This is a genomic window from Flintibacter muris (genome assembly GCF_943192995.1).
GTDB classification, from domain to species: domain Bacteria; phylum Bacillota; class Clostridia; order Oscillospirales; family Oscillospiraceae; genus Lawsonibacter; species Lawsonibacter muris.
In genome coordinates this window covers 1-57,671 of sequence record NZ_CALPCP010000021.1, presented here as the reverse complement: position 1 = coordinate 57,671, position 57,671 = coordinate 1, and the positions used below count along the sequence as shown (strand labels likewise).

Genomic DNA, 57,671 nt, shown 5'->3' with positions numbered 1-57,671 from the left:
GGTGTCTCCCTCATCATAGAGCAGCAGGTCATCCACCTGCCCCGCCAGGGGGAACAGACGGCTGCCCGCCCCGTTGGCGTCGGCCTGGTGGATGTAGATTTTGGCTTCAGGCAGGGCCTTATGCAGCTCGGGCACGGCGGTGGTGTGGTCGTAGTGGCCGTGGGTGAGGAGGATATACTCCACCTGAATATCCATCTGGTTCAGCTGGACCAAAATGCGGTCCGCCTCGTCGCCGGGGTCAATGACGGCGGCCTTTTTGGCGGTTTCGTCCTCCAGAATATAGCAGTTGGTACCAATAGGGCCCACCTGCATCATGCTGATCTTCATAAGAAAACCCTCGCTTTTCATTCATTTTATGGAAGCATGTCCGACTGATCCTCAAATCCGGTGAGGTCGACATGCTTTTTCTTGTAGGCGTCCTCAAAATACCCGATTGCCTGCTCCACCTGGGGCACACACAGCTCCCACATCTGGTTGTGTTCCGGCGCGGACCAGCCCACGCCCACAATATACTGCCCCTGGAAGGGCCCCGCCTTGGCCAAGGCGCTTTGGATATACCAGTACTCCTTGGGATTTTTGGGATCTCTCTGCTCCAGAATCAGAAAGCTGTCCACATCCTCCAAATTGAGCTTCCGCAGCTCTGAGACAATGATCTCCCAGCTGAGCTGACTGCTGGGATAGCCAGACAGCTCCAGCCTCCAGGGCCAGTCCGAATGAGGCTGGCTGGCATCGGATTTCTTCTTGAAAAACAGCATGGGAACAACCTCCTTGGTTTATTTGCAGGGCGCGACGACCTCGATGCGCTATTTGTCTGTCGGCGCAGGGCGGCGTACCCAGTGGTCATGCCCTACTTGTCCGTATCAAAGAGGATGGTCACCGGCCCGTCGTTGACCGAGGCCACCTGCATATCCGCTCCGAACTGGCCGTGCTCCACAGTAAAACCCCGCTGGCGGCACTGCTCCATAAACCGCTCATACAGCGGGACGGCCAAATCGGGCTTGGCAGCGTGGGAGAAGCCGGGGCGGCGGGAGGAGGTGTCGGCGTACAGGGTGAACTGGGACACCACCAGCAGCGATCCCCCAACCTGCTCCAGGTTCAGGTTCATTTTTTCATTTTCGTCCTCAAATATCCGCAGATTGCAGATTTTTTCCGCCAGCTTGTCACAGACAGCCTCGTTGTCCTGGGGGCCCACCCCCAGCAGGACCAGAAAGCCCCTGTCAATGGCTCCCTCCACCCTGCCGCCGATGGTGACAGAGGCGGAGCTGACCCGGGTAACGACCGCACGCATGGAATCACGTCCTTCTATCGAGTATAATGCTTGTGAGTTTGCGTCCAAAAGCCTCCCTTCGCAAAGGGAGGTGGCGCCGTCGAAGGCGGTGACGGAGGGTTTTCTCCTATCACAGCGCATCTGTTTTCGTTAGGAAAATCCCCAGTCAGCTTCGCTGACAGCCCCCTTTGCGAAGGGGGCCTTTTCCCTATTTCCCCGAAGCTCTCGCCACGTGGTACACGCCCTGGATATTGTTCAGCTTGTTGACAACGCCCTCCAGCTCATCCTTGTCCTTTACCTCCACCACCATGGAGATGGTGGCGTGGCCGTCCGGCATGGAGCGGGCGGACAGGGCGGACACCTTTACCTTGGCGGTGGACAGGGCCATGGCCACGTCCAGGGTCAGGTTGTCCCGGTCCTTGGCGGACAGTTCCAGAGACGTCTTGTAATTGGGCAGCTTGCTGTCCGCCCAGGACACCTTGATCCAGCGGTCGCTCTCGTCGGGCTTGCGCCGGTCCGGGTGGGCGTTGGGGCAGTCCGCCCGGTGGACGGACACGCCATAGCCCCGGGTGATAAAGCCAATTACCGGATCGCCGGGGACAGGGGTGCAGCACTTGGCGAATTTTACCAGGCAGTTGCCCAGACCCTCTACAATGATGCCCGAGTCGGAGTGTTTGGGTTTTACAGGTCCGTGAGTGCTGCCAGCGGCGGCGCTGCCGGGCATAATGACGCTCTCCTCCAGGGTGCGGGCGGCGGCGGCCGCCTTTTCCGCCTGGAGCCGGCCCAGCCGCTGCATCTCCTCCCGGATACGGGCCACCGACTTGGAGGCTGTGGTCCCCCCGTAGCCGATAGAGGCGTACAGCTCATCCAAGGTGCCGCAGCGCAGCTTGTGAAGGATGTGGGGCAGGACCTCCTCAGAGGTGACGGCGGCCAGAGTCATCTTGGCGTGCTTCAGCTCCGCGTCGAAGGCGGCCCGGCCGGTGGCGATATTCTCCTCCCGCCGCTCCTTCTTAAACCACTGGCGTATTTTATTCCGGGCCTCGTTGGACTTGCACAGCTTGAGCCAGTCCCGGCTGGGGCCCTTGGCGCCTTTGGAGGTGAGCACCTCCACAATGTCACCGTTGGACAGCTGGTAGTCGTAGGGCACCATCCGCCCGTTGACCCGGGCACCCACCATAGTGTTGCCTATGGCGGAGTGGATGTTGTAGGCAAAATCGATAGGGGTGGCGCCGGCGGGCAGGCTTTTCACGTCGCCGTTGGGGGTGAAGACAAAGACCTCGTCGGCGAACAGGTCCACCTTCAAAGTGGAGACGAACTCCTCCGCGTCGGTGTCCTGCTGTCCCTCCAGCAGCTTGCGCACCCACTCGAACTCATGCTCGGTGCCCAGATTCCTGTTGGCCATCCCCTGCTTGTACTTCCAGTGGGCGGCAATGCCGTATTCGGCGGTCTGGTGCATCTCCCAGGTGCGGATCTGCACCTCAAAGGGGATGCCCTCCCTGCCGATCACGGTGGTGTGGAGAGACTGGTACATGTTGGGCTTTGGGGTGCCGATATAGTCCTTAAAGCGGCCCAGTACCGGCTTGAACATGTCGTGGATACAGCCCAATACGTTGTAGCACTCCGGGATGTCACTGACAATCACCCGAAAGGCGTACAGATCAAAAATCTCGTCCAGGGTTTTGTTCTGGGCGAACATTTTGCGGTATATGGAGTAGATGTGCTTTACCCGGCCGTAGATGGTGCAGTGGAGCCCCTCCTGGGACAGGCGCTGCTCAATGCGCTGCTGGATACCGGCCAGAAATTCCTCGTGGGCGGAGGAGCGCTCGGTGAGCTCCTCCTCAATCTCCTTGTAGCCCACCGGGTCCAGATAGCGCAGGGACAGGTCCTCCAGCTCCCACTTGATCTTCTGCATACCTAAACGGTGAGCAATGGGGGCGTAAATCTCCATGGTCTCCAGAGATTTCTCCCGCTGCTTGCGTGGGGACTGGTACTCCATGGTGCGCATATTGTGCAGCCGGTCGCACACCTTGATGAGAATCACCCGGATGTCCCGGCTCATGGCCATGAGCATCTTGCGCAGATTCTCCATCTGCTCCTCTTCCTTGGTGACAAACTGCATCTTAGTCAGCTTGGTCACCCCCTCCACCAGCTCGGCCACGGTGGGGTTGAACTTCTTTGCGATCTCCTCGTGGGTGGAGGCGGTATCCTCAATGCAGTCGTGGAGCAGGGCGGCCACCACCGAGTCCAGGTCCAGCTCCAGGTCGGCCACAATCTCGGCCACGGCGATGGGGTGGATAATATAGGGCTCGCCGCTTTTGCGCAGCTGCCCGTGGTGGGCGGCATCCGCATAGGTAAAGGCGTCAAACAGCTTCTGGGTATCCAGGCTTGGCATGTAGTTGAATACCTTTTTTTCCAGCGAATGATAGCGTTCCAAAATGGGGTCCATAATGTCACCTCGGTATTTGGGTGTTATCTGTAGGGCGCGACGGCCTCGGCGCGCCGCGAGACAGCGGTTTTGCTCAGGCGGGGCGGCGGAGCGCCGCCCCCTACACGCCGTTTTCCAAAATCCGGCGCAGGCGTTTTATGATCTCTGATGCCTCTAAATCCACCTTATGCTCCACATGGCGCAGGGTGATCTGGATGCGGTCGGTGCGGCGGTTCAGGTTGATCAATCCCCGCTCCTCCAGCACCTCCAGGCAGAGCATGGTGCGGGCGGGCACCTCCCGCTGCCGGGTGGCCCGGGCCACCGACCGGGCGATACGGGCCGGTGTGTCCTCCACCACGGTGGAGGCAGTGGACTGCCTTTCCAGCCACCGGTACAGCCCCACAAAGTCCCCCCGGCTGGGGAGCAGAAACCGGGCCTCCTCACAGGTGAGGGGGTCTCCCCGGCTGTATTTGTCATAGATAGCCTGTTCCAGCTGGGCCCGGGAGGGGGCCAGCCGCAGGTCCACCACCTGGAGCTGGACGGTGCGCACACCCCGGAAGTCATTGATCTGGGGGTAGAAGACCACATCCACCCGGCACCCGGGGTACAGCCCAAGCTCGGAGCCCTGGCTGGAGAAGTAGATGGCATCCAGGGCCACCCCCCGGCTGTCCAGCCTCAGCTTTAAATGCCTGCCCCGGCCCACCTGGGACATAGTGTGCACCTGGGCGCCCTGAAGCAGGAACACCGGCCTGGGATTGCCTGTGCCGCAGGGCTCCAGCAGATCCAGCGCCTTCACCGCCTCCACCGTCAGATGCTGGGGGGCAACGGCCATGTCCACCTCCAGCACCGAGGGCAGGGCCTCACCGTGGCAGCTGTCCGCCACTGCCTGGCGCAGGGCCAGGGCCAGGGCGGGGATATTTTCCTCTTTGACCGTAAAGCCGGCGGCCAGGGCGTGACCGCCGAAGTTTTCCAGCAGGTGGTCGCAGGAGGTGAGCAGCTCAAAGAGGTTGATGTCCCCCCAGGAGCGGCAGGAGCCCTTGCCCATGCCGCCGTCCAGGCAGATCATAAAGCAGGGGCGAGCATATTTTTCGGCCAGGCGGGAGGCCACAATACCCACCACCCCCTGGTGCCACTGGCTTCCGGCCAGTACAATGGCCCCCTCCTGGGGCGCCTGCTCCAGGTGGCAGACGCACTGCTGAAAAATGTCTCCCTCAATGCCCTGGCGCTCCCGGTTCAGCTCGCACAGCCGGGCGGCCAGCTCGTCGGCTCGGGCAGGGTCGTTTGTAAGGAACAGCTCCACCGCCACCTCGGCCATGCCCATCCGTCCGGAGGCGTTGATCCGGGGGGCCAGGGTATAGCCCACAGAAACGGAGGTCACCGGCTTGTCCTCCAGCCCTGAGCACCGCAGCAGGCTGGCAAATCCCACCCGCCGGGGCGGGTCCAGCCTGGTCAGCCCCAGGCTGACAATGGCCCGGTTGGCCCCGGTCATGGGCATCACGTCGGCCACCGTGCCCACGGCGGCCAGGTCGCAGAATTCATCAAATACGGCCCGCCCCTCCTGGGGACCGGCCACAGCCAGGGCCAGCATCAGGGCCACGCCCACTCCGGCCAGCCCCTTAAAGGGGTAGGGGCAGTCGGGCCGGTGGGGGTCCACTACCGCCGCCGCGGGGGGGAGGGTCTCCTTACAGGCGTGGTGGTCGGTGATGACCACGTCCATGCCCAGGTTGTTGGCCAGGGCGGTCTCGTCCACAGCGGTGATGCCGCAGTCTACAGTAATCACCAGAGCCACGCCCTGCCCGGACAGGGTGTGGACTGCCTCCAGATTCAGGCCGTAGCCCTCTCCCAGGCGGCTGGGGATGTAGGGGACAACGTGTCCCCCCCGGGCAGTGAGAAACTGGGTGAGCAGACAGGTGGCGGTGATGCCGTCCACATCATAATCGCCATAGACGGCGATCAGCTCCCCCTGCTCCAAAGCCAGCCGCACCCGCCGGGCGGCCCTGTCCATATCTTTCAGCAGCATGGGGTCGGGAATGGGCTCACTGTTGGGGGAGAGCAGCCTTCGGGCGGCCTCCGGGCGGGTCACCCCCCGGGCGGCCAGCAGTCCGGCCAGCAGCGGGGGCAGGCCGGTCCGCTCCAGGGCCCACTGCCCCTCCGGACAGGGAGCGGCCACCCGCCACTGCTTGTATTTCACCGGTGGTCACCTCCCGCCCTGTCCTGCACGCTCCGCTGGACGCGGAGCGCACGATCCACATGTTAACTTTTCTATTATAGCACAGGAATATAGCCCGTTTCAAGATAAAATACAAAAACAGCGCCCCCAGCCGCCTTTTTGGCCGGGAGCGCGCTGTTTCAGCGGACAGATGCTATACAATACCAAAGCGGTCCAGAGGCCACAGGGCGAAAACCGCCTTGCCCAGGATATAGTCGGTGTTGATGGGTCCAAGCTGAACGTCCCGGCTGTCGGTGGAGTTGTTGCGGTTGTCCCCCAGGACAAAGACAGAGCCCTCGGGAACCTCCCAATGGGTCCCCTGCATGGTGGGGCCGTAGGGCAGGTGCATCTCCTCCGGAAGGTAGGGCTCGTCCAAAGGCTGGCCGTCCACATAGACGACCCCGGCGGCGTAGTCGATGTCCACAGTCTGTCCTCCGGTGGCGACAACCCGCTTGACAATGGCCCTGGGCTCGCTCCAGCCCTGGAGGATAACAGAGGTCTTGTTCAGTACCACAATGTCCCCCTGCTTCGGGGTGTAGCCCAGAGACCAGATCAGCATAACCTCACCGTGCCGGAGGGTGTTGTCCATAGAGGAGCCGTCCACCCGGGTGAGCCGGGCCACGCAGTTGAACAGCACTACCGCGGCGATAACACAGCCCAAAAAGAGCTGGAGCCAGTCGTACACCTCCGCCCCAGGACGGCGGGGCTCCTCCTGTTCCTCAATCTCCTCCTCCGGGGACTGAAGCCACGGGGGTCTCCGAACCGGGTTGTTGTATTCGTCCATTGGGGCACCTCGTTTCCTTGTGTCGTGGTTGGTATTATAACCGGTTTGAATGAAAAATGCAACAGGAACAGAGCTGGGGCAGGGAAATCAATTTTGGCGCTGCAGGGCACGACGACCCCGGCGCGCCGTCGGGAAAAGCTACTAACCAGCGGCGGGCCGAGTCGTCCCGCCCTGCAAATACGGCTGGACTGATTAAAAATTGATTTCCTTGGGGCTGTCAGCCGCAGGCTGGCTGAGAATTGCGTTTTGCGAAGCAAAATATTACGAAGTAAATCAAGTCTGCTGAATCTTGTTCACAACAGCTCAATCTTCTTCACCCCAGGCATATCGGCCAGCACCTCCCCCTCCCGCTTCTGGCAGGAGAACAGGAGCAGCTGCTGCTCACCGGACAGCTCCCACAGCAGTTCCAGTGCCCCCTCCAGGCGGGAATCGTCAAAGGAGGTCAGGGCGTCGTCCAGCAGGATGGGGGGCTTTTCGGGCAGGCACAGCCGGCATACCGCCAGCCGGAGGGCCAGATAGAGCTGGTCCGCCGTCCCCCGGGACAGGTACAGGGCGGAGCGGGGCAGCACCCCGTCTCCCTCCCGGACAAAGCCCTCCAGCTCCCGGGTAAGGGATACCGCCGGGTACTTCTCGCGGGTGAGCCGGGCCATGTACTGGCCGGTGAGCCGGTTCAGCTCCGGGGAAAACCGCTCCTGGAGCTGGGAATTTGCCTGGGTGAGGGCGTCCATAGCGGCGGCGAGGGCGTCAAACTCCAGCCTGCGGCGCTCCAGGCGCCCCTCCAGCTCCTCCGCCTGGGCGGACAGGGCGGCGGGGTCGCCCATGGCCTGGAGGGTGCCCTGGGCCTGGTTGAGCTGGGCAGTGACCTGTTCCAGTTGCTGGGCAGTTCGGGCCAGGGCCTGGGCGGTCTCCTCCGTCCCCGCCTCGGGGACGGGCAGCTGGACGCCGGGGTCCTCTCCGCGCCCGGCCCCCTGGGCGGTCAGGTCGTCCAGACGGCGGCGGCGCTCCTCCGTCCGGTCCCGGGCCAGGGCCAGGTCGTGGTCCACGTTCAGCGCCCGGGACAGGGCTGCCGAGCAGCCGAACATGTCGCTGGCCTCCGGGGCAAACTGGTGGACAAAGTCCAGCAGCTGCTGCTGGGTGGCCTCCAGCTTGGTCTCCCGCTCGGCAACGGCGTTTTGGATGACCTCCACCTCGTGGACGGCCTTGCCGGCCGCCTGACACAGGTCCCGATAGCTAAGCGCCTGGGCGGTGAGCTCCTCCGGAGTCTGAACGCCGTATTGGGCCAGCAATTCCCCGGCCTGCTTTCGTATCTTGGAGGAGGAACGCAGGCACAGAAAGGACAGACAGGTCAGCAAAGCATAGACAGCCAGTATGGGGAGAATAAGATTGGTCTGACGGAAGGTATACCAGCTTGAGAAAAGGAAATAGGCAGACACCGAAATAAACGTGGCATGAAACAGAAAAAAGCGCTTGCGAAGCCCAGCCGCTCTCTTAATAGCCGCGTGATAGGCGGCCGCGTCTTCTCCTGCCTTGGTGACCGCCTCCTCTCCGGACAGGCCGGTAAAGCGTTCGTCCTTGGCGGCCTCTTGGGCCAGGGCGGCGGACTGTTTGGACTCCTCCAGGGCGGCGGAGCCCTGCTTGATCTCCTCCTCCAGAACCTTGAGGTATTGCAGCTCCCCCTGGGCCTTTTTCAGCTCCTCCCGATGAGGGAGGGGACGTGCGGCCCATTCCGCCTCCAGGTTGGACAGCTGTGTCCGTGCGGCCTGATACTCCTCCTCGGCCTGGGCATACCGCAGGTCCAGCTTTTGCCGGACGGCGGCCCGGTGGGCCTCCATTTGGCGGGACAGCTCCTCCCGCTCCCGGGCCAGGGCGGCCTGTTCCCCCTCCAGCCGGGTCACCTGGGCGGAGATATCCTCCAGCTGCTCCAGCGCCTCCCGGACCTGAGACAGCTCCCCCTCCAGCTTGGGGATCTCCCCCACGCTTTTGTTGACCTGCCGCCGGTTTTTCCACTCCTTCAGCCGCCCCATGGCCTGGGAGAAGGACACATCCTCCTCCCCTGAGCTGACCAGGGCGGCAATGCGCCGCTCCAGCTCAGGGGCGGTGGTGAGGGACAGGTTTCCGTCCCCCAGAAAGGCGGAGCGGGAAAAGACCTCCGCGCCCACACCGGTGAGCAGCTCGCCGCAGTTGGAGGCGGTGAGGCCGGGGACGGGCTCCTGAGTGCCGGTGTAGACGGCGGAGAAGAACCCGAAGGGACTGTTTCCTCGGGGACCCCGGCGGATGGTGATATCCCTGCCCTCATACTCCAGCGTGATCTCTCCCTCCATGGGGGCGCCGGACCAGGGCTGGTAGCGGTTTTTGTCGGCCAGGTAGCCTTTTTTATCCCGGTCTCGGGTGTCAATGCCGTAGAGCATAGTCCGCCAGAAGGCGGCCCAGGTGGATTTGCCCCCCTCGTTGGGGGCGTGGATCAGGGTGAGGCCGGGCCCCGGCTCCAGCCGGGCCTTTTCCAGCCGGCCAAAGGTGGCGGTCATGGATTTGATTTTCACGCCTCCTCACCTCCTTCCAGGGCGGCCAGCCCATACCGGGCGGCCATCTGCCAGAGGGGATTGTCCGGTTCCTCCCGGCACTTTTCCCACATGATCCGCAGGAACAGCCCTGTGAGGGCGTCCTCCTCCCGCCGGGCCCACAGGTCTTCGGGCAGGCGGGTGTGGTCAATCAGGGTCAGGCCGTAAAATTCAGAGGACAGGAGCTGGTGCAATTTTGTCAGGTTAGGGGCTTCGCCCTCGCCGGTCAGAACAACGCGGCAGATAAGGTCGCTGGTTTTTCCGGGCAGAACCTCTAAAATGGCGGACAGCGCGCCCTCCGGCCCGGTAATATCCGCGGAAAAAATCTCGTACCGGTACTTGGCCAGGGGGATAAACCGGGCGTTTATCTTTCCCGGCTCCGCCTCCAGATACAGCACGCCCTTCTCCCCCAGCTCGTCAAAGCCCCGCCCCTCGGGACAGCCGGGGTAGGCCCAGAAAGTGTTTCCCTCTTTTTGCAGGCCGCTGGCCTGGTGGACATGGCCCAGGGCCAGGTAGTCCAGCCCGCTGGAGGCGATATCCAAAGGCGAGATGGGGCCGTAGCTGTTTTGAGGCCCTACGCAGCCGTGGAGACAGGCGATGTGGAGCTTGCCGTCCTCCGGGACGTTCAGGCCGTCCAGGGGGCAGGCGTCCTGATGGGGGCCGGTGAAGGCCCTTCCCCACAGGGTACAGCCGGGCAGGCTGACCTGCTCCAGCTCTTCAGAGGAAAAAATATGTACGTTTTCCGGCCAGTCCAGGGTGGTCCAGATGGATCTGGGGCTGTAAAAGTCGTGGTTGCCCGGCGAGATGAACACCGGGCAGGGGATGGCCGCCAGGGCGGAGCATAGGGCCTGGGCGGTCTCACGGAAGACCCGCTCCGAGTCCAGCAGGTCCCCCGCCAGCAGCACCAGATCGGCGTTTTTCTCCCGGGCCAGCCCGGCCAGACGCTCCAGCAGCTCCCGCTGCTCCCCCCGCCGCTGGACGGCCCGCTGCGGGCTCAGCCCGGCAAAGGGGCTGTCCAGGTGGAAGTCAGCCCCGTGGATGATTTTTAACATAATGCTACCTCTTTGCTACCAGATTGCCTACTCCTCAATGTCCGCCCGGCGGACGGCGACACACCTCTTTTTGCCGGTATCAATGGTGAACAGGCAGGCGTTAAGCTTGCAGTTTCCCTCGGCCTCCTCATACCGCCGGGGCAGGCCGCCTAAAAAGAGGTTAAGGGAGTTTTCCGGCTTGATGCCCAGCACAGAGTTGACCGGCCCGGTCATCCCCAGGTCGGTGACAAAGCCGGTGCCCTGGGGCAGGACCCGGCAGTCCGCTGTGGGGACGTGGGTGTGGGTCCCCCATACCGCCGCCGCCCGGCCGTCCAGATGCCAGCCCATGGCCCCCTTTTCGCTGGTGGCCTCGGCATGGAAGTCCACCAGGAGCAGGTCAAACTCCCCCCGGTTGACATAGAAATTGGCCGCTTTAAAGGGGCTGTCCAGGTTGGAGTTCAGGTCCACCCGGCCCATGATGTTCAGCACCCCCAGCCGCAGTCCCTGGCACTGATAGACGCCAAAGCCCCGGCCCGGCACCCGCCCGGCGTAGTTGGCGGGACGGAGAATGCGCTCGTCCTTGTCCAGAAAGGCCCCGATCTGGATACGGTTCCAGGTGTGGTTGCCCAGGGTAATTACGTCGGCCCCGGCCTCCAGAATCCGCCGGGCCTGGGCGGGGGTGATGCCCACCCCGGAGGCGTTTTCCCCGTTGACCACGGTGAAGTGGGCCCCCGTCTCCTCACGCAGGCCGGGCAGGCGGCGGGACAGAATGTCCTGCCCCCCCTCGCCCACCACGTCGCCCACGGCTAATACGTTTAACAGCATAGAATATCCTCCTTGCCGATGGTTGTTTCCTACCTGCCTATTATAAAATATCACCAAACAATTCGCAACTGTTGTTTGACGAAATACAGGGAAATCAATTTTGGCGCTGTTGGGCGCGGCGTTGGAAAAACTGCCAGCCAACGGCGGGCCGAGTTGTTCCGCCCTGCAAGTGCGGCAGGATGGTCTGAAAATGGATTTCCGTGGACGAAACAGGGGGCGGTCTAAGCTGCCCGTTGTTTCCTGACATTCAGCCAGGCCTTGCGCAGCCATTCCACCGCCCGGCGGAGCAGCAGAGCCAGAAAGATGTTGGCGGCGTAGGACAGCAGAAAATACAGCCGGTTGCTTGGGCCGAAGCGGACCAGCCGGCGCAGCAGCTCCACCTCGGAAAACAGGCTGACGTTGAGCAGATAAATTTCCAGGCTGTGCCCGCCCAGCAGCCGAAAAAAGGCCTGGAGCCAGCCCAGGGGCAGGCGTTCAAAGCACCAGCAGATCACAAAGCACATAGGCACCGTGGTAAACAGAAACAGATAGCAAAGCGGGTGGTAATCGGCGTAGGGACCCTTGCCCATGTACATCAGGTAGGCAACGCCCAGCCCCAGCCAGAAGCACCAGAACAGAAGATCCCTGGCCCCCAGCCTCCGATCCTCCAGCACGTAAAAGCCCAGCAGCAGGCCCAGGAAAAAGATGGGAATGCGGAAAAATACATCCATGGAGTACCAAAAACCATCGATCATCAGCACCCGGCCGGCCAGCAGGCCCAGCAGGGTGCCCAGGCCAGTGAGCAGTTCCCGATGTTTGCTGCAGCGCAGCCGGCGGAAGCAGGCGGGAGTGACGGCGTAAAAGGTCATAGACCCGGCCACATACCAGTTAAAAGCCCCCAGGGGGCGGACCCAGTAGTACAGCAGGGCGGCGTTCCAAATCAGGGCGCTCCAGTGCCCGCCCCGGGTGAGCAGGACAAACAGAGTATAGGGGATCATCACCAGATAATAGGCCGGAAGTATCCGGGCCGCCCGCCGGGCCATGAATTGGGAGTAGCTCTGCTCCCGCCTGGACAGGGACATCACCAGCCCCATGGAGGACAGCAGAATAAAAATGTCCACCCCGCCAAAGCCGGCGGCCCGGAACCACTCCAGCAGAGGGTGGCCCATATCCAGGTCGAAGGAGTGAAACAGCATGACCCAGAGGATGGCAACGCCCATCAGTTCGGTGCGGTATTTGCTCAAAATACGGTAGCCCATGGCGTACTCCTTTTTTATAATGCGGCGGCACCGCCGCTGCTGCTGAAAGCCTTTGTCAAAAATTACTTGACAGAGACACTGCACACGGTATCATACAAACAGAAAACCGCTGTTACTGACGGTTGGCTCTATATAGTTATGGCAGCCAGGTACATAAGTATCGCAATACCCGATGAGGCACAAACGGTAAACCGCCAATATGCAACAGCACGCCTTCAGTCCCCTCGGGCTGAGGGAGTTTTTTATTCTACCATAATATGCCGAATATTGCAATAAACATAGAATATATCTCTCATTTATTTAAAATGCTTTGCCCTGATAAATTTTGCAGGGAATTTTCCCGGTCAAGAAGCTGGCCGCTTCTATGGCACTTGCGTTCCCGCTTTAAATGTGCTAAAATTGCCCTGCCTGTATTTGATGGCATAATCATCCAAAATTTACAAGAAAGGGGATTCCAATGTGAGAAAAGCGGGAATCCTGATGCCCGTGTCCTCCCTGCCCTCCCCCTACGGGATCGGCACGCTGGGCGCGCAGGCGCGAAAGTTTGCGGATTTTCTGGCCGCCGGCGGCCAGAGCTGCTGGCAGGTCCTGCCTCTGGGGCCCACCAGCTATGGCGACTCTCCCTATCAGTCCTTCTCCTCCTTTGCCGGCAACCCCTATTTTATCGACTTGGATCTGCTGGCGGAGGAGGGCCTTCTGGAGCCTGGGGAGTACCAGGACCTGAACTGGGGCGGCGACCCTGAGCGGGTGGACTACGGACTGATGTACGTCACCCGCTACCCCGTGCTCCGCAAGGCCTGCGGCCGCCTTTTAGCCCAGGAGCGGCCTGATTTTGCCGTCTTCTGCCAGGAACAGGGGGAGTGGCTGGAGGACTACGCCTTTTTTATGGCCCTGAAGGGAAAATACGGCGGCATCCCCTGGCACCAGTGGCCCGAGGGGATGCGCCTGCGCCGGAAGGAGGCCATGGACCGCGCGGGCAAGGAGCTTGCGGAGGATATCGCCTTTTGGAAGGCGGTACAGTATCTCTTCTTCCGCCAGTGGCAGGAGCTGAAAGGCTATATCAATCAAAAGGGCATATCCGTCCTGGGGGATCTGCCCATCTATGTGGCGCTGGACAGCGCCGACGTGTGGGCCAACCGGCCCCTGTTTCAGCTGGACGAGGACGGCCTGCCCACCGAGGTGGCCGGCTGTCCCCCCGACGCCTTTACTGCCGACGGCCAGCTGTGGGGCAACCCCCTCTTCGACTGGGAGAGAATGAAGGAGGACGGCTACGCCTGGTGGCTGCAGCGCATCTCCTTCCAGTTCCAGCTGTACGACACCCTGCGCATTGACCACTTCCGGGGGTTTGACTCCTACTACGCTATCCCCTATGGGGATAAGACCGCCCGCAATGGCCGCTGGAAGCCTGGGCCGGGTATCGCCTTTTTCAAAACGGTGAACAAGGCCCTGGGAAAAAAGGACATCATTGCCGAGGATTTAGGCTTTCTCACCCCCTCGGTACACAAGCTGCTCAAAGACTCGGGCTACCCCGGGATGAGGGTGCTGGAGTTCGCCTTTGGCAGCCGGGACGTGGAGAGCGACTACCTGCCCCACCGCTACCCCGCCCACTGTGTGGTGTACGCCGGCACCCACGACAACGATACCATCCAGGGCTGGATGGCCTCCGCCTCCAAAAAGGAGGTATCCTATGCCAAGGCCTATCTGCGCCTGTCCAAGCGGGAGGGCTACCACTGGGGGATGATGCGCTCGGCCTGGGCCTCCCCTGCCGACCTGGCGATTATGCAGTTCCAGGACCTGCTGGGGCTGGGCGGCCAGGCCAGGATGAATACTCCCTCTACATTAGGGAATAATTGGCAGTGGCGGGCCCTGCCCGGCACCTATGACGAAAAGCTCTCCAAACACCTGCGCCGGGAGATGGAGGTATATCAGCGGCTGCCCCATCCGCCCAAGACGAAGAGAAAATAGCGGTCTCAGCCGTGTCAAAAGCCTCCCTTCGCAAAGGGAGGTGTCACCGCCGCAGGCGGTGACGGAGGGTTTTCCCCGATGAAATATATCGATTCCCCTTCGGGAGACCCCCCCACCCGGCTTCGCCGGGAGCCCCCTTTGCAAAGGGGGCCTTTCCCCACAGGGGGACGAGAGAGCGTCCCTGAACCCCAACGAATTAAGGAGATATATCTATGCAACTGAAAGAACAACTCTTCCAGACCACACAGGCGCGCTTTGGCTGCGCTCCCGATCAGTGTGACGACCGCCAGCTCTACGAGGCCCTGCTGATTCTCACCCGCCGTCTGGCCCAGGACCGTCCCGCCCCCGCAGGCGGACGGAAGCTCTACTACTTTTCCGCCGAATTCCTGATGGGCAAGCTGCTCAGCAACAATCTGCTGGCCCTGGGGCTGCACGGCGAGGTCAAGGAGCTGCTGGCTGACCTGGGCCGGGACCTGGGGATTATCGAGTCTATGGAGCCCGAGCCCTCCCTGGGCAACGGCGGGCTGGGCCGTCTGGCCGCCTGCTTCCTGGACTCTATCGCCGCCCTGGGCCTGCCTGGTGACGGTGTGGGCCTGAACTATCACTACGGCCTGTTCCGGCAGAAGTTTGACCACGGCCGCCAGACCGAGGTCCCCGACCCCTGGATTAAGGCGGACAGCTGGCTGATTCCCACCGGGGTCAGCTTCGACGTCCCCTTCGGCGGCTTTGATCTGAAGGCGGTGCTCTACGATATCGTCATCCCTGGGGCCAACAACCAGTACGCCAACCGGCTCCACCTCTTTGACGTGGCCCAGCCCGCCGATGCCCCTTGGGTGGGGATCGACTTTGACAAGGGGGATATCGCCCACCGCTTGACCTCCTTCCTCTACCCTGACGACAGCGACGACGCCGGCCGGCTGCTCCGGGTGTACCAGCAGTACTTTATGGTGTCTGCCGGGGCCCAGCTCATCCTGTCGGAACTGGAGTCCAAGGGGTATGCCCTGAATACCCTGGCCGACCATGTGGTGGTCCAGATTAACGACACCCACCCCTCCATGGTCATTCCGGAGCTCATCCGCCTGCTGACAGAGCGGGGCATGTCCTTTGACAACGCCTTTGAGCAGGTCCGCCGCACCTGCGCCTACACCAACCACACCATCCTGGCCGAGGCCCTGGAGAAGTGGCCCCTGGCCTTTATTGAGAAGGTGGTCCCCGGGCTGGTGCCCGTCATCCAAGAGCTGGACCGCCGCATGAAGCAGGCCCATCCCGACCCCAAGGTGGCCATCATTGACGGCCAGAACCGGGTACACATGGCCCATATGGACATCCACTGCGGCTTTTCCGTCAACGGCGTGGCCGCCCTCCACACGGAGATTCTGAAAAACTCCGAGCTCAAGCCCTTCTACGACCTCTACCCCGAAAAGTTCAACAATAAGACCAACGGCGTCACCTTCCGCCGCTGGCTGGAGGCCTGCGACCCCAAGCTCACCGCCCTGATTGACAGTTGTATCGGCCCCGACTGGCGGCAGGACGCCCGCAAGCTGGAAAAGCTGCTGGACTTCCAGGAGGACGAAGCCGTTCTGGACCGGCTGCTGGAGGTGAAGCAGCACAACAAGAACCACCTGTGCCGCATCCTGTGGGCCGTTCAGCACATTGAGCTGGACCCCCAGTCGGTCTTCGATATTCAGGTCAAGCGCCTCCACGAGTACAAGCGGCAGCAGATGAACGCCCTGTATGTCATCCACAAGTATCTGGAGATCAAGAAGGGAAAGCTGCCTGAGCGGCCTGTCACCGTGCTGTTCGGCGCCAAGGCGGCCCCCGCCTATATCATGGCCAAGCGGATCATCCACCTGATCCTCTGCCTGCAAAAGCTTATCGAGCAGGACCCCCAGGTCCGGCCCTGGCTGCGGGTGGCCATGGTGGAGAACTACAATGTCACCTGGGCCGAGCGGCTTATCCCCGCCTGCGACATCTCTGAGCAGATTTCCCTGGCCTCCAAGGAGGCCAGCGGCACCGGCAACATGAAGTTCATGGCCAACGGTGCGGTCACCCTGGGCACCATGGACGGCGCCAATGTGGAGATCGCCCAGCTGGTGGGGGAGGACAACATCTACACCTTTGGCCGCAACAGCGACACGGTAATCGGCCTGTACAAGGGCAGCGAGCCTGACGGCCGGGCCTACCGCCCCCTGGACTGCTACCACCGCCCGGCGGTGGAGGGGCTGGTGGACTTTATCATCTCCCCCGAGCTGCTGGCAATCGGCGACCCTGCAGAGCTGTCCGCCCTTTGGAAGGACATGAAGACCAAGGACTGGTTTATGGCCCTGCTGGATGTAGAGGAATACATCACAGTTAAGGACCGCTGCCTGCGGGACTACGGCGACCGCCGGGCCTGGGCAAAAAAGATGCTGGTCAATATCGCCAAGTCGGGGTATTTCTCCTCCGACCGGACCATCGAGCAGTACAATGAGGATATTTGGAAGTTGAAATAACTGTTTGTATTATAAAAGAGCGTCCCGAACCACCGGGACGCTCTTTTCAAACCCTTCCCATCCCAACAAAAAGCCCTCCCACACTATGCTTTTTCAGATCTTCCAATTCAGCGTTTCCGGAGCGTTTTCCAGCTGCCGCAGATATTGTATGAGCACCTAACGGACATAGCCTGCTCTCCTCCGCCAGTTCTTTTACCTGCTCATATAAGCACAGCGGCATCCGAACACTAACAATTTTTTGGGGCCTTGCCTCATATCAATCACCTCACTTTTGTTTTAAGGGTTATTCCCATAAATGTAAACTCAAAAAATCTCGCTGAAGCATAATATTCTGGGGTGATGATGTTGTTGGAGCATCTGCGAGGACTGCTGGAAGATAAAGACCTGTCTCAAGCGGAAATGTCCAAAATCCTGCAAGTTCATCAGACAACCTATTCTGATTATGAGCTGGGCAATTTGAATATTCCAATCAACACACTCAAGCAACTGGCACTTTTCTATAACACCAGCATTGACTATCTTCTAGGATTGACAAATGTGCGGGAACCTTACCCCAGAGCATAAAGGAAGAGAGACGCCGGGAGGCGTCTCTTTTTATTGGGGGATTTTATTCCAAACAGCTCAAAATGGCCCAGGCCACGCCGTCCTCTGCGTTGGAGGGTGCGATCCGGGCGGCGGCGGCCTTTACCTTTTCCGGGGCGTTGTCCATGGCTATGGGTAGCCCCACCACGCCAAAGGCGCTCATATCGTTCTCGCTGTCCCCCACGGCGGCGCACTGGTTCAGGGGGATGTTATACCGCCCGGCGATTACCCCCAGAGCTGTTCCCTTGTCTGCGCTGTCGGCAGTGAGCTCAAAGTCGTGGCTGGAGGAGGAGGTGAGGGTCACGCCAGGCAGGGCGGCCAGCTGCTCTGTAGGGCAGCCCCCGGGTCCGATCTCCCCGTGAATTTTGACCAGGGGGAGGTTGTGGGACTCCATATAGGCCCAAAAATCCTCCGTTACAATCACCGCCTCGTGGAAGACGGGGAAGGGATAAAAGGTCTCCATCAGCTTCTTATAGGCCGCGTTTACCATAAACTTCTCCCCGGCGTAGACAATCAGCTGGGTGTCCCAGCTCAGACACAGCTCCAGCGCCCGCCGGGCGGAGGGCTCCGGCACGCCCCAGCAGCGGATAATCTGTCCGGTTTCGCCGTCCGCCACCAGTCCGCCCCCGGCCCCGGAGGTCAGCAGGTCACACCCGGCCTCTTTGGCGAAGAAGACACCCTCCTGAACGGGCCGGCCCGTGTTGATGACCACCCGCACCCCCGCCGCCCGGGCCTTGGCAATGGCCGCCCTGGCGGCGGCGGTGACAGTCCCCTCCGGTGTGAGCAAGGTGCCGTCCAGATCCAGAGAAATGAGTTTTATCATAGAAATCAGTCCGTTTCTGTTTTTCTTTTCCCGTTTTTATCAAAATTCTTTTTCAGGGCCCGTTCCACAACGGGGATGGAACCCGGCGTCACGACAAGCTGCACCCCACAGATGACTATACCCACAGTGCCTGCCAACGCTATATCCCGTTCCGGCACAAGGAGCAAGGTTAAACTGTGATCTCAATCTGGTTGCCTTCAATCCCCACAATACAGCTCTCATAATATCCATCGCCGGTGGTGCGGGGGCCGCTCAGCACTTCAAAGCCATCCTTTTTGAGCCGGGCGGTCAGCTCCTCCACCTTCTCCCTGCTCCCGACGCTGAAGGCAAGGTGAATCAGGCCCGTTCTGGTATAGGGCTTTTCCAGGTCCTCCATGCTCGGCCTGTTCATCAGCTCCAGCCTGGCTCCCTCCCGGAAGGACAGAAAGCAGGACCGCAAACCGGTGTTTTGATTGTGGTAGCCCGCATTGGATTCCGCCCCAAAATAGGTTATGAAAAAGTCCCTGGCCCGTTCCAGTTCATTTACATACATTGCCACATGTTCAATCTTCATAATGGCCTCCATCAAAGCCGCTCATCACAGAAACAGCCCTCCAATTTGATACACTAAAAACGACACCGCATAGGCGCAGCCCATCTGCCAGGCGATAGAAAACCAGGCCCACTTGGAGGAGTTCATCTCCTTGAACAGGGTGGACACGGCGGCCACGCAGGGGACGTACAGCAGGATAAACACCAGCATGGAAAAGGCGGACAGGGGGGTGAAGCCGGCCATGGCGGCGGCCACTTCCCCACTGGCGGCGGTGAGGGAGAAGCCATAGAACATGGACAAAGAGGAGACCACCATCTCCTTGGCCACCAGCCCGGTGAGCAAAGCCACGGCGGCCTGCCAGTGCCCAAAGCCGCAAGGGGCGAACACAGGGGCGATTACTCCGCCCAGGGTCCCCAGCATGCTGCAGGAGGCGTCTTCCACCATGTGCAGAGAGAAGTCGAAGGACTGGAGCAGCCACAGTACCATGGACATGAGCAGAATCAGCGTTCCGGCCTTGACCAGAAACCCCTTCACCTTCTGCCACACATGGGTGAGCATATTGCCCAGGGAGGGCAGGCGGTAGGGGGGAAGCTCCAGCACAAAGGGGGCGGGCTCTCCGGCAAAGAGGGTCTTTTTAAAGAACAGACCCGAGAGAATGCCCACAATCATCCCCACAATATACAGCCCAAAGACCACCAGCCCCGCCCAGGGGCCGAAAAAGGCGGCGGAGATCAGACCGTAGACGGGCAGCTTGGCGGAGCAGGACATAAAGGGCACCAGCAGGATGGTCATCCGCCGGTCCTTCTCGTTCTCCATAGTCCGGGCTCCCATAATGGCGGGGACAGAGCAGCCAAAGCCCATAAGCATGGGGATAAACGCCTTGCCGGACAGTCCGAACCGGCGCAGGGCCCGGTCCATGATAAAGGCGGCCCGGGACATATAGCCCGAATCCTCCAGCAGAGAGAGAAAAAAGAACAGCAGGGCAATCTGGGGCAGAAAGGTGAGCACGCCCCCCACCCCGGCTATGATGCCGTCGCAGATCAGGGAGATGACCACGGCGGACACCCCTATCCCCTCCAGGGCGGGGGCCAGCCAAGCGGACAGAGCGTCCATCCCCGCCCCCACGCCGTCAGACAGCCAGGCGCCGAAGGGGCCGAAGGTAATTACAAACATCACCAGCATGGTGCACAGGAACAGCGGGATGGCCCAGAGGCGGTGGGTGACCACCCTGTCGATCTTCTCGCTGAAGGTGAGCTCCCCGGACACGTCCCCCTTGACCACCGATACTCCCACCACCCGCTGGATGTACTGGTAGCGGCTGTCGGCAATGAGGGTCTCCCGATCGCCCAGGTCGCTGGAGTTCTCGTATTCGGCCACCAGCGCGTCCAGCTGCCTCTTTACCTCCGGGGGGAGGTCCAGGGCCTTTTCCACAATGGCGTCCCCCTCCAGCAGCTTGATGGCCGCCCAGTGGGCGGGGAGGTTGGCGGCGTAGGCGTAGTCGTGGAGCAGCTTACCCATGCGGTGGTGGATGTCGTGAGTATAGTCGTCATAGAGGTCGTCGGGCTCGATGGTCACCCCCAGGTGCATCTGCCGATGGGCGGTGTGCAGCAGCTGCTCAATGCCCTCGCCGGTGCGGGCGGTAATGGGCACCACAGGGACGCCCAGCTCCTTGGACAGCCGGTCTACATCAATTTTATCTCCCCGCTTTTCCACCTCGTCCATAAAGTTGAGGGCCACCACCGTGGGCCGCTCCAGCTCCAGCAGCTGGGCGGTGAGGTAGAGGTTGCGCTCCAGATTGGTGGCGTCCACAATGTCAATGACGCAGTCGGGAGCCTCGCCGATAATAAAATCCCGGGACACAATCTCCTCCATGGAGTAGGGGGACAGGGAGTAGATGCCCGGCAGGTCTACCACGGTTACCTCCCGGTCTCCAATGTGGGCGGTGCCCTCCTTTTTCTCCACAGTGACGCCGGGCCAGTTGCCCACGTACTGGTTGGAGCCGGTGAGGGCGTTGAACAGGGTGGTCTTGCCGCAGTTGGGATTGCCCGCCAGGGCCACCCGCATGGCCCGCCTGTCATGGGCGGCGGGGTCGTAGCGTCCGGCGTGCTCGGCCAGCTCGTGCTCATGGTCGTGGAGCTGACGGCGGGCGGTTTCCGGGTCGGGAGTATGGCGGGTCATGGCCGCCCGGGCCGCGCCGGACCCCCTGGGCCGGGGCTGGCCCATGACAATCTGCCCGGCGTCCTCCTTCCGCAGGGACAGCTGATACCCCCGCAGATTGACCTCAATGGGGTCGCCCAGGGGGGCGATTTTGGTCACCCTCACCTCGGTGCCCGGGGTGAGGCCCATGTCCACCAGCCGGCGCTTTACCGTCCCCGATTTATTGCCAATGGACAAAATTGTCCCGCTCTGGCCGGGGGACAGCTCCTCCAATGTTCTCTTGTCCATATACATCCCCTTCCTCTTCCTGGATATTGTATCCTACCATGAGGACATTTTCAAGGGATTTGCCTGTCCAAGGGCAGAAAAATTCCCCGGCGGAGCCGGGGAATTCATTTCTCTTCAATATACTCCGCAATATCCTCTATAGCAATCGTCAAAATTGCTGCCACTTGTAGGGCCGGCCTGTGGCCGCCTGCAAAAAAGATAGAGTTTCCTATAGCAAGCGGGCGGGATGTTTTTTCAGCTGTCCAGCTTTTCGGCCAGTTCGGCCATATAGTTGGTGGGGAAGGCCTCGATTTTCCCGGCGTCGAAGGCGGCGGCCAGGGCGGGGTTGATGGGCAGCCGGGCCAGGACTGGGACATCCAGCTCTGCAGCCACCTTTTCGATATGGCTTTCACCAAAAATGGCGTGCTGCCTGCCGCAGTCAGGGCACTGGAAATAGCTGTAGTTCTCCACCAGACCCAGCACGGGAATGTCCATCATCTTGGCCATATTCACCGCTTTGGCCACAATCATAGACACTAGGTCCTGGGGGGAGGTGACCACAATCACCCCGTCCACAGGGAGAGACTGGAACACCGTAAGGGGCACGTCGCCGGTGCCGGGAGGCATGTCCACAAACATATAGTCGATATCCCCCCAGATGACCTCCTGCCAGAACTGGGTGACCACCCCGGCGATCACCGGGCCCCGCCAGATCACCGGGTCGGTCTCGTTGGCGGAGAGGAGGTTGAGGGACATCAGCTTAATCCCTCCGGCGGTCACGGCGGGGTCGATACCTGCGTCGGAACCGGTGGCCCGCTGGTGAATACCAAAGGCGGTGGGGATGGAGGGTCCAGTGATGTCGGCGTCCAGAACGGCCACCTTGCGGCCCTTTTGGGCCATGGCCGCCGCCAGAGAAGCGGTGACCGTGCTCTTGCCCACGCCCCCCTTGCCGCTGACCACGGCGATTACCTGTTTGACGCTGGACATGGAATTGGCGGGCACCCGCAGGTCCCGGGAACCGCAGTCAGCGGAGCAGCTGGAGCAGTCATGTGTGCATTCTGCCATAATTGATACATCTCCTTCTATTTTGTGGAGGCTCCCTCAGAGAGGGAGTCTTTTGTGTTTCGCTACCGGATTAAGGTGTTTTCCGTGGGGATCTCCTCCCGGGTTTCCTTGGAGGAGAAGTAGTAGCTCAGTACGTCGGCGGCCATGGAGGCCAGTTCGCCGCCGCTGCCGCCGTGCTCCACGGCCATGGCCACCACGATCTCCGGGTCGTCGTAGGGGGCAAAGCAGACAAACACGGCGTTGGACTCGGTCTGGGCGCTGATCTGGGCGGAGCCCGTCTTGGCCCCCGCCTTGAAGGGCAGGCTCTGGAAGGCCCGGTTGCTCTGGGCCATGGCCAGCATGCCCTCCTTCACCGCGGTCAGATTCTCGTCCTTGATTTCAATCTCGTCCAGCACCTGGAGCTCATACTGGTAGGTCACCTGGGAAAAATCGCTGGATTTGGTCTCTTTCAGCATGTGGGCGGCGTGGCGGGTGCCGCCGTTGACCAGGGTGGCGATATAGTTGGCCAGCTGGAGAGGGGTGACCTGGGTGCTCTCCTGGCCAATGGCCACCGAGGTAATGCTGCCCTCATACCAGGTATCCCCATGGCTCTCGGTGTATTCCGGACCGGCCACCACGCCGGCCGCCTCTCCCAGCTCGATGCCGGACTTCTCCCCCAGGCCGAAGCGGGCGGCGTACTCGTCCAGCCGTTCAATGCCCAGCTGGCGGCCTACCTCAAACATAAAGTAGTTGCAGGACACCTCAATGGCCTTAGCCACGTCCACCATGCCGTGGTTGCTCCGGTACTGGCGGTAAATCCAGCACTGGGGCGGGTTGACATCGGTCCAGTAGGTGTACCGGCCCTCGTCCTTGATCTTGGTCTTGGGGGTGATGATGCCCTCTTCCAGTCCGGCGATCGCGGTAATCATCTTAAAGGTGGAGCCGGGGGGATACAGGCCGTTCAGCGCCCGGTTGAGGAAGGGCTTGAGGGGGTCCTCCGCCTTCTCCCGCAGCTCGGAGGCGTAGTTGGCCAGGTCGAAGGTGGGGTAGTTGGCTGCCACCAGCACCTCGGCGGTCTTCACGTCCAGCACCACGCAGGCGGCCCCCTCCGTCTCCTCGCTTTGCAGCTTGGGGACGGACTCGGCCAGCAGATTTTCCACATAGGCCTGGAGGCCTATGTCCAGGGTGAGGATCACATTGTTCCCCGGCTCAGGCTCGGTGGTCCAGGTGGCGTCCACAATCTTGCCCTTGGTGTTCCGCTCCACCTGCCGGGTGCCCGATTTGCCCCGGAGCAGGCTCTCAAAGGCCAGCTCGGCCCCCTCCTTGCCCACCACGTCGTTCATCTGGTAGTCGCCCACGCCGTCGCCGTCTTCATCCACCGTTTTGTAGTAGGCCCACTCGTTTCGGTCCATCTGGGCGGTGCGGCCCAGCAGGTGGGCGGCATATTTGGTGTGGTACTGGCGCATGGTGGTAGCCTCAATCTCCACCCCGGCCAGGTCCAGCTCCTTCACCCGGGAAATAAAGTCGATATCCACGTCGGAGGCAAAGATATACTCGGTGGCGATATAGACCTCACGGGAGCGGAGGTACAGCTCATAGAGCACCCCGGCCATGGCCCGGGCGTCTGACTTGGGCATGCTGCCAATGTTCAGGTCGGGGACTGTCTGGCCGTTTTTTTCGGCCTGCTTTTTGTCCACCGCCCCCTCACCCGCGATTCCGAAGCTGGCGCACATCTTGCCCAGCAGCTGCTCGGCGGTGGGGAGGGGCTGGGGGCCCTCCTCCTTTTCGGGGGTCTCCTCCGTCTTGGGGGCCAGGCCGAAAAAGGCCTTGATTTTATCTTTCAGGCTGAGCTCCTTGGGGGCGGCCGGCTCTTCCTCCTCGGGCTCCTTGGTTGGATCTTCAATCCACTTCATACTGACAGCCAGCCTGCCCAGCCGGGTGAGGGTCTTTGTAATGGTGCCGTCCTCCTCCCGCTGGATGGTAAAGTAGGGCTGAGCGGTGGTGAAGGAGAAGGGGACCGTCTCGGTAATGGGCAGGTTGTCGGTCCATGTCACCCCCTCCGCCCGGGCAGCCTGGATGAGGGACAGGAGGATCCCATTCCGCTTCTGGTCGTTCCCCATCAGCTTGGTATTCAGTCTGACCTCATAGATTACCTTGTTGGACACCAGCACCTGGCCGTTCCGGTCCAGAATCTGGCCCCGGGCGGCTTCTACGGTCTGCGTCTCGGCAATTTTCTTCTGGGTCGCCAGATAGTAGCTGTCGCCGTTGTTGATCTGCAAGTCATACAGGGCGGCCCCCATACCGGTGACCATCAGCGCCAGCAGCAGCACCATCACCCACACCCGGCGGTGAAATTGTTTGGAATCCATAGCGTCTCCTTTATGTCTATGCCAGACGGGTTCCGCCCACCCGGTTGTAGATGGCCCGGAAGAGCAGCCAGACCAGGGGGGTCCAGGCCAAAGACCAGAGAAACTCAGGAATGGTCACCTGGAGCAGGTCAGCCAGGCCGGCGGCGTTGATAAACAGCATCCGGACCACCCGCAGGCAGTCCAGCAGACCCAGAACCCCGGCGGAACAGATGAGGCAGCCAGGGAAGGACTGGCTCAGGGCGTACTGCGCCACCGAGCCCATGGCCATTCCGGACAGGGCCAAGTAAAACACCAGACCCCCAAAGCCGCCGGGGTAGGCCAGCTCCCACAGCAGCCCCACCGCCATGCCAAAGCCGGTGCCCGAGTAGGCCCCCTCCAGCACGGCCACCGCCGCTACCGTCAGGGGCAGCAGCATGGGCGCCACTCCCCACAGCGGGTAGCGGGGCAGGATATAGGCGTCCAGCAGCCACACGGGCAGCAGCCCCAGGGCGTAGACCAACCATTTGTGGATAAAATCTCTGCGCGTCATAAAAGCTCCTTCCACGCAAGGGCCCCTCCGACCGCTTTGCGGCCAGCTCCCCCATAAAGGGGGCGGCTATATCCTGCGGGGGCGGCCGCAGGCTGTCCCTGCATTGGCGGAAAATCGGATGATTGTTCTATTTACTCAGCAATATCAAAATCCTTGATGACAAACACCTCAATGAGGGAGTCCAGAGCCACGGAGGGCTGGATGACGGCGTAGCGGGTCTGGCCTGAGGGGTCGGTAAACACACCCTCCACATGGCCCACCGGCAATCCGGAGGGGAACATATCCCCCCGGCCGGAGGTGAGCACCTCGTCCCCGGACACCAGCTGGGCCCCCTCAGGCAGGTAGTTCAGCTTCAGCTTTCCCTGATTCATCAGGGAAAACTCCCCTTCCAGCACGCCGGCGGAGAAGGTACGGGTGACAATTCCGCCGATCTCGGTGTCGGTGTTGATGATGGTGGAGACGGTGGACCAGTTTATCCCCACCTGGTCCACAACGCCCACCAGAACTCCCGTCTCAGTGATGACGCAGTCCCCGGCCTCAATGCCGTCCTTGGTCCCCTTGCTCAGGGTAAGGATAGACTCCCAGTTGTAGTTGGACCGGGCGGTGACCTTGGCGGTCTCCAGCTTAAAGCTGCGCCGCCGCTCCTTCAGCTCCAGCAGCTCCCGGAGCTGCTCGTTCTCCCGGCTGGCCTCCTCCCCCTGGCGCACCTTTTCCTCCAACTCCCGCACCTGAGCCCGCAGGTCGGTGAGCTCCTGCTCCATCTCCCCGTAGCGGAAGACATAGGCGTACACCCCCTCCGCCCAGTCGGCGGCGGCGGCAATCCCCCCGCGCACCGGGGCGGTGACGGTGTTGACAATGTTGGACAGGGGGTCGGCCTGGCCGCCCATCACAAAGGAGAGTGCTCCAATGAGAATAGACAGCAAAAAGGCGATCACCAGCAGCAGTATTCCGTTTTGCCGGAGAAAATCCTTCACGTTTTTTGCTCCTTTTCCGCGGCCATGGCCAGGGTGTTCACCCCGAACCGGGTCAGCATCCTCGCCAGCCGGCACACCGGCAGGCCCATGACATTATAATAATCCCCCGAAATGCCCTCCACCAGTACACAGCCATAGCCCTGTATCCCGTAGGCCCCGGCCTTGTCCATGGGCTCGCCGGTGGCGATATAGCGGATGATGTCCGCCTGGGTCAGGGTGCGGAAGCGGACGGAGGTCACCTCATGCTGGGTCAGCGTCTTCCCCTCCAGAGAGACCGTCACACCGGTGTACACCATGTGCAGCCGGCCGGACAGAGCGGCCAGCATGCGGGCCGCCCCCTCCTCGCTGCGGGGCTTGCCCAGCACCCGGTTGTTGACCGCCACCAGCGTATCGGCGGCGATTACCAGGTCGCCGGGCCGGGAAGCGGCCACCTCGGCGCATTTGCGCCGGGACAGCTCCTCTACCATCTGGTCGGGGGTGAGGGTGCGGGTGGCGATCTCCTCCCCTTGGGCCGGTATGACCTCAAAATCGGAAATCCCCATCCGCTCCAGCAGCTCCTTCCGCCGGGGAGATTGGGAAGCAAGGACGATTTTCATCCAAACACCTCATTATCAGCTCTCTCGTCCCGCCCGCAGGCGGCAGAAAAGGCTCCTTTTGAAAAGAGCTGTCAGCCGCAGGCTGACTGAGGATTGCATTTTGCAAAGCAAAATATACGAAGTAAATCAGGTTTGCTGGACTTGTTTGCTTCGCACATTTCGCCTGCGGCGAAATACAATCCTCCGCCCCAGTGTGCGCACTGGGGCACCTCCTTTCAAAAGGAGGCTTTTTTCGCAAACCTCAGCCGCCTGCCTTGTATTTCGGCTCCGGATCGTCAGTCAGCCCCAACAGATAGTCGGCGGAGACGCCGTAGTGCTCACAAATCAAAGCGATGCGCTCGGCGGTGGTGGTACGCTTACCACACTCAATTCCGCTGATGTGATTGCTTTTCACACCTAAAAGCTCCGCAAGAGTGGTCTGCGTCTCGTTATGTTTTTTTCGCTGTTCTAAAATGCGCTGCCCAAACAAGCTCTTAGAAAACATGAGAACACCTCTTGACAGACTTTTATACGGATAGTATAATCTCTTTCAGAGAACTTCTCTTAAAGAGATATTTCGGAGGTATCAAAAATGGAAAGCATTCTGTATCAAATATTCAGCGGTGAATACGATATTACTCCTAAACAGGACGAAACGCAACAACAATTACGCACTCAGCTTTTCATGGAGCTGGACAAGGTGGAAGCGGTATTTGGCACGGAATTTTTCGACCGGCTTTTTGCTCTGCACGGAGAGTGGAAACAGCAGAAGAGCTTTCAGTACTACCGCTCAGGCTTTCTCCTGGGGGCCCGCCTGATGCTGGCGGCGCTGGGATGATATCCGCCCCTACAGGCTCCAATCGATTTTGTCCTCATTGGCGCACACCCGGCGCAGCTCGTCCCGGACCTCCATCAGGGCAAAGCCCAGCAGGTTCTTCCCCCGCCAGGCGGCGGGGTTTTGGGCGTTTTCGTTGGCCTTGCCCATGCCAATGCCCCAGATGCGGTCCCGGGGGCTGGCCTCCACCAGGATTTTGTCCCCGGTGCGCAGCAAAAAGTCCTTCAATTCCGGATTTTGCAGGAATTTTTGAAAGTTTCCCGTTAAAACAATGGTGTATTTGCACTTGTCCCACTCAGCCTGGTCAAAGTTTTTGACCTCCCGGCCCAGGGCCTTGATCTTCCCCTGGACGGTGGCCTCCAGAATTTTTTCCAGCGTCTCCCTGTCTCCGAACAGCCGGGCCTTCTCAGCCATCATGTACTGCTCCATGCAGCAGTAAGGCTGGGTTTCCACCCGGAACTCCGCCATCCACCACTGGCTCAGGCAGGTCTCGGTGATGTGGCCATCCCTCTCCGGGGTGTGGCCCCAGAAGTGGACCCACTTCACCCGCTTTCCAGCGGCGAGCTCCGCTGCCAGCTGTTCCCGGTTATAGGCGGGCTGGCCGTCGGGCCGCCAGAAGCGGAGGAGGTAATCGTTCCTGTCGTAATACAGGGAGGGGTCCCCCTCCTCGTCGTCCTCCTCCACGGACAGACTGTCCCAAAAGACGGGGTAGGGGAATAGCCGCTCATACTCCGCCCGCTCCTTGTCGGACAGGGTTTGCAGCCAGTCCCACAGCCGGCAGCCGTAGTCCTCGCCGTAGCCCATCCGCCAGCCGATGGAGTACTGGGGAATTTCCGGGCAGGCCAGCCACTCAGGGGCCATCCATTTGTCCCGCATGTGCTATCCCTCCATATGGGCCTCGTCCGGGCCGTGCTCCAGGTCGCCGGTGACCCGGATGGAGTGGCCGTAGAACAGCTCGCCGTCGGCGAACCAGAACTCAAAGGAGCCGTCCGCCCGGACCTCGATGGACTCCAGCTCCATCCGCTCCATAAACTGTTCTTTGCTGATCTCCGCCGTCTCCCCGTCATCGTCCATCTCCTGGCTCCAGTCGTTGGCCAGCCCCACCAGCTCGCCGGCGGCAAATGCCCGGATTCTCTGATCCCAGTCCGCCGCCGCGCCCAGCAGCTGCCGGGCGTTTGCCACGCAGTTTGCCCGGTCCTCGTCCATGTCAATGGTAAGGGAAATCTCCGTCCCCAGCCAGTCCAGCTCCGTCTCAAACCAGTCCACCTGCCGGTTCAGGGTAAAGGTGCCCAACCCCTCCTCCCAGAAGGTGACAGGCTTTTTCTGTTCCTCCAGAATGGTCTTCAGGTCGGGGTCAAAGGCCGGCTCGGGCAGGTCCAGCAGCAGCAGGCGCTTGCCGTCCTTCGATACGCGGCCCCTGAACTTGATGATAAGGTCCGGCCTGGCCCGGCGGCGCAGGTGCTCCAGCAGCTGGTCGTCCGCAATGGTGGACAGGGTGAACTCCCCCTGGTGGATGTCGGGACTGTCCTCCTCCATCCAGGCCGTCAGGCCGATAGCGGCCCACCACAGCTTGTCCTTGCCCGCCTTGCCCCCGTTAAAGCCGTTGGCCCCGGTCACCGCCAGTATAGTTAACTCCTCCGGCTGAAACTGGGCGGCAAGCTCACGGAACTGCCGGTTCTCGGTGTTCTGGAGCGGCTTTGTCTCCCGCGTCTTCTCCTCCGGCTCCTCGCCCTTTCGTTTAAACAATCCGAACATACAGTTTCCTCCTTAACGTCCCCGTCGATCTGTAGGGCGCGCCCTACACGCAGCCGGTCATTTTTACGCCCCCGTGGAGCCGAAGCCTCCCGCTCCCCGGGCGGTATCGTCCAACTCGTCCACCATTTGGATGTTGGCCTGAATCACCGGGGCGATCATCAGCTGGGCGATACGGTCCCCCGGCTGGACGGTAAAATCTGATTCCCCAGAGTTTTGAAGACCCACTATGATTTCACCCCTGTAATCACTGTCGATCACCCCCACGCAGTTGGCGGGGGCCACACCGTGCTTGATGCCCAGTCCGCTGCGGGCGTAGACCAGGGCCACGTAGTCGGGGGAGGGCAGGGCGACAGCCAACCCGGTGGGGATCATCCTCCGCCCCCCGGCGGGGATGACTGCCGCCTCGTCCAGGCAGGCGTGGAGGTCCATGGCCGCCGAGCCGGGGGTGGCGTAAAAGGGCAGAGGGATTTCTGTTCCGATTTTAGGGGAAACTGCCTTGATTTTCAAGTCCATATTGTAAACTCCTCAAAAATTTATCCGTTTTCTATGTCCACCACCCGCACATACCGGCGCAGGGGGTACTCTCCGTCATGGGCCTCGCCGGGGAAGGTGTCCGACATATGGCCGGGGCTTGTGATCCGGTTGACCCCCGCCCGGGCCAGCAGGGCGGTCAGCTCCTCCCGCTCCGGGGGAGGGCACAGCAGTCCCGCCGTCTGGAGCCGCCCCCTCTGCTGCCGCAGGGCAGAAATGATCTCCTTCCGGGGCAGGCGCTTCACCAGCACGCTGCCGTGGAGGTGGGACAGCTCCAGGTTCATGTCCCGGCGCAGCGTGAGGGAGCAGCACCAGCCGGGAAAGTTCAGGTCACTGGAGCCCGCCCGGTCCACAATCTGTTCCAATGCCGTCTCCCTGGCATAGAGGGCGGCCTGGGCCGCCTGGCCGGGGGTTTTATAGTGGGAGGCCGCGGCCTTTTCCAACACAGGGAGAAACTGCTTGCAAAACTGCTCCGCCAGGGACAGATAGTCCGCGTCAAGGAAAATCACCTGACAGGAGGAGCACAGCAGTCCGCCGGTGCGGACAACATGCTCCGCCAGCCCGGACAGGTCCAGTCCCTCCCAGCTTGACAGGTAGGCAAAGCTGAGCCGGTGGCCCCACTCGATGAGCTTACATCCGGTTGGGGCCAGCCCCCGCAGGGCGGACACCGCCCCGTCTCCGCCCCAGGTGACAACGCCGTCCGCCAGAGCAGCCAGGGCCTTGAGGGTCCCGGAGTATTTGGAGGACAGGTCAAAGGCGTACAGATAAGGGGCCAGCCTGGGCTCCAGCTCCGTCAGCTTTTGGAACACCGCCAGGGTGAGCCCTCTGTCCCCACGGGGGAGCTTGACCAGGTTGAGGTTGCCGGTGAGCAGGCCCTCCACAGCGGTGAAGGCGGGCAGGCCCGCCATATTCCCTGGGGCTACGTGGAGCAGAACCCCCAGAGGCCTCACCTCTGAGCAGCCAAAGGGCCGGGGGCCGCTGAGACCGCCCAGCTCCAGCTCCAGCCGGGCCTCCAGAGCCTTGCGGCTGATCTGGGGGCGGACCCGCTCCAGCTCCTCCCGGGCCCCCGGCGGGGCGTATTGGACAATGAGGGAGTCCAGCGCCCCGCTGTCCAGCTCCCGGCCCAGAGCGTCCAGGGCACTCAAAACGGTTTCCCGCTCCAGGGGCGGGCCGCTGAGGGTATGGACGATCTCCTCCTCCAGACAGCCCAGGACGGGGTTCAGCTCTGAGTCGGGGAGAATTTTTCCGCCGGCGAATATCATGGCATTTCCCCCTTTCCCAGCAGCTCGGCGGCTCCGGCAGCGCAGGTGGTGATATCGTTCAGTCCCGCCCGGCCCAAAATGGTGAGGAAGGGCGCAGTCAGCCCGCAGCCGCAGTCCTCCCCGGGGGTGAGATACCCCAAGTCGTCGGTCATCACGCTGGTTACCGGGGTGGCGTTGATAAGGGGGGTAATCAGGTTGACCAGCCCCACCTCCCCCATGGGCAGGGGTTCCAGAGTGCGCACATCCCGGATGATAACCCGGGAATAGGCCGGGATGTGGAAGTGGTGCTTTTTGCAAGTGTTGAAAAAGACGGGGTGCTCCACCGCGCCGAAAAATTCGTGGATATCCTCCTCTTTCACCCCCAGCACCCGCTCCGCCAGGGCGTAGAGGCGGGGCTTGTCCACCTCCTGGGCGTAGTGCTGCTTCCAGCCCCCGGCCAGGAGGATTTTTGAGCCTCTGGGCAGGCGCATCGACAGCCCCAGTTCCTCTATCTGCTGCATGCCGAACCAGAGGTAGGAGGGAAAGGCCACAATACGCGCCGGGAAGGGGGAGCGGGCGCACCGGGCCAGTCGCCTCGCCGCCCCCTCCAGGTCGGGGACGTATCCGCCGTCCTTCCAGCGCAGAGCGTAGAAGCGGCTGAGGGGCGGGGCGAAGTGGGTCAGGCCGAACATGGTCCGGGCCACCCCCATCTTGTCCTGCCTGCCCGGCTTATAGCCTAAAATCACGTAGTTGGCCGGTCTGGGGGACACCAGCTTGTGGTAAAATCCCAGCCGCAGCACCATGGGGACCTCCGCCAGGACGCAGCCCCAGTCAAATCCCACCCGGCTGAAGCTGCCGCTGGTGCCTGAGGAGGTCACCTCAAAGGAGAGCCTCCACCGGGGCATGGAGGATACATGGTGCCGCTTGAAAAACAGAGTGGGCAGAACGGGGAGCTTGGCCAGATCGTCCACGGTCTGGACCTGGTCCGGGGAAAAGCCCTCCGCCTGACAGACGGCCCGGTACTCCGGGCAATGTTTGATATGGTAGGCGCAGTTGTCCCGGACGGCCCGGAGAAAGCGCCCGTCCGAGCCGGGCAGGTCGTAGGCACGGCTGAGCCAGAACAGTGTTTGACGGCTGAGCATGGATGCACCTCCTTCCAGTCACGCAGACAAAGCCTCCCTTCGCAAAGGGAGGTGGCATTTGCGAAGCAAATGACGGAGGGTTTTCCCCTGCTGAAGTGTATCTTCTTGTCAGGAGCCCCCCACCCGGCTTCGCCGGGAGCCCCCCCCTTTGCGAAGGGGGCCTTATGTCTACTCCACGTCCCTATAGTACAGCCCTCTGGTAAAATCGTTGGGCTGGTATCTGCCCCGGTTTAAGTACCGCTCCAGCACCTGGACGCACTCCAGGGCGTTTTCGGTGGTGAACATCAGCCGGGCTCCCCACAGGCCCAGCTTCTGCCAGTCCCTCTGCTTGTCGGCCAGAAACAGCTTTTTGGAGTTGAGAATCTCATTGCGGCACCCCCAGGCCTTTACCACGGGGAACCGCTCCCCCTTGCGGTCGGTAAGCAGGTTCACATTGCCGCAGGTGTGCCGCCCGAAGTGGTTGTGGATGATGCAGTTCTCGGTAATCATCAGGGGCAGGCGGCCATAGGCGATAAATTCGGTGGGGAGCGTCTTTGAAATATCCCGGATCTGGGGGAATTTCATCTCAAAGGAGACGGTGGCCCCCACAAGGCCCAGCCGTTTCAGCTCCTTCATGGTCTGGCTGTTGTACACCCCCAGGCCGTAGTCCCCCCGGACGGCAAAGCCCAGCTGTCCGGCCCGGCGGACCATTCCCCAGTTTCCGGCCAGGGCCTGCTCCACGCCCAGCTCCCGCAGAACGGCCAGGTCCTGCTCCAGCCGGGGCAGCTCCTTGTCGGTGCAGATGCGGGGCAGGGAGACGGCCATGGCCACCCCCTCACCCAGGCAGCGCTTCACCGCCTCCGGGTGGGCAGCCCCCTGGTCCGCGGGGAGGTAGATCAAAGCGGGTTTCAGCCGGATCAGCTCGGCGCTGAGCTGAGAGGCCGCGCGCAGTGACAGGGTAAATACCGGCGCCTCCCCCTGATTTTCATACCGCACGCCGGGCTGGTACTTCTCCCTGCGCCGCCGGGGGGGCTTCTGCCGCTCTGTGACCAGCTCCTCCACACAGCGGCGGCGCAGGTCGTTGAGGGCGGACAGGGGCAGAGACAGGTTGTCCCCCACCCTGGCGGTGGCCCTCTCACACAGGAAGGGGGTGCCTCCGGTGCGCCGGAGCTGGCTTTCCACCTTCTCCCGGGTGAGGGGGAGGCTCCGGGCCGTCTCCGGGACGGGGCCCTCCACCCGGACCACCCGGCCCTCCCGGTCCTCCGCCGCCGCCTGGGCGGGCTGGCCGGACTGGATCAGGGCGTACATCCGCACCGGCTCCTTCCGGTTTTCCACGTTGTTCTCATAGGTGGAGCGGGCCTGGGCATACAGCTCACGGGGCTCCTTCTCCTCCTGGCGGGTGCCGAACATCGATTGGCCCTTTTGGCCCATGTAATAGCCATCGGTAAAGCCCTGGCGGGAGAAGGCCTGCTTTAACAGCTCCATCTCCTCCGGGGTGGGTTCCCGGTCCTCCCGCAGGGCCCTGGCGTATATCCCGGTGACAATGGCCACATACTCGGGCCGCTTCATCCGCCCCTCCAGCTTGAGGCAGGCCACCCCCATGTTTTGCAGTGCCTTTAAATGCCCGGCCAGGGACAGGTCCTTTAGGGACAGGGGGTACTCGTTGGCCTTGCCGCCCCAGCCGTAGTTCAGGCGGCAGGGCTGGGCGCACATCCCCCGGTTGCCGCTGCGCCCGCCGATCACGCTGGAGAAAAAGCACTGCCCCGACCAGCACATACACAGCGCCCCATGGCCGAAGACCTCAATTTCAATGGGGGCATTCTGGCAGATGTAGGCAATCTGCTCCCGGCTCAGCTCCCGGCCCAGCACCACCCGGCTCATCCCCAGCCCGGCACACAGCTTTACCCCGTCCAGAGAGTGGACGCTCATCTGGGTGGAGCCGTGGATGGGCAGGTCGGGGACAGACTGGCGCAGCATCCGCGCCGCCCCCAGGTCCTGGACAATCACCGCATCTACCCCAATATCGCTGGCGTGGGCGGCCAACTCGGCGGCCCCGGGCAGCTCCCGGTCGGTCAGCAGGGTATTCAGGGTGAGGTTGACCTTGCACCCCCGGAGATGGCAGTACGAAACCGCCGCCGCGGCCTCCTCCCGGGTAAAATTCCGGGCTCCGCGGCGGGCGTTGAAGTCTCCATATCCAAAATAGACGGCGTCGGCCCCGTTCTGGACGGCGGCCTTAACCGCCTCCATAGACCCGGCGGGGGCGAGAAGCTCCATAATATCCCTCCTGTTGCGGTTTATGCCGCCCGCAGAACCAAATAGCTCTGTCTGTGACGGACAGGCGGCCAAAGGCCGCCCCTGCAAGTGGCGGCAATTCTGACGATTGCTATAAACTCCCTCCGTCACGGCTTCACCGTGCCGCCTCCCTCAAAGAGGGAGGCTTTTTTGACAATTTGCCGCTCCGGACGGAGCGTTACTTTCTGGTTCCCAGCTTGAAAATCTCCCGCTTGGCCTCAGACAGCTCCAGCTTCAGGCTGTTGGCCTCCTCCAGGTTCTCCTTCACCTGGCGGCGCAGATTTTCTGAGGTCTCCTGCTCCTTGAACAGCAAATCGGCGATATTCATGGCGGCCAGCACCGCCGCGTCGGCCTGGGACAGCCTGCCTCCGGCGGACACCTCAGCCAGGTGCTTGTCCACCAGCGCCGCGCACCGGCGGACATAGCCCTCATCCTCCGCCGCAACCATGGTGTAGTCCTTTCCGCCTATGCTGACCACCACTTTGTTCCTCATATCTCTTTCCTCCCCGCTTGTTTTCTGGGCGCACAACCCCAGTTTTAATCAGTATTGCCATTATAGCACAACAAGACAGGTTTGAAAATGAAATATTCCATGAATTTTTCATGACAGGTTCCAAGGCCAACGCCTGCCTTCCTGTGCCCAAGGCCACAAAGCGCTTGTCTTTCCCGAAAAAAAATAGTATAATGTATCAGTTAAAATAGCGCCTGAATACGCTCTGGAGGTTTTTATGGATCGCACCACTGTCATTTCCCCCGCTGATATTGAAAAACAGCTGGCCTTCTGCCGGGCGGTGGCCCGGCTGACCGCCCAGTGGCCGGACAGACCCCTGGCCTTTGTGGACACCTACGGCTGCCAGCAGAACGAAGCCGACTCCGAGCGCATCCGGGGCTGTCTGGAGCAAATGGGCTTTGGCTTTACCCAAGACGAGGAACAGGCCCGGATCGTTGTCATCAACACCTGCGCCATCCGGGAGCACGCCGAGCAGCGGGTGTTCGGCAACGTGGGCGCCCTGGTCCACGTAAAGCGGCGGCATCCGGAACAGCTCATCTGCCTGTGCGGGTGCATGGTGCAGCAGCCCCACGCGGCCCAAAAGCTGCGGGAGTCTTACCGCCATGTGGACTTGGTCTTCGGCCCCCACGCCCTTTGGAAGTTTCCTGAGATGGTCCACACCCTGCTCACCCAGCGCGGGCGGATCTTCCAGACCCCTGACGAGGCCGGCTCTATCGCCGAGGGCCTTCCGGTGGTGCGTCAGGACAGCGTCAAGGCCTGGGTGTCCATCATGTACGGCTGCAACAACTTCTGCTCCTACTGCATTGTCCCCTATGTCAGGGGGCGGGAGCGGTCCCGCAGGCCGGAGGACATTTTGGCCGAGGTCCGCCAGCTGGTGGAGGAGGGGTACAAAGACATCACCCTGCTGGGTCAGAACGTGAACTCCTACGGCAAGGACCTGGCTGAGCCCATGGACTTTTCCACCCTGCTGGAGGAAGTGAACGCCATCCCGGGGGACTTTCTTATCCGGTTTATGACCTCCCACCCCAAGGACGCCACCCAAAAGCTCTTTGAGACCATGGCCCGGTGCCAAAAGGTGGCCCCGGTGCTCCATCTGCCCTTTCAGGCGGGGAACGACCGCATCCTGAAGGTGATGAACCGCCGCCACACCCGGGCGGAATATCTGGAAAAGATCAAGGCCCTCAAGGCCCTCATCCCCGATATCGTTCTCACCTCCGACATTATTGTGGGCTTCCCCGGGGAGACCACCGAGGAGTTTGAGGACACCTTAAAGGTACTGGAGGAGGTCCGCTTCGACGCCCTGTTCACCTTCATCTACTCCCCCCGCCAGGGCACCCCCGCCGCCAAAATGGGCGACCCCATGCCCCGGGAGGAGAAGCTGGCCAATTTCAACCGCCTCACCGCCCTTCAGGACGCCATCTCCGAGGAGAAGCACGCCGCCTATGTGGGCAAAACCCTTCGCTGCCTCATTGACGGGCTGTCTGACGACATTCGGTACGGCCTCACCGCCCGCACCCCGGGCAACCGGCTGGTCCGGGTGGCGGGGGACCCCTCCGCCCTGGGCCAGTTCCGACAGGTGAAAATCACCGGGGCCAACAAGTGGTCGCTGTTCGGGGAGCTGGTGTGAGCTTGTACCTTGCAGCCGGCTTTCAAATCACTGTCACCGCCCCTACAGATGGCCGCGAACCTGACGACCGCAATAGTTGCACATTTTCGTGCAATTAGAGCTGCATTAACGTAATCGTCAACATAAATATCAACATCACCGTTAAGGCAAACGTGCCGCCTGGTGTGCGGCGTTTGGAGAGAAAGAAGGTACATTCCCATGCCGGAGATCACCCCCATGATGCAGCAATATCTGGACATCAAGGCCCAGAACCCGGACAGTATTTTGTTCTTCCGGCTGGGGGACTTTTACGAGATGTTCCATGACGACGCCAAGCTGGTGTCCAAGGAGCTGGACCTGACCCTCACCACCCGGGACCGGAACAAGCCCCCGGACCAGCGCACCCCCATGTGCGGCGTGCCCTACCACTCCTGTGACAGCTACATCGCCCGGCTCATCTCCAAGGGCTACAAGGTGGCCATCTGCGAGCAGACCGAAGACCCGGCCCAGGCCAAGGGGCTGGTGGACCGGGACATCATCCGGGTGATTACTCCCGGTACGGTGATCGCCTCCTCCATGCTGGAGGAGGGCAAAAACAACTACATCTGCGCCGTCTACGCCGGCTGCGCCGCCTGCGGCCTGTGCCTGTGCGACATCTCTACCGGCGAGGTATACGGTTCCTCCTTCCCTGCAAATGAGGAGGGCTTTGGCCATCTGCAAAACGAGCTGGCCCGGTTCCATCCCGCCGAGGCGGTGCTGTCCTCAGAGGCCTGGAGCCGGGAGGGGCTGGCCGCCTTTCTCAAGGAGCGGCTGGGCTGTCTGTGTGAAAACGGCGGCGAGGCCAGGTTCCGCATAGAGACCGCCCGGCCTCTGGCGGAGAAGCAGTTTAAAACCGGATTGGAGCAAATCCCCGCCGGGGACGAGGCCGCAATCCAGGCCGCCGGGGGGCTGCTGGCCTATCTGTATGAGACCCAAAAGACCGATCTGAGCCATATCTCCCACTTTTCCTACTACTCCGCCGGCCAGTTCATGGAGCTGGACCTCACCGCCCGGCAGACCCTGGAGCTCACCGCCACCATGCGGGGCAAGGAGAAGAAGGGGTCGCTGCTGTGGGTGCTGGACAAGACCAAAACCGCCATGGGCGGGCGGCTGCTCCGGGGATGGATGGAGCGGCCCCTCCTCTCCCCGGCCCGGATTGCCCGGCGGCAGCAGGGGGTGGCCGACCTGGTGGAGGACGCCATCACCCGGGAGGAGCTGTCCCTGGCCCTGCGGGAGGTCACCGACCTGGAGCGGCTGGCCGGACGGGTGGTCTACGGCTCCGCCGGGTGCCGGGACCTGGCCGCCCTGTCCGCCGGGCTGGGAAAGCTGCCCCATATCCGGGAGCTGCTCTCCCACTGCCCCTCCCCCCTGCTCCAGCAGCTGCGGGAGGAGCTGGACGACCTGCCCCAGCTGCGGGACCTGCTGGACCGGGGACTGCGGGACGAGGAGGAAAAGGCTCTGCCCTTCTCCGTGCGGGAGGGGGACTTTATCCGCCCTGGCTACAACGAAAAGGTGGACGAGCTGCGGGACCTGCTCACCAACGCCAACGGGCGCATCATCGACATGGAGGTAAAAACCAAGGAGCAGACCGGCATCAAAAACATGAAAATCACCTCCAACAAGGTGTTTGGATATTATATCGAGGTGGCCAAGTCCCAGACCGGGCTGGTCCCCGACCACTGGACCCGGAAGCAGACCACCGTTAACGCCGAGCGGTACATCTCCCCCGAGCTGAAGGAGCTGGAGCACGCCATCTTGTCCGCCCGGGACCAGGTGACCGCCCTGGAGTACCAGCTGTTCTGCCAGCTGAAGCAGGCCGTGTGTGACCAGGTGGACCAGCTGCAGAAGACCGCCGCTGCCGTGGCCCAGGTGGACGTGCTGTGCTCCTTCGCCGCGGTGGCCGCCGCCAACAACTACTGCATGCCCCAGGTGGACTCCTCCGACACCCTCACCATTGTGGAGGGCCGCCACCCCGTGGTGGAAAAGATGCTGAAAACCACCCCCTTCGTCCCCAATGACACCCACATGGACGAAAAGGACGACCTGGCCGCCATCATCACCGGGCCCAACATGGCGGGCAAGTCCACCTACATGCGCCAGGTGGCCCTGATCGTTCTCATGGCCCAAATGGGCTCCTTTGTCCCCGCCCGCTCCGCCCGCGTCGGAGTGGTGGATCGGGTGTTTACCCGTATCGGGGCCAGCGACGACCTGGCCTCCGGCCAGTCCACCTTTATGGTGGAGATGACAGAGGTGGCCGCTCTGCTCAGCAGCGCCACCCGCAAGTCGCTGCTCATCCTGGACGAGATCGGCCGTGGGACCTCCACCTACGACGGCATGGCCATTGCCCGGGCGGTGCTGGAGCACTGCGCCGACAAGAAGCGGCTGGGGTGCAAAACCCTCTTCGCCACCCACTACCACGAGCTTACCGCCCTGGAGGGGACCGTCCCCGGGGTGAAAAACTACAATATCGCCGCCAAAAAGCGGGGCTCTGAGGTGATTTTCCTGCGGAAAATTGTCCGGGGCGGGGCGGACCAGAGCTACGGCGTGGAGGTGGCCCGGCTGGCCGGAGTGGCCGACCGGGTGGTCAAACGGGCCAGGGAGATTCTGGAGGAGCTGGAGTCAGGGAACGCCCCTGTAAGCGGCGGACGGCCGCAGGACGCCCCTGCAGATCAGCTGTCCCTTACGCAGCTGGGCGGGGAGACCGTTTTGAAAAAGCTGCGCATGACCGACGTGAACATCCTCTCCCCCATTGAGGCGCTCAACCTTCTGGCCGAGCTGAAACAGGACCTGAACGGAGGATAGTCCCCGTGCCGCCGCAGCGAAAAAGCCTCCTTTTGAAAGGAGGCGCCCCAGTGCGCACACTGGGGCGGAGGATTGTATTTCGCCGTCAGGCGAAATGTGCAGAGCAAGCCAGGTCTTTGCAAGCTTTGTTTACTTCGTATGTTTCGCTTCGCGAAACACAATCCCCAGTCAGCCTTACGGCTGACAGCCCCTTTCAAAAGGGGCCTGCCGCCTGCGGGCGCAAAAGGAGGATACCATGATAAAACCGCCCCGCATCTATGAGGCCCTGCTGGGCTGGATTCTGCTGATTTTGGGCGGGGTGTTCACCCTGCTGGGGCTGGCGGGGAGCATCCTCGCTATCCCCGTGCGCAATGGCGGCGCCCAGGACTTTGCCCTTTTTGGGCTGCCTCTGCTGGTGTTTGGTGCAGGCCTGCTGCTGTGGGCCCGGCAGAAGGAACGCAGCTGGGACCGCCTGAAATCAGGGGGTCTGGCCGTTCAGGGCCAGTTGATCCCGGAGGCCACCCGCCGCCACTGGTATGTCAGCTTCGGCAGTGACGGCTTTCGTAAGCGCAGTCCCTGGTCAGTCATGTGCATTTACCGCTGGGAGGGGCGGACCTACTTCCTCCGCAGTGAATTTCTCTGGCGGCCGCCCCGGGAAACCGGCCGCCAGCCCATTGTCTATCTGGACCCTCTAAATCCCAAACAAGCCTGGTTAGACCCGGATTCCCTGCAATATGAGATGAAAATTTAGGTTTCCACGTTAGGGGGTAATCCGCCATGTACCTCTACACCCACTACTTCATGGACCTGCGCCGCCCGGCCAGCCGGTTGGAGATTGTTACCATTGTGCTGTCCGCGCTGGCTGTCTTCTTCGCGCTGCTCTTCGGGCTGGGGTATGTGATTGCCATCCCTATGCGCAGCGGGGAGCCCTGGATGCTGGGGGTGACGGGACTGCTGCTGCTGTTTGCCGCCATGCCCTGCCTATGGATTGCCCAGCTTCAGGGCCGGCGGCGGGAGTGGCTGCGCCGGGGCGGATTCCCGGTACAGGGGCGGGTGGTCAACTCCACCTGTCACGTCACTGTCAGCTACGGCAGCGTGGGCACCCGCAAGCGCCACCCCTGGACCGTCCTGTGCGAATACCGCTACGAGGGGCAGACCTACACCGTCCGCAGCACCTATCTGTGGGAGGAGCCGGCGGGCTCCACCGCCAGAATTTTCCTGGACCAGGACCGGCCCGGGCAGGCCTGGGTGGACCCGGGGTCGCTGCAATACAGGGGCTCAATGTAGGGGCGGCCTGTGGCCGCCCGCAGACAGCGCAGGGCCTATCATAAAGAAAGCGAGCACATCTATGTCAAACATCCAAGTATTAGACCCTCATGTGGCCGACCTGATCGCCGCCGGGGAGGTGGTGGAGCGGCCCGCCTCGGTGGCCAAAGAGCTGATGGAAAACGCCATTGATGCCGGGGCGTCCACGGTGGCGGTGGAGATCAGCCACGGCGGGCTGACCTTTCTCCGGGTGACCGATGACGGGAAGGGCATCCCGCCCTCTGAGCTGAAAACCGCCTTTCTCCGCCACGCCACCAGCAAGCTGCGCACCGAGTACGACCTGGAGGCCATCGGCACCCTGGGCTTTCGGGGGGAAGCCCTGGCCGCCATCGCCGCCGTGTCCCGGATTGAGGTGCTGACCCGGACGGCGGACGGGGAGCTGGGCGCGTCCCTCTCCCTGGAGGGGGGCGCCCCCGGCGTGGTGGAGGAGGCGGGCTGTCCCCTGGGCACCACCATGGTGGTGCGGGACCTGTTTTTCAACACCCCCGCCCGGCTCAAGTTTATGAAAAAAGATGCCGCCGAGGGCGCTGCCGTCTTTGCGGTGGTCCAGCGGGTGGCCCTGTCCCACCCGGAGGTGTCGGTAAAGTTTATCCGGGACGGCAAGCAGGAGCTGCTTACCCCTGGGGACGGCCAGCTGAAAAGCGCCGTCTACGCCGTGCTGGGCCGGGAGCTGGCCCTGGGCTTTCGGGAGGTAAAGGCCAGCGGGGAGGACATGACCGTCACCGGTTTTGTGTCCATGCCCGCCTGCTGCCGGGCCAGCCGGAGCTGGCAGTTCTTCTTTGTCAACGGCCGCCAGGTAAAATCCCCCCTGATGATGGCCGCTTTGGAGGAGGCCTACAAGAATCAGAAGATGGTGGGCAAATTCCCCGGCTGCGTCCTCCATTTGCGGACAAAGCTCAACGCTGTGGATGTAAACGTTCACCCCGCCAAGACCGAGGTGAAATTCGGCGGCGAGCGGGCGGTGTTCTCCGCTGTGTACCACGCCGTCCTCTCCGCCCTGGAGGGGGACACCTCCTACCCCCAGGCGGTGCTGAAAAACACCCAGCTTCCCGGCGTGCGCAGCCAGGGCACGGTGACGGAATATCAGCTGCGCATAGAGGGCGCCCCATCAGTCACCGCCGTTGGCGGCGACAGCTCCCCCGTAAGAAGGGCGCCGGGGGTACCCGCTTCTGCCGTGGTGCGGGTGCATGACAGCACCTATACGCCGCCAGCCTCCTCGTCCCCGCCGCAGCGGACAAAGCCTCCTTTTGAAAGGAGGTGCCCCAGTGCGCACGCTGGGGCGGAGGATTGCACGTCGCAAAGCGAAATATACGGAGTAACCCCGGTCTCCAAAGACTTATCCGTTACGCACATTTCGCCTGACGGCGAAATACAATCCTCAGTCGGCGGCCATGCCGCTGACAGCTCCTTTCAAAAGGAGCCTTTATCGCCTGCGGGCGGGGCGGAGGAGCAGAGTCTCCTCCCCCATGAGGAGCCGGACTGGCGGGTGGCCGGTGAGGTGCTCAACACCTACATCATTGTGGAGCGGGGGGAGACGGTCTATTTTATTGACAAGCACGCCGCCCACGAGCGGATGAACTTTGACCGGATGAAGGCGGAGGGCTACGATCCCATGGCCCAGACCCTGCTCGCCCCGGTGATTTGCCGGCTGGCCCCCCAGCAGCGGGAGGTCCTGCTGGCCCACCGGGAGCTGCTGGAGGAGTTTGGCTTTGAGGCTGACGAGCTGGGGACCGACCTGGCGGTGCGTCAGGCCCCCTTTGATGTGGACGCCGGGGACATCCCTGCCGCCCTGGAGGAGCTGTCCCAAAAGCTGCTGGCGGCAGGCTCCGCCGACCCCGCCGCCGCAAGGGACCATCTGCTCCACACCATGGCCTGTAAGGCAGCCATCAAGGGGGGCTGGCACAGCGCCCCCCAGGAGCTGGAACGGGTGGCCGGGGCCGTCATGTCCGGACAGGTAAAATACTGCCCCCACGGCAGGCCGGTGGCCATTGAGCTGACCAAAAAAGAGCTGGAAAAGCAGTTTAAACGGGCGTGAGGGCCTCCAGCATCAGCCGGCCCCCCAGACGGAACCCCGCAGAAGCATTGTCCCCTTTGCCTTTTGTATTGATGGAGCCGGACACTGACAATAATTGGAGGTTGTTGGGAGGAAAAGTATGGTAAACATTTCTGTGTTGTTAATTTCTGTGCCGTTAATGATAGCATCTATCGTGTGTGTGTTATTGGCTGATAGAATAGATACGGCTGTTAACGGAGATAAAAAGGCAAAGAAAGTGATAGTCGTGTTTGGTGTGGGAGTATTGTTAGTTTGTACGTTTGCTATTGTTGTAAGTATCTTAGCATAAACATCCAAATCTGAAATTTCAGTTTATCTGGCAATAGCTCAGTATGATCAACTGTCCATTCAGTCATTTTGACGAAAAAAGTTTATAAGCCTTTATCAACACGGAGGGTAAAAGGGCAGAAGCATTGGAGGTGATACCGTGCCCACCAAAATTTTAGTTATCACCGGCCCCACTGCCTCAGGGAAAACCTGGCTGGCGGTGGAGCTGGCCAAGCGGTACAGCGGCGAGGTGGTATCCGCCGACTCCATGCAGATATACCGCCGCATGGACATAGGAACCGCCAAGCCCACAGCGGAGGAGATGGGGAACATCCCCCACCACATGATCGACGTGGCCGACCCGTGGGAGGACTTCTCCGTGGCCCGGTATGTGGACATGGCCTCCCGCTGTGTGGACGGCATTCTGGCCCGGGGCAGGCTGCCCATTCTGGCCGGGGGGACGGGGCTGTATATCGACTCCCTCCTCTCCGGGCGGACCTTCGCCGCCTTTGAGGAGGAGAGCCCCCTGCGCGGGGAGCTGGAGGAGCGGTACGCCCAAGAGGGGGGGCGGGCCCTGCTGAACCAGCTGGCTCAGGCCGACCCGGAGTCCGCCGCCCGGCTCCACCCCAACGACGGCAAGCGGATTGTCCGGGCCTTGGAGGTGTGGCTGTCCACAGGAAAGACCATCACCCAGCACAACAGGGAGACCCTCGCCCTCCCGCCCCGGTATACCGCCCTCACCCTCAACCTGGACTTTCAGCGCCGGGAGGATATGTGGCGGCGGATTGACCGGCGGGTGGACCGGATGATGGCGGCTGGTCTGGTGGAGGAGGTGCGGGCCCTGCTGAACAGCGGCGTTCCGGCGCGGTGTACCGCCATGCAGGCCATTGGCTACAAGGAGATGGTTCCGGTTATCTCCGGAGACGCGGCGGCGGCGGACGCCGCCGACCAGATAAAGCTGCACTCCCGGCAGTATGCCAAGCGCCAGCTCACCTGGTTCAGGCGCAACAGGCAGGCCAAACCCCTTTTGTGGGGCGCTGAACCAAATTTTGCGGACGTCCTACACCGTTCGACAGCATATCTGGAAGAAATTGGTATATGATAGTGGCACTCAAGGGCGGACAGGTCTTTGGCCCCGCTCTTAAATAAAAAAGGAGTGCTACATATGCAGAAAACCAACAACCTCCAGGACATTTTCCTCACCCAGGCCCGCCGGGAGCGGCGGCAAGTTACCATGTTTTTGATGAACGGCTTTCAGATGCGGGGCTATATCACCGGCTTTGACGCATTTACCGTTGTCCTCACCAGCGAGGGCAAGCAGCAGGTCATCTATAAGCACGCTATCTCCACCATTGTCCCGGAGCGCCCCCTGCCGCTGACAGAGGGGGAGGGAGAATGAACAGCCTCCCTCTCTGAGGGAGACGGCACGGTGAAGCTGTGACGGAGGGAGTTTTTACAGGAAGCTGACAGCTCCTCAAGAGGGAGCCTTGGATTATGCACAGAAAGAGAGAATCCTATGAAGCAAGGAAAATCCATGATTACCTTTGTCATCCTGGCCATGGCCGCCGCTGTGACCTTGTACTTTGCCTACTATGTGTTCAACGCCCTCAGCGAGCCCTACCGCACCACCCGGGTCTACGCCTACACCGCCAATGACGGCGTGGCCGCCGACGGCCTGGTGGTGCGGGACGCCCTGCTCCTCCCCACCCAGAACGGCATCCTGGAGATTACCCGGGCGGAGGGAGAAAAGGTGGGCAAGGGCCAGCAGGTGGCCCTTGTCTACCAGAACAGCGCCGCCCAGGCCAGCCAGGCCCAGATTGAGGAGATGGAGATGGACATCCAGCTGCTGGAGGAGGCCATTGCCCAGTCCGGCAGCCTGGAGTCCGCCGCCCGGCTGGACGAGGACATCCTCCAGGCGGTGGTGGAGCTGCGCTCCTCCTATGCTCAGGGGGACTTTACCCAGCTGCGCACCCAGGTGATGGGGGTTAAAAGCAGCGTGCTCAAGCGGGGCTACACCTATGGCGACGGCCTGACCTCCGCCGACCTGTCCGCCCGGCTGCGCCAGCTCCGGGCAGACCTGGATCTCCTCACCCGCCAGTCCGCCTGGGCCACCACCCGGGTCACCGCCCCGGTGCCGGGGGTGTTCTCCAGTCTGGTGGACGGCTATGAGTCCCGGCTCACCCCGGAGAGCGTCTACCAGCTTACCCCCTCCTCCCTCCAGGAGCTCATTGACAACCCCGCCGGAGAGGACGGCGGCTCCATGGGCAAGCTGATTACCTCCGACACCTGGTATTTTGCCGCCAACCTGCCCCAGGAGGCGGCAGAACGGCTGGACGAGGGGGACACCGCCACACTCCGCTTTTCCGGCGAGCTGAACCGGGACGTGGACATGAATGTGGACCGCATTGGCCCCACCGAGGAGGGCAAGACCCTAGTGGTCTTCTCCTCCAACCGCTACCTCACCCTCACCACCCTGCTGCGCCACCAGACCGTGGAGCTCATCTTTGAGAGCTGGTCCGGCCTGCGCATCCCCAAGGAGGCCCTCCACCTGATCGAGGAGCAGCAGGAAAATCAGGAGACGGGGGAGACTGTTTCCACCAACCGGCTGGTGGTCTACGCCTTTATCAACGGCCGCAGCGAGATGCGGGAGGTGTCCATTGTCCACGAGGGCTCAGACTACTACGTGGTCCACCCCGTGGGCACCGGCCGCAAGGTGCTGCGGGACGGGGACACCATCATCACCCAGGCCACCGGCCTCCAGGACGGACTGCTGCTGGAGGCAAGATAAGGGGCGGGGCTCCCGCCCCCATTTCGATAGAGAGAGAAGGAATTCCTATGGATCTGACCCAAAATGTAAAAGCCGTACAGGAAAAGATATCCGCCGCCGCCATTGCCGCCGGGCGGGACCCCGCATCCGTCTCCCTCTGCGCCGCCACCAAGGTGCAGACGGACGACGCCATCCGCGCTGCCATCGCCGCCGGCATTCGGGTATGCGGCGAGAACCGGGTGCAGGAGCTGGCCGCCCACCTGGAGTCGGACGCCTACGCCGGGGCGGAGGTCCACTTCATTGGACACCTCCAGACCAACAAGGTCAAGCAGGTGGTGGGCAGGGTGGCGCTGATCCACTCGGTGGACTCGGAGCGGCTGCTCCGGGCCATTGACGGACAGGCCCAAAAGCTGGACATTGTGCAGGACATCCTCCTGGAGGTAAACGTGGCCCGGGAGGAGAGCAAGGGGGGCGTGCTGCCTGAAAATCTGCCAACCCTGGCTAAGGCCGCCCTCGGCTGCCCCCACGTCCGCCTGCGGGGATTGATGGCAATCCCGCCTGTTTCAACGGTTTCGGGGGAGAACCGAAAATATTTTGCCCAAATGCGCCATTTTCTTGTTGACATAATTGGGAAAATGTCGGATAATCATACTATTGTGGACTGCCTGTCTATGGGCATGAGCGGCGACTATGAGGACGCCATCGCCGAGGGTGCCACCCTGGTTCGGGTGGGCACTGCCCTCTTCGGACCCCGCCCCCCTTTAGCGGGTTCCGCCCACTGAGCGGCTATCTGCCCATGTTTCATTTATTTGGAGAAAAGAGGATCTACGAATGGGAATTTTTGACGAGTTTAAGCGGCTGGCTCATCCCTACGAGGACGAGGATGAAGACGATTATGATGACTTTGACGTCTCCCCCCGTCCGGTAGAGCGCCGTGAGCGGGTAGAGCGCGCTCCCCGGGACAGCGGCTACGGGGGCGGCTACAGCAGCTACAGCCCCCCTCCCGTTGAGGATGAGCGCCGGGCCAACAAGGTGGTCAACATCCGGGCGGCCACCCAGCTTCAGGTGGTGCTGGTCAAGCCCGAGCGGTTTGAGGACGCATCCTCCATCGCCGACCACCTGCGGGAGAAACGCACCGTGGTGCTCAACCTGGAGTCCACCAACGGCGAGATCGCCCGCCGCCTGCTGGACTTTCTGGCCGGTGTGTCCTACGCCCAGGAGGGCAAAATCAAGAAGGTGGCCATCTCCACCTACATCATCACCCCCTACAACGTGGACATCCTGGGGGACCTGATTGACGAGCTGGAGAATAACGGACTGTATTTTTAAAGAAGTATATCTCATTTTGTAATGTACATTTCCCTGTAGGGTCGGCCTTTTGCCGCCCGCAGGAACACTATCCCGAAAGGTCCACAGGCGGCCAAGGTCCGCCCCCTGCACAAAATGGAGTGTTCTATGAGAAAGAGAACCCTTCCCCTTCTTCTTGCCGCCCTGCTGGCCGGGTGCGCCGCCGGGGAGACCGCTGTTCAGCCGGACCAGTCCCTGCCTCAGCAGCCCTCTGTCTCTGCCGCCGAACCGGCGGCGGACAAGCTGGCGGAGGGCTTTGTGGACGACCCCGCCTCCCCCTACCCCATGGTGGTGGAGAGCTGGTCCGTTGACATGGATGGAGACGGCGTGGACGAGCTGGTGCAGCTGCGGGCGGAAAAGGCCTACTTCGGCAATGAAGTCGAGCCCGACAAGTTGTTTGAAAGCGCCAACGGCCTTCACCCCTATACTCTGCTGGTGACGGTGGAGGATACCGTCTATGAGCTCCCCCTTGGCCGGGACAGCAACGACGGAAAGCTCCTCTACCCCCAATATTTCCCCCTGGACGGCGATTACAGCGTTTCCTTTTGGGCAGAGGGCCAAAGGGGCCAACCTGTTTTGATTTTGGCCTTTGACAACATGTCCCAGGGCGGGGCGGGCGGGATTGATGTGTACGCCACCGCCTTTCAGAGCGGGAAACCAGTTTTTCTGCCCATCCCGGAGTGCGGATATCACATTGAGGCCACCCTGGATGAAGAGACAATGCTCGCTCAGCTCACCGTTTTGGAGACGGGATATACCGAAACCCTGGACCTGATGGAGTGGCTGGAAAAGCAGGAGGAGCGCAACCGGGAGCACGGCCACGACTACACCTTTGAGCCCATCTACAATGAGGATGGCGTACTGGAATGGCCCGTGGCCCCCGGGAATATCGATGGCTTTTACCATGCGGAGCAGGCTGGGGAGGGCGTTACCCTATGGCAGTACGTGTGGGGCTCTGCCCACGCGGACGGCATGGGGGCGCTGGTCACCACTATAACCTGGGAGAACGGGGAGGTTGTTGTGCTGGAGCAGTATTTTGAGTGGGATTAGACTATAAAACGAGCAGGAGGGACAACTATGCTCACACCACAGGAGGTATCCGAGCGCGCCTTTCAGAAGGCGTCCTTCGGCGGCTATAACATGGCCCAGGTGGATGAATTTCTGGACATCCTCACCGGGGACTACTCCGCGCTTTATAACGAGAACGCGGTGCTGAAAAACAAGATGAAGGTGCTGGTGGACAAGGTGGAGGAGTACCGTTCCACCGAGGAGGCCATGCGCAAGGCTCTGCTGGCCGCCCAGCGGATGGCGGACGACCTGGTGAAGGAGGCCGAGCAGAAAAAGGACCGGATGCTGGCTCAGACGGAGAAGGACGCCGTCGCCCGCAGGGAGGAGCTGGCCCGTGAGCTGGAAACCGAGGAGTACCGCCTGAAAAAGGCCCAGGAGGAGACCGCTGCCTTTGTGGAAAAGGTGCGTCAGCTCCATGCCCAGGAGGCGGAGTACCTGTCCCGGCTGGAGGACCTCTGCCCCCCCGAGGTCAAGCCCGCCATAGACCCGGTGCAGGAGAAGGCCGACGAGATTGACGACAATGTCCAGCGTCTGCTGGCCCAGGCCATGGAGGCCGCCACCGCTGAAAATTTGCGCTCCAAGGCGGCCGGGGAGGACACCCGGGATCTCTCCGACACCGCCGAGTTCCCCGCCGGTGAACCTATGGACGACGGCTTTCCCCCGGATGAGGAGTTCCCCCCCGACGGGGAGGAGGACTACGACGAGGATGACGGCCCCCGCCGCCCCCCTTCCGGCAGCCGCATCAATTTTGGCGAGCTGAAATTTGGCCGAGACTATGAGATTACTTGACCCTCCCGCCAAAAATACAACAAAACCCCAGCCCGGCGCCCCGTTGATATGGGGTCCGGGTTGGGGCTCTTTTGCGGAATCAGGCGCTGTGGTACTCCCATTTTCCTCCAAAAGCGGGTAGTCCGCCCACTCCTCATTCGGCTTTGTCTCCGTCATGGAAAAGCCGTGCCTGCCGTAAAGATGGCGCGCCGGCTTTAATCTGTGCGGCCCTTCTCCCGGCAAAAGGTCATGGCCGTCTCCCGCAGCCTGTCTTTGTCAATGACAGTCCACCCCATTCAGTTGCTTTTGTCAACTATTTTTCTGTCAAAATCCCCCTTGACGAAAACGCCCTTCTGCCGGTATACTTAGGAATAAATCTGCTTCACCCCTCCCCCCTCCGGGGGCAGGGGCATTGCCCCGTTGTTTTGTGAAAGAGGTGCTCTCTATGAAGCTGCTCACCGCCACGCTGAACCGTCTGCCCGAATTTCAACAGCTCCTCTCCGCTCTGGAGGGGGGGCGCTCCCCTGCGGCCCTGTCCGGGGTGTCGGCCATTCACCGGGCCCATGTGGCCGCCGGAATCGGCCTGATTGCCCAAAGACCCGTAGTGGTAGTCTGTTCTGACGAGGGCGAGGGGGAAAAGCTGGCCCGGGACCTGGGGGCCTTTGTCGGGGTGAGCGTCCCGGTTTTGGGGCCCCGGGATTTCACCTTTCACAACGCCTCCTCCGTCTCCCGACAGTGGGAGCACCGGCGGCTGGCCCTGATGAAGGGGCTGACTGACGGCAAATTCCCCTTTCTGGTGGCCACGGTGGAAGGCCTGCTCCAGCGGACGCTCCCTCCGGGCATTTTGGACAACTGCTGCCGGGAGCTGAAAACCGGCGGGGCCTATGACCTGAACGAGCTGGCGGAAACCCTGTCCGCTGCCGGGTACGTCCGGTGCGAGCAGGTGGAGGGGGTGGGCCAGTTTGCCCTGCGGGGGGGCATTCTGGACGTCTTCTCCCCCGGGATGGAAAACCCCGTCCGGGTGGAATTTTTCGGGGATGAGGTGGACGCCATGGGCGTTTTCGACCCGGCCACCCAGCGGCGGACGGAAAATATTGACGAGGCCCTTCTCCTCCCTGCCGCCGAGGTACTGCCCCAGCTGGCCCCGGACGGTCTGGCTGGGCTGAGCAAAAAGCTGTTCAGGCTAGCGGCCAAGGCCCTGCAAAACGGGAACAAGGAGCTGGCCGAAACCCTGGAGCGGGACGGTGAGGCCATTGCCCAGTGGCGGACCTTCCCCGCCCTGGACCGGTATCTGGCCCTTATCTATCCAAAGCTTGCCGGGGGGGTTGACTTTCTGCCCCCTGATGCCTGCGTCATCCTTGACCAGTGCGCCCGGGTGGCCGACCGGGCGAAGTCCTGCCAGTGGCAGCTGGAGGAGGACGTGAAAACCCTTTTGGAGCAGGGGGAACTGGACCCCTCCTGCGGCGAGCTGGCCCTCACCTTTCCTCAGCTCCTCCAGCGGCTGGAGGACTGGCCGCTGGTCTATCTGGACTCCTTTACCACCTCCAACTACCCCACCCCTCCCAAGGTGCTGCTGTCTGTCACCGCCAAACAGCTGCCCTCCTTCCTGGCCAGCCTGGAGACGGCGGTGCAGGACCTGACCCACTACCAAAACAGCGGATATTCCTCCTTGGTGCTGGTGTCCGGGGAGCAGCGGGCCCTGGATTTGCAGACCCTCCTCCGGGAACAGAAGGTAAAGGCCGCTGTAGACTTTCATCTCAAGTCCCTGCCTCAGCCAGGCCAGATTGTCATTACGGTGGGCGGGCTGTCCAGCGGGCTGGAATATCCCTCCATCCAGCTGGCCGTCCTCACCGAGGGGGAGAAGGCCGCGGCCAAAAAGCCCCGGGCCAGGAAGGAGGCCACCAACCGGCAAAAGCTGAAGTCCTACGCCGACCTCTCCCCCGGCGACCTGGTGGTCCATGAGCACCACGGGGTGGGACGGTATGTGGGTATGGTGAAAATGCCGGTGGACGGCATTGAGAAGGACTATGTAAAAATCGCCTACGCGGGCACCGACGTGCTCTACGTCCCCGCCACCCAGCTGGACCTGGTAAGCAAGTACATTGGCGGCGGGGAGAACGCCAACGAGACCAAAAAGCTGAACCGCCTGGGGGGCCAGGAGTGGGATAAGGCCAAGAAGAAGGCCAAAAAGGCGGTGCAGGACCTGGCCAAGGGGCTGATCCAGCTCTACGCCCAGCGCCAGCGCCAGCCTGGTTACGCCTTTGCCCCCGACTCCCCCTGGCAGCGGGAGTTTGAGGAGCAGTTTGAATACACCGAAACCGACGACCAGCTGCGGTGCATTGGAGAAATCAAGCGGGACATGGAGCGCCCCACCCCCATGGACCGGCTGCTGTGCGGCGACGTGGGCTACGGCAAGACGGAGGTGGCCTTCCGGGCCATGATGAAGTGTGTGCTGGACAACAAGCAGGCGGCTATTCTGGTACCCACCACCATGCTGGCCCGGCAGCACTACCTCACTGCCCTGCGCCGGTTTCAGAAGTACCCCGTCAATATCGACGTGGTGTCCCGCTTCCGCACCCCCGCCCAGATGAAGGAGACCCTGCGCAAGGTGGAAAACGGGGAGGTGGACATCCTGATCGGCACCCACCGGCTGTTTAACAAGGACGTCCGCTTTAAGGATCTGGGCCTTCTTGTGGTGGACGAGGAGCAGCGGTTTGGGGTACAGCACAAGGAGAAGCTGAAGGAGAATTTTAAGCAGGTGGATGTGCTCACTCTGTCCGCCACCCCCATTCCCCGGACACTGAACATGGCTCTGTCGGGCATCCGGGACATGTCCACCCTGGAGGAGCCCCCCGCTGACCGCCAGCCGGTGCAGACCTATGTGCTGGAGCACGACTGGAACCTGCTCTCCGACGCCATGCGCCGGGAGCTGGGGCGAGGGGGGCAAGTATTTTACCTTCACAACCGGATCGAGACCATTGACCGATGCGCCGCCCGCATCCAGATGCTGCTGGGGGAAAAGGCCGCCATCGGAGTGGCTCACGGCCGGATGACTCAGGAGGCCATTGACGACGTGATGGCCCAGATGACCGACGGGGAACTGAACGTACTGGTATGCACCACCATCATTGAGACGGGCATTGACCTGCCCAACGTGAACACCCTCATCATGGAGGACGCCGACAAGCTGGGGCTGGCCCAGCTCCACCAGATCCGGGGCCGGGTGGGCCGGTCTAACCGGCGGGCCTTTGCCTACCTCACCTACCGCCGGGGCAAGGTGCTCAGCGAGGTGGCCTCCAAGCGGCTGGAGGCCATCCGGGAGTTTGCCGAGTTCGGCTCCGGTTTCAAAATCGCCATGCGGGATCTGGAGATCCGTGGTGCGGGCAATGTGCTGGGCCCGGAGCAGAGCGGTTTCCTCCTCTCTGTGGGCTACGACATGTACCTGAAGCTGCTGGAAGAGGCCGTCCTGCTGGAGCAGGGCCAGCCCCTGCCCACCCGCACTGAGTGCGCTGCCAACCTCAGCGTGTCCGCCTCCATCCCCGACCGGTATGTCCCCTCCCCGGAGCAGCGGATGGACCTGTACCGCCGCATTGCCGCCGTCAAAAGTGAGGAGGAGGCCGACGAGCTGGTGGACGAGCTTATTGACCGCTACGGCGAGCCCCCCAGGCCGGTAAACAACCTGATCTCTGTGGCCCTCCTCCGGGCGGACGCTGCCCGGTGCCGCATCAACGACCTGGCTCAGAAGGACGGAAAGCTCCTCTTCACCCTGGACGAGTTCCGCTTAGAGCCCTTCTCCGCCCTGTGCGCCCAGGAGAAGTACAGCAAGCGCCTCCTCCTTATGCCCGGGGAGGTCCCCCGCTTCTCCTTCCGCCTGGCCAAGGGGGAGGACCCCCTCCGTGCCGCCCGACAAGTGGTGGAGGACTACGCCAAAGCACTGGAAGCATAACGAACGGCCGGCCGCTCTACGCGGCCGGCCGGTTTTCATATCAGGGAAATTCAGGGGACTTGGAGGCAGGAGCCGTCACAGAAGCCGCACTCGTGCTGGGCGCCGCAGTAGACGGTATAGCCGTGGTAATGACGGCCGGAGGAGGCGCAGTCCTCCAGGGGACACAGAGCCCGGCAGGCGCCGTTACAGACCCCATCCTCGTGGGCATAGCCGCAGTAGATCACACCGTCGTGGCTGTGCCGGCCAGCAAGGACGCAGTCCTCATGGGCGCAAAGGGTAATCTCGGTTTGAACATTTTGGGCGCATCCGCCATGATACCCCCGGCCCCTTCTCCCGTGACAGCCGTGGGCGGAGGCGGGCACAATCAGCGCGGCGGCCAGAACCGCGCAGAGCAGTCCGGCTGCCAAACGGTTCTTTGCTTTCATACAATACACTCCTCTTTTCATCGCCCGAACAGAGCGGTAATTGCCACCATTGTACTACTTCCCCCAGCGCTTTGCAAGGCAAAAAATGGGTCCTACCCGGGTTCTTGTTATATGTGTCCAAAATTGCTGACACCAGTTCTGTAGGGGCGGTCAAAGACCGCCCCTGCAATATGATGACCGTCTAAGCTCTGCTGATATCGCACCGGAACAAATCTTTTTTTGTTGATGAATGGCGCAAGCCCTAATCGTCACCAAAAAAATCTGATAGTCACATATTGCGTGTTCGATAGTGACAGATAGTCACATACCTGAGTAATATAGGGCGTATCATTGATACGAGGTGATTGGTATGAACTTATTGCAGTTAATAGAAAAATTAAAAAAGCTAAGTGATTTCTTTTATGATAATGGTATATTTGATATTTACACCAACAGCAAAATATATGAGCTGCTAATTGCCAATCAATTAGGGCATACAATTGTGAATGGTCATGCTAATTCTCCCGATGCATATGACAAATATGACAATTATTATGAGTATAAGCACTATAAAAAATCCAGCTCTAATTACACATGGACATTTAATGATTATACAGCATGGACAATTAGAAAGTTGTATCACATTAAGTCTGTTTATTTCACAGTAATAGACGATCAAAGTGTTATTCCAGAGATAGAAGCAATATATATTGTCTCAGGCGCAGAAGTTGCTCAATATTTAAGTAAAAAAACATTAAATATTATGAATCACAGGCAGATGATAAACATAAGCGCGAATCAAATCATCGACCAAATGAATTTTGAATTCATTGATAAGCACGACATTCAGTTATTAGGATTTGAGCATTCTTTCCGTGGCTCAATCTATCGCACAGCGTTAAATGAGATATTTATCACAGCAGGAGAAATTGAAAAGTTAATCCACGTGGATGGTATCTTAACCAGCAATAAATTATGGGAGCTGTTGACTGCCTGTGAATTGGGACATAGCATTAACCCGGAACAGAAAAAGCATGACGCATATGATAAAAAGGGAAGAACGTATGAGTATAAGGTTAGTATAAGGCAAGGGTGGACTTTTCAAGATATCTCAGACAATGTTTTGAGTTCCTATCTAAATGACGCGGGAATTATTTTGGCAGAGGTTAATAAGCGAGAATTTGTTGTAAAAAGAATTGCAGAATGCCGGCCCCAGGCCATTGTAAATATATTGGTTAAGAAGCTGGCAGCTAAAAAAGCAAACTATCCCAATATAAGGCGTTTGACCGCGAATATCAGCTTGATGGACATTAGAAGAATGATTGAAACAGGAGATGCAAAATGGATTCCCAGGACATATTTTTAAATAATATCAACAGATTGGCGGCTTATCACAGTTTGGATACCTATAAACAGATGGCAGAATTTTTAGATGTGACAGAAGACGCACTAAAACACTGGCAAAATAAAACAAGATGCCCAACGCTTAAACGGCTTGACCAGATCGGTGACCGAATAGGGTGCCGGTCGTATGCATTGATACAAAAAGACAGCGAGATTTTTGCAAAAATTGACTGTCCCAAAAACAATTCCAGAGAGATATTCATCAGGAATTTGAAGGAAAAATTCTTGCAGGAGGGGCGGTTTTCATGGAATGATAAGGCTGCGTTATTTTGCTGTTTTGTCAGTGTTGATGCTCTAAAATCCTATTTCAGGGAAAGGAATTTTAAAACGCCGCCATTAAAAAAATTGGATGAGATGGCCTCTGCAATCGGAATACCGGCATATGAGTTAATCAAGGGGGACGACGCAAATGAGAAAACAGATACCTGAACAAATTCAAAATAGCCTAAACAAAATTAAAACAGCTATTGAAACCGTCCCTAATACAGTTCCCAGCGAAATGCGGACAACTTTTAATTTTAAAGGCAGAAAGTCTCCTTACATCGCTGAAAAAGTGATCGAAACAATAAGGCATCATGATGATGTGCTATATGATCCTTTTATGGGTTCCGGTTCATTTGTATATGCGGCGATGGGAAAAGTAAAAAAGATCTATGCTACCGAATTGGATAATTACACGTTTAATGCCGTAAGCGCGCTGATGAATAAAGTGGACTTGCTTCAGCTGAGTGAATTGTTTGAAACAGTAAAAAAAGATGTATATGAACAGATCATGGAATTATACGAAACATCATGCTGCGGCAGAAAAAATTATATCAGCAAAGTTTTATTTGACCCGGAAGAGGGGAAGGAAGGATATTTTAACCCTTCAGAAAACAGGGAAATCATTGACGGGAAAAACATCAAGCTTGTAGAAAAATGTCCAATATGCGGCAGGAGGACTAAAAAATTTGATGATGGTGATTATCAAAAAATCGTTAAGCTGGAAAAAGTAAATGTAGAAAGATTCCCCACAGACCAGTATATTGTAAACAGCAGGATTAACATTACCGCCTCCACAGGGGCGGATCAGTATGACAGGATTTTTACACAGAGAAATAAAATCGCTCTATTGATCTTACAGGACGCAATCAATAAGCTGAAACCGTCCAGGGAAAAAGATGTATTGGAACAAGTGTTAGTTGCATCGATCTCTCTTGCGAGAATTGCCATGTACGGGTCCAGTACCGATATACTATACCATGTGGTGGGGCATGGGGCGCAGGACATGAATGTCTGGCTGCTCTTTGAGGAAAAGTATAAAAGCTTTTGCAAGTTCAAGTCCGTATATTGCGATAAACAAATCGGGGTGACAAGTTCAGAAGTAACCATTGTCAATCAGGGCTATGCGGAGTATATTCAGAAGCATCCCAATCTAAAGGTTGACATTATTTATACTGATTTTCCATATACTGACCAGGTTCCATATTTAGAGAGAAATCAATTATACCGCATTTGGTTAGAACGGTTTTATGATTCCAACTATGCGTTGACACAAGACATGCTGAAGCAAGAAATTGTCCTGACTAACGCAGAGTCAAGACCTGAAAAAGGAGATATTGAGAATTATTATAAGGACATTGATACTATGTTTTCCCATTTTTATAGGGTATTAAAAGAAAACGGGCTTGTCTTTTTTACCATGAAGCTGGGAAAAGCGAAATATTTTAAAACGTATATTGAGATTGTAAATTTAGCCCGAAAAAACGGCTTTGAGTATGCTTATCTGGTTGGAGTGGAAAAAAAGGATCCAACGCTCAGAAAGCAGTCAGCATTTATCAACACATTTATAAATGAAATGATCGTCGCGTTTTGTAAACTGTCTGATAAGAATAGATACTGGTATATTGGCAGCGATAATTATGAATTTTTACTTGTAAAAAAAGTGTACAACTACCTCATTCGGGCAAAAAAGTATGTGACACTATCAAGTGCTGTCACCTTGGTCTGCAACGACCTGAAGTCAAAATATTCGTATCTGGCCAGTAAACAGGATATACAGAAAATAAATGAACTGCTGCATCGATATTTTATGGTAGATGTCGGCTGTATACAAATTGACAGCAATCAATTATATTTAGACATTGAGGATAATACGGATTTATATACAAAATTGTATGATTTAATTCCAATTTTTATTAGACGGCTTTTGGAACGTAAAGGAAAGTTTGTATTGGAGGATATTTACTTTGAACTGGTAAATTCCTTATGTGACGGCAATCCAAAAACAATTACACAAATTTTAGAAGATAAAACTCATCAAAGCGACATTGGCAATTTAATCTTAAATTACTGTGAGATCGATGGACAGTATTATGTAGAACGAAAAGATGGTTGTAAACCCAATGAAAATGCGGTTGATATTTCAACATTAAGCGGTACTGATTTTGAACTTCTGGTACAAAGGCTGCTAAAACGAGAGGGATATGACAATGTTGTAAAGATGGGAGGGGCGGGTGATCTGGGTGTTGATATTATTGCATCTAAATACGAACATGGTAAATTGATGCATAATATTTTCCAGTGTAAGCGCTGGGCTTCCAACGTCGGCGCTGACCCTATACAGAGATTATATGCCGAAAAAATGAGAAGAGGGGCGACCCACGCAGTCTGCGTGACAACCTCCGCCTACACCAGAGATGGCAAAAAGATGGCAGGTGATCTTGATATTGAGATTGTTGATGGAATTCAGCTGATGAAACGTCTTAATAAATACTTTCCCGGAGAGTACTATAATGGAATTCGAGATATGTGAAACTTACAAGGGCTTTTCTCTGTCATGACAGCGGCCATCAAAATTGCTGATACCAGACCTGTAGGGGCGGCCACTGGCCGCCCCTACAAATGTCAGAAGCTGTACCAATAGATAAAAAGGTGCTATAATGAGGGTATGATACAGAAAAATGAGAGACGCAGGTATGCGA

The 57,671-nt window shown here is 60.1% G+C and carries 48 protein-coding genes (1 of these 48 running past the window's edge); 21 read left to right on the top strand and 27 right to left on the bottom strand.

Annotation, left to right across the window (positions count from 1 at the left end):
• The 10 genes from NFS22_RS14990 to NFS22_RS14945 form a co-directional block, all read right to left on the bottom strand.
• Positions 1 to 327, bottom strand: the 5' portion of a protein-coding gene (locus tag NFS22_RS14990) for an MBL fold metallo-hydrolase (protein WP_251318525.1). The gene continues 291 nt to the left of window position 1, outside the view; 327 of the gene's 618 nt are visible here — the first part of the coding sequence; its start codon is at positions 325 to 327; its stop codon lies off the left edge, out of view.
• Between the two features lie 26 nt (positions 328 to 353).
• A complete protein-coding gene (locus tag NFS22_RS14985) occupies positions 354 to 755 on the bottom strand; it encodes a hypothetical protein (RefSeq protein ID WP_251318524.1) in 402 nt (133 codons plus the stop codon).
• A 92-nt stretch (positions 756 to 847) separates the two neighbouring features.
• Entirely contained in the window at positions 848 to 1,288 is a 441-nt protein-coding gene (gene dtd, locus NFS22_RS14980) for a D-aminoacyl-tRNA deacylase (protein WP_251318523.1), read from the bottom strand.
• 187 nt (positions 1,289 to 1,475) lie between these two features.
• Positions 1,476 to 3,713 carry a RelA/SpoT family protein gene (locus NFS22_RS14975; RefSeq protein ID WP_251318522.1) on the bottom strand — a complete coding sequence of 746 codons (2,238 nt, stop codon included), beginning with the start codon at positions 3,711 to 3,713 and terminating at the stop codon, positions 1,476 to 1,478.
• A 100-nt stretch (positions 3,714 to 3,813) separates the two neighbouring features.
• Positions 3,814 to 5,883, bottom strand: coding sequence for a single-stranded-DNA-specific exonuclease RecJ (gene recJ / locus NFS22_RS14970; RefSeq protein WP_251318521.1), 2,070 nt, complete (start codon positions 5,881 to 5,883; stop codon positions 3,814 to 3,816).
• A 172-nt stretch (positions 5,884 to 6,055) separates the two neighbouring features.
• Complete coding sequence (gene lepB / locus NFS22_RS14965) at positions 6,056 to 6,685, bottom strand: signal peptidase I (protein WP_251318520.1); 630 nt, start codon at positions 6,683 to 6,685, stop codon at positions 6,056 to 6,058.
• A 293-nt stretch (positions 6,686 to 6,978) separates the two neighbouring features.
• Positions 6,979 to 9,225, bottom strand: a complete 2,247-nt coding sequence (locus NFS22_RS14960; RefSeq protein WP_251318519.1) for an ATP-binding protein — start codon at positions 9,223 to 9,225, stop codon at positions 6,979 to 6,981.
• On the bottom strand, positions 9,222 to 10,295 hold the full coding sequence (locus NFS22_RS14955) for a metallophosphoesterase family protein (RefSeq protein WP_251318518.1): 1,074 nt from the start codon (positions 10,293 to 10,295) through the stop codon (positions 9,222 to 9,224). The genes NFS22_RS14960 and NFS22_RS14955 overlap by 4 nt, the downstream gene beginning before the upstream one ends.
• Positions 10,296 to 10,322: 27 nt before the next feature.
• Positions 10,323 to 11,099, bottom strand: a complete 777-nt coding sequence (locus NFS22_RS14950) for a TIGR00282 family metallophosphoesterase (RefSeq protein WP_251318517.1) — start codon at positions 11,097 to 11,099, stop codon at positions 10,323 to 10,325.
• A gap of 221 nt (positions 11,100 to 11,320) precedes the next feature.
• Positions 11,321 to 12,337, bottom strand: coding sequence for an acyltransferase family protein (locus NFS22_RS14945; protein WP_251318516.1), 1,017 nt, complete (start codon positions 12,335 to 12,337; stop codon positions 11,321 to 11,323).
• Between the two features lie 459 nt (positions 12,338 to 12,796).
• Here NFS22_RS14945 and malQ point away from each other — a divergent pair, with 459 nt between their 5' ends.
• The 3 genes from malQ (at position 12,797) to NFS22_RS14930 (ending at position 17,358) form a co-directional block, all read left to right on the top strand.
• Entirely contained in the window at positions 12,797 to 14,302 is a 1,506-nt protein-coding gene (gene malQ, locus NFS22_RS14940; protein WP_251318515.1) for a 4-alpha-glucanotransferase, read from the top strand.
• A 212-nt stretch (positions 14,303 to 14,514) separates the two neighbouring features.
• Entirely contained in the window at positions 14,515 to 16,794 is a 2,280-nt protein-coding gene (locus NFS22_RS14935; protein ID WP_251318514.1) for a glycogen/starch/alpha-glucan phosphorylase, read from the top strand.
• A 342-nt stretch (positions 16,795 to 17,136) separates the two neighbouring features.
• On the top strand, positions 17,137 to 17,358 hold the full coding sequence (locus tag NFS22_RS14930; RefSeq protein WP_420908874.1) for a helix-turn-helix domain-containing protein: 222 nt from the start codon (positions 17,137 to 17,139) through the stop codon (positions 17,356 to 17,358).
• A gap of 43 nt (positions 17,359 to 17,401) precedes the next feature.
• On the opposite strand, the gene NFS22_RS14925 is transcribed toward NFS22_RS14930, so the two are convergent.
• From NFS22_RS14925 to NFS22_RS14885, 9 genes are all read right to left on the bottom strand, one after another.
• Positions 17,402 to 18,199, bottom strand: coding sequence for a Cof-type HAD-IIB family hydrolase (locus NFS22_RS14925; RefSeq protein ID WP_251318513.1), 798 nt, complete (start codon positions 18,197 to 18,199; stop codon positions 17,402 to 17,404).
• 169 nt (positions 18,200 to 18,368) lie between these two features.
• The gene (locus NFS22_RS14920) at positions 18,369 to 18,752 is read right to left on the bottom strand and encodes a VOC family protein (RefSeq protein WP_251318512.1); all 384 of its coding nucleotides are present in this window, start codon (positions 18,750 to 18,752) and stop codon (positions 18,369 to 18,371) included.
• A 24-nt stretch (positions 18,753 to 18,776) separates the two neighbouring features.
• Entirely contained in the window at positions 18,777 to 21,176 is a 2,400-nt protein-coding gene (gene feoB / locus NFS22_RS14915; protein WP_251318511.1) for a ferrous iron transport protein B, read from the bottom strand.
• Positions 21,177 to 21,410: 234 nt separating this feature from the next.
• The gene (locus NFS22_RS14910; RefSeq protein ID WP_251318510.1) at positions 21,411 to 22,220 is read right to left on the bottom strand and encodes an Mrp/NBP35 family ATP-binding protein; all 810 of its coding nucleotides are present in this window, start codon (positions 22,218 to 22,220) and stop codon (positions 21,411 to 21,413) included.
• 62 nt (positions 22,221 to 22,282) lie between these two features.
• Complete coding sequence (locus NFS22_RS14905) at positions 22,283 to 24,568, bottom strand: penicillin-binding transpeptidase domain-containing protein (RefSeq protein WP_251318509.1); 2,286 nt, start codon at positions 24,566 to 24,568, stop codon at positions 22,283 to 22,285.
• A 16-nt stretch (positions 24,569 to 24,584) separates the two neighbouring features.
• Complete coding sequence (locus tag NFS22_RS14900; protein WP_251318508.1) at positions 24,585 to 25,097, bottom strand: rod shape-determining protein MreD; 513 nt, start codon at positions 25,095 to 25,097, stop codon at positions 24,585 to 24,587.
• A gap of 131 nt (positions 25,098 to 25,228) precedes the next feature.
• Positions 25,229 to 26,071, bottom strand: a complete 843-nt coding sequence (gene mreC, locus NFS22_RS14895) for a rod shape-determining protein MreC (RefSeq protein ID WP_251318507.1) — start codon at positions 26,069 to 26,071, stop codon at positions 25,229 to 25,231.
• A complete protein-coding gene (locus tag NFS22_RS14890) occupies positions 26,068 to 26,667 on the bottom strand; it encodes a Maf family protein (protein ID WP_251318506.1) in 600 nt (199 codons plus the stop codon). Before NFS22_RS14890 ends, mreC begins: the two co-directional genes overlap by 4 nt.
• A gap of 241 nt (positions 26,668 to 26,908) precedes the next feature.
• Positions 26,909 to 27,151: a helix-turn-helix domain-containing protein gene (locus tag NFS22_RS14885; protein ID WP_251318505.1), complete on the bottom strand. Its 243-nt coding sequence runs from the start codon at positions 27,149 to 27,151 to the stop codon at positions 26,909 to 26,911.
• Between the two features lie 87 nt (positions 27,152 to 27,238).
• Between NFS22_RS14885 and NFS22_RS14880 the strand changes: the two genes are divergently transcribed.
• The gene (locus tag NFS22_RS14880) at positions 27,239 to 27,484 is read left to right on the top strand and encodes a hypothetical protein (protein ID WP_251318504.1); all 246 of its coding nucleotides are present in this window, start codon (positions 27,239 to 27,241) and stop codon (positions 27,482 to 27,484) included.
• A gap of 9 nt (positions 27,485 to 27,493) precedes the next feature.
• Here NFS22_RS14880 and NFS22_RS14875 read toward each other — a convergent pair whose 3' ends face one another.
• From NFS22_RS14875 to NFS22_RS14845, 7 genes are all read right to left on the bottom strand, one after another.
• A complete protein-coding gene (locus NFS22_RS14875) occupies positions 27,494 to 28,357 on the bottom strand; it encodes an NADAR family protein (RefSeq protein WP_251318503.1) in 864 nt (287 codons plus the stop codon).
• Between the two features lie 3 nt (positions 28,358 to 28,360).
• Entirely contained in the window at positions 28,361 to 29,236 is an 876-nt protein-coding gene (locus tag NFS22_RS14870; RefSeq protein WP_251318502.1) for a DUF2262 domain-containing protein, read from the bottom strand.
• 63 nt (positions 29,237 to 29,299) lie between these two features.
• Entirely contained in the window at positions 29,300 to 29,749 is a 450-nt protein-coding gene (dut, locus tag NFS22_RS14865) for a dUTP diphosphatase (protein ID WP_251318501.1), read from the bottom strand.
• A 20-nt stretch (positions 29,750 to 29,769) separates the two neighbouring features.
• Entirely contained in the window at positions 29,770 to 31,029 is a 1,260-nt protein-coding gene (locus NFS22_RS14860; RefSeq protein WP_251318500.1) for an acyl-CoA reductase, read from the bottom strand.
• On the bottom strand, positions 31,026 to 32,150 hold the full coding sequence (locus NFS22_RS14855) for a LuxE/PaaK family acyltransferase (protein ID WP_251318499.1): 1,125 nt from the start codon (positions 32,148 to 32,150) through the stop codon (positions 31,026 to 31,028). Before NFS22_RS14855 ends, NFS22_RS14860 begins: the two co-directional genes overlap by 4 nt.
• Before the next feature lie 168 nt (positions 32,151 to 32,318).
• Entirely contained in the window at positions 32,319 to 34,403 is a 2,085-nt protein-coding gene (locus NFS22_RS14850) for a U32 family peptidase (RefSeq protein WP_251318498.1), read from the bottom strand.
• Between the two features lie 196 nt (positions 34,404 to 34,599).
• Positions 34,600 to 34,914, bottom strand: coding sequence for a cell division protein ZapA (locus tag NFS22_RS14845; RefSeq protein WP_251318497.1), 315 nt, complete (start codon positions 34,912 to 34,914; stop codon positions 34,600 to 34,602).
• A 235-nt stretch (positions 34,915 to 35,149) separates the two neighbouring features.
• Between NFS22_RS14845 and miaB the strand changes: the two genes are divergently transcribed.
• From miaB to mfd, 14 genes are all read left to right on the top strand, one after another.
• Positions 35,150 to 36,559 (top strand): tRNA (N6-isopentenyl adenosine(37)-C2)-methylthiotransferase MiaB, encoded by a 1,410-nt coding sequence (gene miaB / locus NFS22_RS14840; protein ID WP_251318496.1) that lies wholly within the window; start codon positions 35,150 to 35,152, stop codon positions 36,557 to 36,559.
• Between the two features lie 198 nt (positions 36,560 to 36,757).
• A complete protein-coding gene (gene mutS / locus NFS22_RS14835) occupies positions 36,758 to 39,379 on the top strand; it encodes a DNA mismatch repair protein MutS (protein ID WP_251318495.1) in 2,622 nt (873 codons plus the stop codon).
• 235 nt (positions 39,380 to 39,614) lie between these two features.
• Complete coding sequence (locus NFS22_RS14830; protein ID WP_251318494.1) at positions 39,615 to 40,109, top strand: hypothetical protein; 495 nt, start codon at positions 39,615 to 39,617, stop codon at positions 40,107 to 40,109.
• A gap of 26 nt (positions 40,110 to 40,135) precedes the next feature.
• Positions 40,136 to 40,645: a DUF3592 domain-containing protein gene (locus tag NFS22_RS14825; RefSeq protein ID WP_251318493.1), complete on the top strand. Its 510-nt coding sequence runs from the start codon at positions 40,136 to 40,138 to the stop codon at positions 40,643 to 40,645.
• A 61-nt stretch (positions 40,646 to 40,706) separates the two neighbouring features.
• Positions 40,707 to 42,719, top strand: a complete 2,013-nt coding sequence (gene mutL, locus NFS22_RS14820) for a DNA mismatch repair endonuclease MutL (protein ID WP_251318492.1) — start codon at positions 40,707 to 40,709, stop codon at positions 42,717 to 42,719.
• A 118-nt stretch (positions 42,720 to 42,837) separates the two neighbouring features.
• Positions 42,838 to 43,026: a protein CrcB-like protein gene (locus NFS22_RS14815; protein WP_251318491.1), complete on the top strand. Its 189-nt coding sequence runs from the start codon at positions 42,838 to 42,840 to the stop codon at positions 43,024 to 43,026.
• Positions 43,027 to 43,164: 138 nt separating this feature from the next.
• Complete coding sequence (gene miaA, locus NFS22_RS14810) at positions 43,165 to 44,106, top strand: tRNA (adenosine(37)-N6)-dimethylallyltransferase MiaA (RefSeq protein ID WP_251318490.1); 942 nt, start codon at positions 43,165 to 43,167, stop codon at positions 44,104 to 44,106.
• Positions 44,107 to 44,169: 63 nt separating this feature from the next.
• On the top strand, positions 44,170 to 44,403 hold the full coding sequence (gene hfq / locus NFS22_RS14805) for an RNA chaperone Hfq (protein WP_251318489.1): 234 nt from the start codon (positions 44,170 to 44,172) through the stop codon (positions 44,401 to 44,403).
• 117 nt (positions 44,404 to 44,520) lie between these two features.
• Entirely contained in the window at positions 44,521 to 45,792 is a 1,272-nt protein-coding gene (locus NFS22_RS14800; protein ID WP_251318488.1) for a biotin/lipoyl attachment domain-containing protein, read from the top strand.
• A gap of 47 nt (positions 45,793 to 45,839) precedes the next feature.
• Positions 45,840 to 46,553, top strand: a complete 714-nt coding sequence (locus NFS22_RS14795) for a YggS family pyridoxal phosphate-dependent enzyme (protein ID WP_251318487.1) — start codon at positions 45,840 to 45,842, stop codon at positions 46,551 to 46,553.
• 49 nt (positions 46,554 to 46,602) lie between these two features.
• Complete coding sequence (locus NFS22_RS14790; RefSeq protein ID WP_251318486.1) at positions 46,603 to 47,100, top strand: cell division protein SepF; 498 nt, start codon at positions 46,603 to 46,605, stop codon at positions 47,098 to 47,100.
• Positions 47,101 to 47,226: 126 nt separating this feature from the next.
• Positions 47,227 to 48,168 carry a hypothetical protein gene (locus tag NFS22_RS14785; RefSeq protein ID WP_251318485.1) on the top strand — a complete coding sequence of 314 codons (942 nt, stop codon included), beginning with the start codon at positions 47,227 to 47,229 and terminating at the stop codon, positions 48,166 to 48,168.
• A 27-nt stretch (positions 48,169 to 48,195) separates the two neighbouring features.
• Positions 48,196 to 48,975, top strand: coding sequence for a DivIVA domain-containing protein (locus NFS22_RS14780; protein ID WP_251318484.1), 780 nt, complete (start codon positions 48,196 to 48,198; stop codon positions 48,973 to 48,975).
• A gap of 424 nt (positions 48,976 to 49,399) precedes the next feature.
• A complete protein-coding gene (mfd, locus tag NFS22_RS14775; protein WP_251318483.1) occupies positions 49,400 to 52,900 on the top strand; it encodes a transcription-repair coupling factor in 3,501 nt (1,166 codons plus the stop codon).
• Between the two features lie 50 nt (positions 52,901 to 52,950).
• Here mfd and NFS22_RS14770 read toward each other — a convergent pair whose 3' ends face one another.
• Positions 52,951 to 53,325 carry a hypothetical protein gene (locus NFS22_RS14770; RefSeq protein WP_251318482.1) on the bottom strand — a complete coding sequence of 125 codons (375 nt, stop codon included), beginning with the start codon at positions 53,323 to 53,325 and terminating at the stop codon, positions 52,951 to 52,953.
• 349 nt (positions 53,326 to 53,674) lie between these two features.
• Here NFS22_RS14770 and NFS22_RS14765 point away from each other — a divergent pair, with 349 nt between their 5' ends.
• From NFS22_RS14765 to NFS22_RS14755, 3 genes are read left to right on the top strand one after another with little or no spacing between them, the layout of a single operon-like run.
• Positions 53,675 to 54,670, top strand: a complete 996-nt coding sequence (locus tag NFS22_RS14765; RefSeq protein WP_251318481.1) for a hypothetical protein — start codon at positions 53,675 to 53,677, stop codon at positions 54,668 to 54,670.
• Complete coding sequence (locus NFS22_RS14760; RefSeq protein WP_251318480.1) at positions 54,646 to 55,137, top strand: hypothetical protein; 492 nt, start codon at positions 54,646 to 54,648, stop codon at positions 55,135 to 55,137. Before NFS22_RS14765 ends, NFS22_RS14760 begins: the two co-directional genes overlap by 25 nt.
• Positions 55,118 to 57,502 (top strand): DUF2034 domain-containing protein, encoded by a 2,385-nt coding sequence (locus NFS22_RS14755; protein ID WP_251318479.1) that lies wholly within the window; start codon positions 55,118 to 55,120, stop codon positions 57,500 to 57,502. The genes NFS22_RS14760 and NFS22_RS14755 overlap by 20 nt, the downstream gene beginning before the upstream one ends.
• Positions 57,503 to 57,671: the final 169 nt, after the last annotated feature.

Coding starts and splice junctions, on each gene's coding strand:
- NFS22_RS14985 (WP_251318524.1), bottom strand. CDS start 755: ATGCTGTTTTTCAAGAAGAAATCCGATGCCAGCCAGCCTCATTCGGAC.
- dtd (WP_251318523.1), bottom strand. CDS start 1,288: ATGCGTGCGGTCGTTACCCGGGTCAGCTCCGCCTCTGTCACCATCGGC.
- NFS22_RS14975 (WP_251318522.1), bottom strand. CDS start 3,713: ATGGACCCCATTTTGGAACGCTATCATTCGCTGGAAAAAAAGGTATTC.
- lepB (WP_251318520.1), bottom strand. CDS start 6,685: ATGGACGAATACAACAACCCGGTTCGGAGACCCCCGTGGCTTCAGTCC.
- NFS22_RS14955 (WP_251318518.1), bottom strand. CDS start 10,295: ATGTTAAAAATCATCCACGGGGCTGACTTCCACCTGGACAGCCCCTTT.
- NFS22_RS14950 (WP_251318517.1), bottom strand. CDS start 11,099: ATGCTGTTAAACGTATTAGCCGTGGGCGACGTGGTGGGCGAGGGGGGG.
- NFS22_RS14945 (WP_251318516.1), bottom strand. CDS start 12,337: ATGGGCTACCGTATTTTGAGCAAATACCGCACCGAACTGATGGGCGTT.
- NFS22_RS14935 (WP_251318514.1), top strand. CDS start 14,515: ATGCAACTGAAAGAACAACTCTTCCAGACCACACAGGCGCGCTTTGGC.
- NFS22_RS14930 (WP_420908874.1), top strand. CDS start 17,137: ATGTTGTTGGAGCATCTGCGAGGACTGCTGGAAGATAAAGACCTGTCT.
- NFS22_RS14925 (WP_251318513.1), bottom strand. CDS start 18,199: ATGATAAAACTCATTTCTCTGGATCTGGACGGCACCTTGCTCACACCG.
- NFS22_RS14920 (WP_251318512.1), bottom strand. CDS start 18,752: ATGAAGATTGAACATGTGGCAATGTATGTAAATGAACTGGAACGGGCC.
- feoB (WP_251318511.1), bottom strand. CDS start 21,176: ATGGACAAGAGAACATTGGAGGAGCTGTCCCCCGGCCAGAGCGGGACA.
- NFS22_RS14910 (WP_251318510.1), bottom strand. CDS start 22,220: ATGGCAGAATGCACACATGACTGCTCCAGCTGCTCCGCTGACTGCGGT.
- NFS22_RS14905 (WP_251318509.1), bottom strand. CDS start 24,568: ATGGATTCCAAACAATTTCACCGCCGGGTGTGGGTGATGGTGCTGCTG.
- NFS22_RS14900 (WP_251318508.1), bottom strand. CDS start 25,097: ATGACGCGCAGAGATTTTATCCACAAATGGTTGGTCTACGCCCTGGGG.
- NFS22_RS14890 (WP_251318506.1), bottom strand. CDS start 26,667: ATGAAAATCGTCCTTGCTTCCCAATCTCCCCGGCGGAAGGAGCTGCTG.
- NFS22_RS14885 (WP_251318505.1), bottom strand. CDS start 27,151: ATGTTTTCTAAGAGCTTGTTTGGGCAGCGCATTTTAGAACAGCGAAAA.
- NFS22_RS14880 (WP_251318504.1), top strand. CDS start 27,239: ATGGAAAGCATTCTGTATCAAATATTCAGCGGTGAATACGATATTACT.
- NFS22_RS14875 (WP_251318503.1), bottom strand. CDS start 28,357: ATGCGGGACAAATGGATGGCCCCTGAGTGGCTGGCCTGCCCGGAAATT.
- NFS22_RS14870 (WP_251318502.1), bottom strand. CDS start 29,236: ATGTTCGGATTGTTTAAACGAAAGGGCGAGGAGCCGGAGGAGAAGACG.
- dut (WP_251318501.1), bottom strand. CDS start 29,749: ATGGACTTGAAAATCAAGGCAGTTTCCCCTAAAATCGGAACAGAAATC.
- NFS22_RS14860 (WP_251318500.1), bottom strand. CDS start 31,029: ATGATATTCGCCGGCGGAAAAATTCTCCCCGACTCAGAGCTGAACCCC.
- NFS22_RS14855 (WP_251318499.1), bottom strand. CDS start 32,150: ATGCTCAGCCGTCAAACACTGTTCTGGCTCAGCCGTGCCTACGACCTG.
- NFS22_RS14850 (WP_251318498.1), bottom strand. CDS start 34,403: ATGGAGCTTCTCGCCCCCGCCGGGTCTATGGAGGCGGTTAAGGCCGCC.
- NFS22_RS14845 (WP_251318497.1), bottom strand. CDS start 34,914: ATGAGGAACAAAGTGGTGGTCAGCATAGGCGGAAAGGACTACACCATG.
- miaB (WP_251318496.1), top strand. CDS start 35,150: ATGGATCGCACCACTGTCATTTCCCCCGCTGATATTGAAAAACAGCTG.
- mutS (WP_251318495.1), top strand. CDS start 36,758: ATGCCGGAGATCACCCCCATGATGCAGCAATATCTGGACATCAAGGCC.
- NFS22_RS14830 (WP_251318494.1), top strand. CDS start 39,615: ATGATAAAACCGCCCCGCATCTATGAGGCCCTGCTGGGCTGGATTCTG.
- NFS22_RS14825 (WP_251318493.1), top strand. CDS start 40,136: ATGTACCTCTACACCCACTACTTCATGGACCTGCGCCGCCCGGCCAGC.
- mutL (WP_251318492.1), top strand. CDS start 40,707: ATGTCAAACATCCAAGTATTAGACCCTCATGTGGCCGACCTGATCGCC.
- NFS22_RS14815 (WP_251318491.1), top strand. CDS start 42,838: ATGGTAAACATTTCTGTGTTGTTAATTTCTGTGCCGTTAATGATAGCA.
- hfq (WP_251318489.1), top strand. CDS start 44,170: ATGCAGAAAACCAACAACCTCCAGGACATTTTCCTCACCCAGGCCCGC.
- NFS22_RS14800 (WP_251318488.1), top strand. CDS start 44,521: ATGAAGCAAGGAAAATCCATGATTACCTTTGTCATCCTGGCCATGGCC.
- NFS22_RS14795 (WP_251318487.1), top strand. CDS start 45,840: ATGGATCTGACCCAAAATGTAAAAGCCGTACAGGAAAAGATATCCGCC.
- NFS22_RS14790 (WP_251318486.1), top strand. CDS start 46,603: ATGGGAATTTTTGACGAGTTTAAGCGGCTGGCTCATCCCTACGAGGAC.
- NFS22_RS14785 (WP_251318485.1), top strand. CDS start 47,227: ATGAGAAAGAGAACCCTTCCCCTTCTTCTTGCCGCCCTGCTGGCCGGG.
- NFS22_RS14780 (WP_251318484.1), top strand. CDS start 48,196: ATGCTCACACCACAGGAGGTATCCGAGCGCGCCTTTCAGAAGGCGTCC.
- mfd (WP_251318483.1), top strand. CDS start 49,400: ATGAAGCTGCTCACCGCCACGCTGAACCGTCTGCCCGAATTTCAACAG.
- NFS22_RS14770 (WP_251318482.1), bottom strand. CDS start 53,325: ATGAAAGCAAAGAACCGTTTGGCAGCCGGACTGCTCTGCGCGGTTCTG.
- NFS22_RS14765 (WP_251318481.1), top strand. CDS start 53,675: ATGAACTTATTGCAGTTAATAGAAAAATTAAAAAAGCTAAGTGATTTC.
- NFS22_RS14760 (WP_251318480.1), top strand. CDS start 54,646: ATGGATTCCCAGGACATATTTTTAAATAATATCAACAGATTGGCGGCT.
- NFS22_RS14755 (WP_251318479.1), top strand. CDS start 55,118: ATGAGAAAACAGATACCTGAACAAATTCAAAATAGCCTAAACAAAATT.